The sequence below is a fragment of the Corallococcus sp. AB045 genome (assembly GCF_003668895.1).
GTDB classification, from domain to species: domain Bacteria; phylum Myxococcota; class Myxococcia; order Myxococcales; family Myxococcaceae; genus Corallococcus; species Corallococcus coralloides.
This window is the reverse complement of record NZ_RAWN01000045.1, coordinates 1-54,886: the sequence shown is the minus strand read 5'-3', so window position 1 is coordinate 54,886 and position 54,886 is coordinate 1. Positions and strand designations below refer to the sequence as shown.

Sequence of the window (54,886 nt, the reverse complement as noted above, 5' to 3'; positions counted from 1 at the left end):
CGCCGGGGGAGGGGACGGGTGAGTCGCCGGACATGGCGGTATGGACTAGCACTGAAGGGCGCGCTTCGCCCCTGACGAATTGAGTGGGCGCCTGCTTGGCGGGCGTTCTTGGGGAGGATTCTCCTTGCAGGCCAGTACACACCTGCATGCGAACCGTGGGAGTGACGCACGGCGGAAGGATGCACTCAACGCGCGCCGGGCCGTATCATCGTCGCATGACGACACGGCGCACGCTCACCGACCTGATGGCCGAGGTGTCCGGCCGCGCCCGCGACTGGGCATCGCCGCAGGACCTCGGCGTCGATCCCATGACGGTCACGGCCGCCTGGCTGGCGAGCGACGATCCGGTGGCGATGCTGTTCCTGCTCGCCGCGGTGCAGCCCCGACGCGAAGTGGAGAAGTGCGTCGAGCTGGCGACCGAGATGTCGTTCTTCGAGCCCATGCGGGACGAGGCTCACACGATGAGTCGCCGCCTCCCCGGTATGAACTTCAATGGCCGGTCACCGTTCTACTTCATTCATCTCTACCAGCGGCTGCACTCCGCCTTGCGGTGGATGGAGGAGACCGAGCGGTCGCGGCTCGAGCTCAAGCTCGCCGCGGCGATCCGCGTCGTCGTCCCCGATCCGTTCACGCTCGTCGGGCCCGCCGTATAGGGCTCGGGGATGAACAAGCGATGAGCATGGAAAAGGAACGTGAAGATTTCCAATGCTGGCTGGCAGACATGGATGACGCTCTTCAGAGATTCCTGGACGGTCTGTCCTCTGAGGTTGCGGCACGCCTCGATTTCTCCCCCGGTTCGCTTGATGTCCTAGAAGCTTGGATCTTGAACAAGTACGCAAGCACCCAGGAGATGCTTCCTCCATCCGAGAGCCGCCTCGTCGATGGCCTGGCTCGATACATTGGCGAGACCTTCCGGAAAGCTGTCGGTGGTCACTGGGAGATGCGTCTTGATGACCCGAAGTACGTCTTTCATGGCATACCGCAACTGACTGGTTTCTGGGAGAAGCCAACGCCCGTTTGTCCATTGCCCCTCGCAACTGCCTCGGCTAATCGTCGCACGGGGCGGTACCTTGGCGGCGTGCTGGCGGTCTATCTCCGCGACAAGCAACGCAAGGCATCGCGAACCTGTCAGGACCCACAAAGATTGGTGGTCGCGAAGCAACTAAACTCATAGGAGGCCAGAGCGATCTTCCTCGTGCCGCTGGTGCCACAGTAATCCTGGCTCGCCGTTGCCTGGCATACGCCAAACTGACACATGTTGGCCGCGTCCGCTTCCGCCTCGGCGATCGCGAGGTCAAAGGCCGCGGCACACGTGCGGCCAATGCCTGCTCCTGCTGTGATGTCTTGCGTTGCGGCGCAGGTGGGGAGCGCACGAACGGAGTCCGGCGGCTGGTAGTCGAGCACCAACCGGGGAGGGTCGTACTGGCAGCTTCCGTTGCGCAGGAAGTCCATCAGGACGCGCGGGCCCGTTGAGGTCTCGCCGTTGTAATTGATGAACTGACAACCACTCGCGGCGTGCGTGCTTCGGAGCCTCTTGTCCGTCAGATCGGCTCAGGCGTGCAGCGGGCGTCCGAAGACGCCGTCGCCACCACCTGGCCCCCGCTCCAGAACGTCACGGTCACGGTGATCATGCCGGGGCTGGTCGGACAGTAGAAAGGACACGAGAGCGTACCGTCGCAGTACGCAGGCAGGAGCAGGTCGGCCCACCCGGAGTCGAAGCCCCAGGTGGTCGTGTCGTAGGCGATGCTGCCGGAATAGGCACTGCAATAGTTGCTTCCCTGGCAGGTGAGCACCGGGTCCTGGGCTGACGCGGGCTGACTCCAGAGACCGCCCAGCAGGGCGGCAATGGCTACGACATGTCCGGCTTTCATGGATGAATCCTCCGTGGGTCGCTTGGCATGCCCTGCCGGTTCCCGCGTCTTGAGCACCATTGTCCGTCCCAATCTCACGCGTACAGCGGGGCGTGCACGACATTAGAAGACGTGGAGTGCTGCGTAAAGGTTTGGCTGGAGATCGAGCGCACACAGGCGCTCTTCGCAATGGGCAACACGCTACCTGGCGAAAGCCGCGTCCTCTTGCGCGAGTCATTGCATGGCAATGATTGCTGCCTGCGGGCCTTGGCCATTGGCGTCCAGATCACGCGTTCGCGGCTGAAACAGGTTGCTGCAGGACTGTTGTAGAAATCCTACAAAGCGCCTATCGCCTTTCTTTTGTGTTTTCTTGGTTTCTTGGTAATCAAGGCCGCTCAAAGGAGCCGGAAGAATGCGCACCCTGAACAAGCTCTCAGTCGCGGTGGTGTTGGGTCTGTTGCTCGGCGGTTGCGGCGTCACGGACCTGGGCGGAGAAGACGTCACCTCTCAGCTCGAGCAGGACTTCGGTGGCCCGAGCGGCCTCATGGACTTCTTCGAGAGCCACACGGAGGAGGAGATCCGGCAGGCGCTGACGCCCTACGGCGTCGGGTACGTCGCCCACGGGGACGTCACCGCGGCCTTGATCAGCGACTGCCCGAAGCTCTTCCCGTCGACGGACCGGAACAAGTGGCACAGCTTCGACGGCGAGTACTACTTCATCGACAGCGTGGGCCGGCCGAACCGGGCGTACAAGGATCTGCCGCGGATCACCGCCGCGCCGCGCGTCGACTCCTGTCAGACGAACGTGGGTCAGTGGGGAGACGCGGAGAACCCCAGCAACGACTACGACGGAGGACACCTCATCGGCTCACAGCTCGGGGGCTGGGGAGGGCGGGCGAACCTGGTGCCTCAGGATGCCAACTTCAACCGTGGCAACTGGTTGCAGCTCGAGAACGCGATGGCCGGGTGCGGGAGCCTGCCGATCGGCCGGCTGCGCTACTCCATCGGCGCGAACTACCCGAACTCCACCGCGCTCATCCCCAACAACCTGACGATGCAGATCACCAACCAGTCCACGGGGAGCGCCGTGTCCATGTCCTTCTCGAACACGGACGGCGGCGGGACGAACGGCACGACCGACCGGACCCGCGGCGTGAACTGGCTGTCGAGCCAGGGCTGCAACTGAGGCGCCGCTGAGGAGGGACGAAGGACGTCCGCTGGCTCTACATCGCGTGCTTCTGTCCCGCCTGCGAGCTCATCGGGGTGTACGCCGATTGGAAGTGCGAAGGCGGTGACGCGGACGTCTTCCTCGCGAGGACTTGAAGTTCGCGTCAGCTCCGGGCGGCCGGCGGCGGCATGGGGGGCGCGGTGCGCTGCCACGCCTCCAGCTCCTGCACGCGCCCGAGCCAGGCCCGGAGGTTCGCGTAGCCTTCGAGGGGCAGGCGCGCCGGGCCCGCGAGGGCGAACGACGCGGCGAGCGAGAGGTCCGCGAGCGTCAGGCGCTCCTGCGAGACCCACGTCCTGCCCGCCAGGTGCGAGTCCAGCACGGGAGCGGTCTGCGCGAAGAGGGCCTCGCCGCGAGCGACCTCGGCGGGGTCCGGCGGCCCGCGGCCGGTGCGCTGCTTCACGAAGTTCTCCAGGACGAGCACGGTGTTCGCCGGGGCCATGTGGGCCGAGCACCAGAACAGCCAGCGGTTGACGTCGGCGCGGCCCTGCGCGTCCGTGGGGAGCAGGGTCTGCCCCGGGGTCTTCTCGGCGAGGTACACCATGATGGCGCGCGACTCCCAGAGAACGAAGCCGCCGTCGTCCAGGACGGGGACGCGCCCGTTGGGGTTGATGCCCAGGTACGACGCCTCGCGCTGCTTGCCCGTGGTGAGGTCCACCACGATGCGTTCAAGGGGAATGTCGAGGTGGGCGGCCACGAGCAGCACGCGGCGCGAGTTTCCGGACAGGGGGTGGAAGTAGAGCTTCAAGACGGACCTCCGGGTCGGCGTTGGTGGAGGGGGAGGACCTATCCACCCCGGGTGACAAGGGTCTGTCAGGTATCGTCAGGGGCACGGCTTCAGGACGTGGAGGAACTTCTTCTCCGTCTGTCCGTGCGCCACCACCAGCCCGTTCCGCACGTCACCGGGTCCTCAAGCGGAGGCAGATGTGGCGGGCGTGTCCAATGAGGGCTGCACGGCTTCTCCACCGGCCTGGTGCACAGTTCGCGGCGCCCGTCAGCGTCCCGCCTCGGCACCTCTGCTCCAGCCCCCACCCTCAACAGGCCTTCACTTCGCCCGATGCGTGGCAACGGCAATCAGACGGCTGAAGCGCATGGAATACGAGGGGTTGCCACGATTGACTCTTGCAGGGGTGGATCTTGGGGTGATGGAAGCGTCAGGTCAGAAACAGTTCTGGCGTAGGGTGTCTGTCAGTGTCTCCCGGTACGCGCTTCTGCTGCGAGGCGTGCCTGTCCTTCGCGCAGGCACATTCCCACACCCAGGAGTGCCGATGAACGCGCTGAAGAAGTCCCTTCTCGCCGTTGCCGCTGTCCTCGCCGTGGCCCCCGCGTCCGCCTTTGCTCTTCCGCTGCAGTGCTGGGATACCTGCGAGGGTATTTGCGACGACCCCTGTTTCCTGGGGACCCGCCTCACCACCTGTGGCGCGGCGGGCTACTGCTTCCAGCCCGCGCAGCCTTCGCAGGAGAACGCTTCGGTCTCCTCCGAGCAGAGCCAGCGCGCCGACGACACCGCGCCGGTCTGCGACGCCGACCATCCGGGCGCGGAGCAGGCTGAGAGCTGAGCGGTCTTGAACGTCCACGAGGCCCGGCATCGCGTCCGGGCCTCGTGGTTTCTTGGCCGGAGTGCCTCAGCCCATCTGAACTGCGCAGTCAGTCCAGACAGCCCCGGAGCGATGGCTCGAGCTGTTGCAGCATCTCTCGGGCCTGCTCTTCCTCCGTCAGGTGCCGCTCGTAGCGCAGACGACCCGCCGCGAGTTCCCAGCAGTCGAGGATATCCTCGCACTGCGTCAGGATGGCGTACCAGCGCGCATCCTCGAGCAGCGGCGCGGCACTCTCGAGGATGCGATGCGCCAGCTCGTACTGCGCGTACACCATGTCAGCGCCGGCTGGCATGAACTCAAGGTAGAGCGCAGCAGGCAGCCGCGGGGCGCTGTCACTCGGGAGGAAGCGCAGCCCACGACGGCCGGCCCCCGGCTCGAACAGCCCTATTGCGTTGCGCGGCGATCCCCCTCCCATGTCCGGGTTCCGCGCCAGCGCCTCGGTCACCCACCGCCGCGCCTCCTCCTCGCGTCCTGCCCGGACGGGTAGCACGGCGGTCCATCGGGTGTGGACCGGAGCGACCTGCCAGACGCGGACGGTATGCATCAGCGAGGACCCGAGCCCCTCCAGGTGCGCCGAGGTCGCCTTGCGGCCGGGCTGATTTCGCCTCATCGAATGCCCAACATAGAGCAGCCGGAAATGTGCGTCGAGCGAGCCCGGGTTTCGTCGGACGACACGAACCGCAGACGGGCTCCGGCAAGACGCTCTCCGTCATCTGGCCCAGCGTCTTACGCGGAGTCCCGGCGCCGGGCGCTGGAGTCCTTCGAGCACGACTCCGTGGAAGCGCTCCTCACGCTGCACGGAGGCAATGTGTCCAAGGCCGCCGCCGCCGCGGACATGGACCGCGCATACCTGTATCGGCTCCTGCGCCGGCACGGCCTGAAGAGTTGATGTCTGGCTTGACTCGGGTGGGTGGAGTTTACATTTGTTGACTGGGTTCATGGATTGTTGGATTTGTCGCTGTCTGGAGGCATGTCCATGCATCGCAATCCGTACTATCTTGTGTTTGGGGCTGTGATTGGCTGTTGCTCGATGTTGTCCGGGGGCTGCGAGCCCTCGGAGGCGCGACCGTTCCATCCGGCGGATACCCTGAGCCGGCGTCAGGCCTTGGTCACCGCCGCGACGCCTGAAACGCTGCCCGTCAGCTTCCTGGCCGACATCGCCAGCGCGCTGCCCGAGAACCAGTCGGTCCCGGTCCATCATCCGGACTACGTCGCGCCCACGAACGATCCCAACATCCTGGTCACGACGACCGCGGATGTCTGGGTGACCTTCGTGTCCGAAGGCGCCACCTTCCGCAACACGCTGGGCTATTTCACCTATCCAGACGGCAGTCCGCCGACGACGGTGGAGGACGTGGAGAAGGTCGTCATCTTCCCCAATGCCTCCGCCTGGGGCTCCAATGGGGAACTTCAAGCTGGGGATCGTGTCCACCTGGGCCAGTTCTCCGCAGGGACGCGGCTGGGCTTCTTCCTGGTCGCGGATGGATGGGATGGCGAGCGGTTCGACCTGGGAAGGCCCACCTATTACACCGTGGAGGCGCTGAACCCGGAGGCCGCCGAGAACCAGCGGCGGCACGTCATGTCCGCGTACCATCAGGAAGCGCAGCGCAGGGTGCTGGGCTTCGAGGACTTCTCCCGTGCGCATGAGCAGGTGGACGACGACTTCAACGACGTCGTCTTCACGGTCCAGAGTGATCCCGTGGCCGGGACGGAGACGGGCGGACCCACCCTGCCGGACAAGCCCTGCCCGGAGGCCCCTTCCGCGCAGCTCCATTCCTGCCAGGAATTGCGCCAATACTGTCCCTCCCTCGGCAGTGGCCTCTATTCGCTGAACCCATGCGGCACCCAGGCGTCCGCGTATTACTGCGACATGACCTCCGACGGAGGCGGGTGGACGGTGGCGGGATGGCAGGCGGCCGATGCGAAGACGCACATGGGCATCGAGACGCGTGGGGTCCTGGGCGGCGGTGAATGGTCGAAGGACCTGGCATGTGTTTCCTTCAGTCAGGTCAGGGTCTTCAATCGCACCTATGGGGAGAGCTTTGCCCAGAGCTACAGCCCTGCGCCGTGGAGCTACACTCAGACGAACATGTTCTTCGGCGGGGCGGGAACAGCCTTCAAGCAGGGGGTCTATGGCCCAGCCGGCTCGCAGATCATGATGGGCTGCGTCAACTACAGCTACTACGGTGGTGTCTATCCGGAGTACGCCTGTGACTCCGATAGCCAGGGAGGAGCCCAGGGGCACCTTGCTGACTACGCGGGTGAGTACTGCGCTGGCGCGCGACTCGACTACACCTGGGCGTGGAGTGATGGTGCCACCTGCAAGTATCGCGGCGTGCCCTACACCTGGGGCTTCGCGGTCCGCTGAGCCTGGCGTCGTGTGATTTCCTAATCGTGTCGTGCAACGCCTCGAACGCCCAGAATGGGTTCGTGCGCCGAGCAGGTCGCTGGTGGGTAGCATGAGGGGTTGCCCTCAGTGGAGAGTGCCCGTGTACGACAAGCTGTATCAGACCCGTTACAGAGGCGTCCCAGAGCGAGTCGGCTACATCAATGACCTCACGAAGATCGCGAACAGACATGGCGGAACGCTGGAGTGCGGCTTCTGCCAGGGCTGCGAGGACTTCAACACGGGCGTCCCTTCTTCCAATGACTTGAGCAAGGATGGCGTCTGCTTCGGGCTGGTGCTCATGTGGCTGCGGATGAAGTTCGAGGAGAAACCCGCCAGCGACTTCCATGCCTGGCTCTTCGCCAGGGACGTGCGGGGCCGAAACGCCAAGATGGCCACGTGGATGCAGAACCAGCTCATGGCCATGGGCCTGGGCAATCCGGAGCAGGAGCGGACCTACTCAAAGGTCATGACGAAACAGAAACACGAGGCCGTGCGTGAACAGTTCAAGACGAAGTACCCCAAGGGGGGCTTCCCCGCGTACTTGAACTTCGCCAACGAGACAGGCGAGCTGAAATCCCCGCTGGACCGTTCATACGACCCGGAGGACTATGCGGGGACGCAACAGCGGGCGCGATACGTACTCGCCGCGGAGGCTCTCGGCTACACGTTCAAGCAATTGAATGCCCGCATGGGGCGCCTGCGGATCTGGCAAGAGGCGGAAATCAGCCAGCGGGATGTCTACGCATTCCAACTGGTGGCGAGCAAGATCACCAAATCGGCCACAAAGGCCAACCGCCTCTCCAGGAAGGACCGGATTGTCTCCGCCAGGCTCCGGGCGAGCTACGAACCCGGCGAGGACAAGGATGGGGTCGAGAAGCGGGATGAGGCAGCGCGGCTGATCGTTGATGCCATGGTCAAGTACAAGGACGAGCTCAAGAAAGAGGATACGTTCGTCATCATCTCCATCCCCAAGCATGACATGGGCGTGTTCTTTTCCCGCACGCCCTCGAAGGGCCACGGCGTCCTCTCCTTCTTTGATCCCAACTACGGCATCTGGCACTTCGAGAGCAGCTCCCTGGTCGATCGCTTCGAGAAATTCCATCGCTTCTTCACCGGGTTCACCTGCGTGTATCCGGACATGGACACGCTCTCGATCAAGATCCTCTCAAGGCATTGAGCTGGCCTTCGGAATGGGAACGCCGGGCGAGGAGCGGCTCCGCGGTGCGAGCTCCCTCAACGTCAGCGTCCCTCCACGGCACCTCTGCACCCGCCCCCACCTTCAACAGGCCTTCTCTTCGCCCCATGCGTTTGCAGCAGGAGTGTCAGGCGCACGCCTCGCAGAGGCAATTCATGAGGGGGATGACACTGCGGGGCTCGTGGGGCTTGAGGGCCCAGAGCTCCGGCTGGCACAGCCTGCCGTCACAGACGTACCCGGCGGGGCCCCGGCACTTGCCACACGCCAGGGCCTTGAGGGCGGGGCGGTCGCAGATGGCGCAGCGGCGGGCGCCCTGCGTCCCTCGGAGACTGGAGAGCTGGGGCTTCTTCGACTCCGCCACCTCCTGTTCGAAGGCCTCCATGCCTTCGCGGACGGCGGTGACCAGGTCGTACATCCGGAGGGCTCCGCCAAAGATGGCGGTGTCGTGGAGGATGACGGGGTTGAAGCCCTCCTGGAGCAGCAGGTAGTTCAGGAGCAGCATGGTGTTGAGGCGCCCGTTGGCGTCCGCGTAGAAGTGCCCCACGTGCAAGGCCCGGATGGCCCGCACGATGGCTCGCAGCTTCAGCTCCACCCGGGCCTTCTTCGCGGACTGCTGCTGCGCCTGGTCGCGCTCGCGGTGGTAGCGCTCGAAGAGGCCGTTGACCTTGCCCTTTTGACCTCGGGCTGTTCGTAGGCGGTGCCCCAGAGCAGCTGGTTGCTCATGTTGCTGGTGAGCAGGGATGTGGCCCAGTCCCGCTCCACCCAGTGCTCCAGCACGTCCTTGGGGGCGTGCAGGTTGGCCATCAGGGTCTTGTAGGTCCCGATGTCCCCGTCGTCGTTCATCTCCTTGAGGCTCTCCCAGGAGATGTCGTGTCCTGTCACCGCGATGGGGAAGTTCGTGTAGTGGCTGAGCTCGTGGGGCACCGGGATGAAGCGCCGGGTGGCGCGCTCGGAAACCTTGTCATTGAGCTTGAACACGCAGTTCGTCACCGCCGCGTGCATGGCGTGGTAGCGCTTGAAGTCCACCTTGTCCGCCGGTGATGGGCGCGCGCTCAGCCACTTGTCGAACGCCTTCATCATGGCGTTGTAGAAGCCCGGGGACTGCTCCAGGTCGAAGATCATCTCCCGGTGCTTGTTGCCGCTGCCGTGGTAGCGCCCCTCGATGAAGAGCTTCCACCACCGGTCGCGTGGCAGCTGGGTGACGGGGGAGCCACCCAGTGCTGGAGCGTGCGGCGTCAGCTTGTCCAGGACGCTCCGGACCTTGCTCGCCGCGATGGCGACGTCGGAGGTCGGCCGGACCGCCAGCTCCTTCTCCAGGAAGAAGTTGGAGATGATCTTCAGGTCGCTGACGGCGCGCTGGGTGTGGAGCGTGTCGATCCACTGGATGAAGGCGGCGGAGTTCCGGGTGTCATGCGTCCCTCCTTCGGAGTCGTAGACCTCCATGCGTGGCCTCCTGGCGCGGCTGCGGCGTCGGTGGGTTCTAGCAAACCGGCTGCGGGCGCCCAATGACCTGGGGGGCCGCGAACCGCAGCCCACCGCCGCGGACCTCCAACGCAGCGAGTGCCTCTGTGGCGCGGTGGCATTCCAGATCGTGTCGGGCGTGGCGCTGTACGAAGGGACGCAGGACGTCCGCTGGCTCTACGTCGCGTGCTTCTGTCCCGCCTGCGGGTTCATCGGGGTGCACTCCGATTGGAGGTGCGAAGGCGGTGAAGCGGACGCCTTCCTCGCCAGGACCTGAAGTTCGCGTCAGCTCCGGGCGGCCGGCGGCGGCATGGGGGGCGCGGTGCGCTGCCACGCCTCCAGCTCCTGTACGCGCCCCAGCCAGGCCCGGAGGTTCGCGTAGCCTTCGAGGGGCAGGCGCGCCGGGCCCGCGAGGGCGAACGACGCGGCGAGCGAGAGGTCCGCGAGCGTCAGGCGCTCCTGCGAGACCCACGTCCTGCCCGCCAGGTGCGAGTCCAGCACGGGAGCGGTCTGCGCGAAGAGGGCCTCGCCGCGAGCGACCTCGGCGGGGTCCGGCGGCCCGCGGCCGGTGCGCTGCTTCACGAAGTTCTCCAGGACGAGCACGGTGTTCGCCGGGGCCATGTGGGAGGAGCACCAGAACAGCCAGCGGTTGACGTCGGCGCGGCCCTGCGCGTCCGTCGGGAGCAGGGTCTGCCCCGGGGTCTTCTCGGCGAGGTACACCATGATGGCGCGCGACTCCCAGAGAACGAAGCCGCCGTCGTCCAGGACGGGGACGCGCCCGTTGGGGTTGATGCCCAGGTACGACGCCTCGCGCTGCTTGCCCATGGTGAGGTCCACCACGATGCGCTCGAGGGGAATGTCGAGGTGGGCGGCCACGAGCAGCACGCGGCGCGAGTTTCCGGACAGGGGGTGGAAGTAGAGCTTCAAGACGGACCTCCGGGACGGCACGGGTGGAGGGGGAGGTCCTATCCACCCGGTGTGACAAGGGTCTGTCAGGTATTGTCAGGGGCACGGCTTCAGGACGGAGAGGAACTCCTTCTCATCCCGCCGAGGACCGCTCCGCGTCGAGCGGTCCTCGCGGTGCCCGGTGCTACCGGGCGCAGGTGAACAGGTTGTTGCTGACGTGGATGCCGCTCATCGCGTACCCGCCGGCCCCGCACACGTGCATGGGATAGGAGTCGTTCGTGCCGGGGCTCCCATCCACATACTCGGAGACGACGCTCGTTCCGGGATACTGGCAGGCCAGGTAGTCATTGCTGACGTGCAGGCCGACCATGACGCTGCCGTAGGGACAGGCATGCATCCCGTTGCGCCTGCCGCCCGCATCCAGGAAGCGGGAGCCGCTCGTGGAGGAGAGTTGGGCGCACTTGAAGACGTCCTTGCTGAGGTGCGCGCCAATCATGGCGTAGCCGGTAGGACAGCAGTGCATGGTGCTGCCACCGACGGTACAGCGCGTCCCCGCGTCGTAGACCACCCAGCCCGTGAAAGAGAGCGACGACTTCGCCACCTCCACGTCGAACTCCGCTCCCTCTTCTTCTGGCGCGGCGCCGCAGCCGGCGAGCATCGTGACCGCGGCCAATGCCACCACTGCTGAAGACGCCCCCTCGAAAAATCGCTTCATTGATTCATTCCCCCTTCATGTGACGACAGGTTCACCTGGGGCGCGATGTGCCTCCCCAGCCCAATGCCTGCCCATACGCCTGGGTAGGCGTTTTCAGGTTATTCAGTTTTTTATGGATAATCAAGAGGGGCCCTCACCCGGGGTGAAGGCTTGCGTCGGTTCGAGGTGCCGACTCATCGCGTCCAGCTCGGTTCTTGGCCTCGCTGGAGGGGGATGTTGGGGGCGCATGCCGCCCCGGATGTCCCCCGGGGCGGCGCGGCGTGGGCTACGGCGTGTAGACGACGGTGAGCGTGGCGTTCGCGCCGTCCTTCACGAAGAGGTAGGCCGTCGCCGCGGGATTCTGGGCGAAGCGCAGGCGCAGCTGCGTCCGGCCCCGCGTGTTGACGGCGGACGTCCCCGCCCCCGCGAAGTCCGTGGAGCGGACGGTGCCCGCGGTGAATTTCGCGACGCCCGCCACGGCGCTCGCGGTCGCGGAAGCGGCCCAGTCGCCCGTCTCCGTCGCGGCCGCGTTGAAGGTGCCCGTGGCCACGTCGATGACGAGCGTGTTGCCCGCGGGGCTGGCCCAGGGGTCTCCGGAGCCGGACGAATAGGAGAGCGTCAGGAACGCCTGGGTGATGCTGGCGGTGTCCGGCAGGCTGGACGTGTCGAACGACAGCAGGGAGCGGTTGTGCTTGCCATCCACCCCCCGTCCAAGCGCCAGGCCCGTGAGCGTCCCGAGCTCCGCCGCGCTCCCGTCCGCGTTCGCCTTCACGTAGCCATCCTCCGCCGCGATGCTGGTGAAGCTGACCATCGTCGGCGTCGTCCCGCTGTTGCTCACCGTGACGGACGTGTCCGCGTCCAGCGCGGAGTTCCCCGCCGCATCGAACGCCCGGGCCCCCAGCACATGCGAGCCGTTGGCGACCGTCGTGCTGTCCCAGCTGAACGCATGGGGCGCCGTGCTGGCCGTGCCCACGAGGTTCCCATCCACGTAGAAGTCCACCCGCGTGACGCCGACATTGTCGGAAGCGCTCGCGGTCACCGTCACGGTGCCACTCACCGTGGCGCCGGAGACGGGCGCCGTCACGTTCACCGTGGGCGCAGTGGTGTCATCCGGCGGAGTGCTGGCTTCCGTGAGCCCGAAGAAGAGCGCCTGGTGATACACACCACAGAGGTTCACGTCGGACTGGTACGCGCCCGTCGCGCCACAGGCGGTGCTGCTCCCAGGAAAGCTGTACTGCGGATCCACCGGGACGGCGTGACCCATGCCGGTGATCTCATAGGTCTCCACCAGCGCCGTGCCCGCGCTGTCCCGGTACACCTTGTGCGGGAAGCCCCCCACGGTGTCCGTCGTGTCCGGTGTCTGGTCGATGCCGTGCACCTGGGTCCACTGCTTCATGGACTCGGTGAGGTTGGCGGGCCTCACCGTGAAGTCATTCGTGCCATGCCAGATGGAGACGCGCGGCCGGGGACCCGTGTAGCCCGGGTAGGCGTTGCGCACGAGGTCCGCCCACGCCGCGGGTGTCTTGCTGACGCCGGGGCTCATGCAGTTGAAGCCCTCGGTCATGGAGTTGGCGCACCGGTACGGACCGCCCGAGTTGATGGCGCCCGCCGCGAAGACGTCCGGGTAGGTGGCCAACATGGCGGGAACCATGAAGCCTCCCGCGGAGAAACCCGTGACGAACACCCGCGCCGGGTCGATGGAATAGGCGGCCTTCATGGCGTCCACCATCTGCTTGATGGACAGCGCCTCACCCGCGCCGCGCGCGATGTCTCCCGGCTCGAACCAGTTGAAGCAGCTGGTGGGGTTGTTGCTGCTCGGCTGCTGCGCGTAGACGACGTAGAACTTGTAGACGTTCGACGCTGCGGTCCACCCGCCAGGCTCCACGCCCGCGGCATTCTGCGTGCACCCGTGCAACACCACCACCAGCGGTGCATTGGCCGGCATGCCCGCTGGCACCTGCCGGAACATCTGGAGGTTGCCAGGGTTGGACCCGAAGCCCGTCACCTGCGTCAGCCCCTGCTCCACCTGCTCGACCTGGGGGACGCCGGTGTCCGGCGCTTCGGCTCCCAGCGGGCCGCAACCCACGGTCGCCGCGACGGCCAACGCCGCGACGCGAAACCAGGGGACGTGCGTGAACCACCCAAGACGACGAATGCCTCGACCGTGCATGGTGCCTCCCTGGCCGCCACGGGGGAGGAGGGTGGGCGGCCGAGTCCGTCTAGGGTTCGGGTGCCCCGGCCGCCGGCAAGCTCTTGAGGAACGCCTCCAGCGCCGCGTTGAACGGCACCGGGCAGTCGAGCTGCACCGTGTGGCCACACCCTTCCAGTCCCACCAGCTTCGAGCCCGGGATGCGCGCGTGGCCGTATTCGAAGATGTCCCGCGGGAAGCCACCGTGCAGGAACGGGTTGGGAATCAGGCGGTCCGCTTCCCCGAAGATGATGATGCTGGGGGCGGTGATGCGGTGGAGGTTGTCGCGCACGAAGTCGTCGTTGGCGAGCCCCCGCACCGAGCGCACGTTGGCATAGGCATACGCGTCGAACTCGGGTGACTTCGCCAGCCGCACGCGCTCCTCGATGAGCCACTCCAGCTCCGGCCGCCAGTGCTGGAAGTTGGCCTGCCGCACGCTGCCCCGGATGCCGTACTCGGGTGCGGACTTGATGAACTCCGTGCTCATCACCCGCGCGAACCAGTCCTTCTCCTTCTGGGAGAACTTCTCGAAGCCCGCGGGCGACACCAGCACCACCCCCGCAGGCTCGTCCGGGTAGCGGATGGCGTAGGACAGCGCCGTCTGCCCTCCCATGGAGTGGCCCACCAGGATGGGATGCTCGACGCCCAGGCTCCGCGTCAGCTCACGCACCGCGTCCGCCATGGCCTCCATGGTGTACGGAAAGGAGCCGGGCTTGTCGGACTTGCCATACCCGGGCAGGTCCACCGCGACGACGTGGTACCCCGCACGCTGGAGCGCGTCGAGCTGCGCGCTCCAGAACTTCAGGTAGCTGCCCAGGCCATGGATGAGCACCACGGTGCGCGCGCCGGGCGCGGCGGGCAGCTCCACGTAGGCCATCTCTGGCACGCGCGCCATGCGGTAGGTGGCCGCCGTCTCGGGCAGGGCCACCCGCTTCAGCGGCCAGGGCTCCTTCGCCCCGGGCGACGCGTAGTCCAGGTCCTGGAACGCCAGCGGCGGCGCGCTGGCGTACGAGCGCACGCAGCCGGTGGAGGAACCCAGCCCCGCCACGAGCAGCAGGACCTTGAGGGCGCGGAAGGGGCTCATGGTCAGAACGCGTACCAGGTGAAGGTGGTGAAGGCGGCGAAGGGGTTGTTCTTCACCGTCGTGGAGCCGTCATAGAAGGCGCCGCGGAACAGGTAGCCGGCGTGCAGGCCCACCGTCATGAGGTAGCGGATGGTGTAACGCACCTCCGCGTTCACCTCGGCGCCAATGAACCGCCCCCGCCGCACGGCCGGGTCCCAGCGCGGCGGGCTCGCCCCCGAGTTGGCCAGGCCCGTGGCCAGCTTGAGGTTGAGCGTGTTGGGGATGATGTCCCACGCCGCGCTCGCGATGCCGGTGCGCAGGCCGTAGCCCTGGTTGGAGATGTCCGTCACCGCGCCCGTGTAGTTGTTCACGGTGCTGGTGAAGGGGAACAGCAGCAGCATCTTGTGGTTGAACCACACCGAGCCGGGCAGGCCGTACTGGTTGAGCGTGAAGGCGCCCGTGTAGCGGCCGTCATCCAGGTTGCTGTCGCCGGTGGTGAACATGCCCTCCAGCGTGACCAGGTCCGCCGGGCCGCGGCCCCACTGGTAGAGCACCTCCAGGTTCGCGGACAGGCCGGAGATGTCCACCTTCTTGTTGAACGTGGTGTCCGCGCGGTCGCTCGTGTAGCTGCCACCGTTGTACATGACGAATCCGGAAGCGGCGAGGCGCCCCGCGCGGAAGTCGATGTTGTGGTGGAAGTTCGCGCCCAACCAGAAGACGTTGCCCGTGGGCCGCTCGATGTTGAAGCGCGGGGTGCCGACGAACGGGTAGAGGCCCGTGGACGAAGGCCCGCTCTTCACGATGCCTTCGAAGGCATACGCGTCCCCCTTCGTGTCATCGCGCAGGTACCAGGCGGACAGGCCGATGTTCGTCCCGGGCTGCACGGGGTAGGCGTAGTCCGCGGTGAGCAGGTAGACGAACTTCAGGCGCGGGTCGTCCCGCGTCGCCTTGTCCGCCTGGGCGCTGCCCAGAGGCAGGAGGCTCAGTTTGGAGAGCCCCTTGTAGTTGCTGTAGAGCGACAGGCCCGTGGCGTCGCTGCCAATGAACGCCAGCTTGTAACCCGTGCGGACGATGTCGTTGAGCGGCGAGCGCGTCGGGTCGAAGATGGAGTCGTAGACCGGCTGCGTGCCGATGAGCAGCGTGAGCCGGGCCGGGTTGCGCGTGGGGTAGACGGCGACGTTGACGTTCTTCGTCTGGAGGTTGACCTGGTCCGCGTTGAAGCCGCCGCCCTCGTTCTGCTGCGAGGCATTGGCGGCGCGGCCCCAGAGGTAGTCCACCTCGAACTGGGCGCGGAAGGACGCCAGCCCGTCCGCGAAGGACGGGCTGTACTCCAGCACGGGGATCCAGCGCTGCTCCACGTAGAACGCCGAACGCCCCGGCTCCACGCGGACGGAGCTGCCGGACAGCGAGCCGATGGGCCCCAGCGACACGCCCTTGAGGCCCGCGGGGTCGCCCACGCTGTTGGTCACCGACAGCCGGGTGAAGAAGTAGTTGATGAGGACGAACTCGCGAGGCTTCGCGTCCTCCTCGCGGTCCTTCTCATCCAACCAGTCGCCGTAATACAGGCCCGGCACCGTGGGGCTCTGCCCCGCCGCCGGCAGCGCCAGCCCAAGCACGAGCGCCACCGCGCCCAGGCGCGCCGCGCCCAACCACCCTCCCGACATATAGACACCTCACCCTGATGGATTGCCGTGAGGGCGGTTCGCGCCCACCGTCCGCCGTGCGACTAGCCGCTGATGTCGTAGACCTGCACCGCGTTGCCGGTGAAGGCCACACCGGAGGTGCTGACCGTCTTGGCGCCCACCGCGCCGTCGGCGCAGCGCCAACCCGTGGCCTTCGCCTCGAAGTAGAGCTCCATGGAGATCTTCTTCTTGTCCGAGGAGATGCTCACGCGGCCTTCCTGCTTGAAGCTGCCGTAGTCCACCAGGATCTCGAAGCAGCTGCCGCCCGCGGTGATGTTGGAGAGCGTGACCGCCTTGGAGTCGAACACCAGCGCGTTCTGCGCGGCGGCGTGATCACACGTGCTGCCGGCCTGGCCGACGCCAGCGGAGTTGAGGATGGTGCCGGGGGTGCTGGTGACGTGGAAGTTGTTGCCGCCCACGCCAATGGACACCTTCTGGAAGCACTGGCTGGCCGAGCCCCAGTTGATGTCCTCGTCCAGCGACAGCGGGTGGCTGGGGATGTTGTCCCCCTCCATCACCAGCGTCTTGCCCTCCAGGAAGGCCAGGATGTTCGACTGGCTGTCCAGCTTGGGCGCGCTGTCCACGGGCTCCTGCGTCGTCTCCTCCCCACAACCCGTGAGGCCCAACGCGCACAGCAGCATCGCGGACGACAGCGTCTTCTTCATGGGGGTGACTCCTCGTTCGGGCGCACGGGGGAAGGTGAAGCCCGATTCATGTTTCAGCTACGGGTAGCACCCGCCTGACGGCCTTGTCAAAAGACAGGCGATGGCCTGATGCGTCAGGACGCCTCATCAGCCGGTCAGGGCGCGAGGAACGGCAGCAGCTCTCCGGTCTTCTGCCACATCGACGCCGGATAGGCCTGTGCCGAGGTGAAGCCCTGGTTCGTGAAGAAGTACTCGTAGGTCGACTGGTACGACGCCTTCCAGCCGTAGCCGGGGTGGTCGGGTTCGCTCCATTCCGCTTTCGGAATGCCCATCGCCTGGAGCGCCGTGCCGAGCCACTGGTTGTAGAGGAGGCCCGACCACAGGAAGTTGCCCTCGCTGCCCGTGCTCGAGTCGCCGCTCACCTTGCGCGTGATGTTCCGGTAGTCGCAGTAGCTGCCCGTCTTGAGGGCGCCCCCCGCGCTCCCGGCGGTCACGACCGGGACGGAGAAGGAGAAGTGGGGCGTGTTGCCGTTCTCCTGCCCCCACGCGAGCAGCGAATCATCCAGCAGGGTTCCCCCCGCGCCGTTCGAGAACCGCTCGAAGCGGGAGGCGAGGTCGAGGAACACTTGCGAGAAGAAGACCTGGTTGAACTGGACCACCAGGTCCTGGTTCGCCCCGGCCACGGTCGCTGGATGAACGACGTTGTTGTGCCAGTCTTCCCCCTGAGGCGCGCGGAGGGTGAACGTCAGGTTCTGGTTGTTCTCGTCGATGCTGAAGGTGGCGATGCGACAGACGCCGCAGTTCATCGCCACGGCGAGCACCTCGTTGACGAGCCGGAAGTACTCGACGTTCTTCGCGGGGTCTCCCGCGAAGGAACCGGAGTTTCGCAGCGACAGGTTGTCGGTGGTGGGACGGGGCGGCACCTCGCAGCCGGCGCTGGTGGTCTCCAGTCGGCGCTGCAGCTCCGCGACCGCGTCGATGTGCTGGTCCAGCCGCATCCTGTCCTCGGCCGAGAGCCGGCCGTTGCCGTTGCGCAGCCGCCGGTAGCTTTCGAGGACCTTGTCCACCACGGGGGCCCGGGCGGTGCCGGGGCTGCTGGTGCCGGCCAGCAAGGTGTCAAAGAGGGCGAGTGAGCTCTCGGTGCCGCTGATATCAGAAGATGCCCTGTCCCGGCGTGAGGACGCGGTCCGGGTCGTAGCGCCGCTTCGCGTGCTCGAACCGCTCCCACGCGGGGTGGAAGTGGCGGCGCCAGTCAGCGGGGCTCAATGGCACGGCATCCACGGGATAGATCTTCCCGCCAATGGCCGTGAGCCGGTCGAAGATGGCGCGGTTCTTCCTCACAAGGGATGCAACGTTCTCCGGCGTCGGTGGAATGGCGGTGCGCAGCAGCGAGAAGAGGAAGACGTGTCTGTCGTTGGGAGTGCGCAGGAAGGGCGTGGTCAGCTCCGAGGAGCGGAAGGGGTAGAGGAGGATGGGCCCCTGTCCCATGTCTGCCTCGGTGGTCTGCGAGAGGACCTCCTGGACGAAGGACTCGGCGGACCGGGCGGGGACGAACATATCCAGCCACGGATGGGGGAAACCCCAGACGCCGAGTTGCTTGAGCAACTCGACCAGCGGCGCGAGCCGGTTGGCGAAGTCGAAGTAGCTGCCGTCGCTCACCTGGAGTGTTCCCGGCTGGAAGCCCAGGCCCGCGAGCAGTCTCGCATCGTGCGGCTCCGAGCCCGGGGTGAAGTACTTCACCACCTCGAGCTGATACGCCCGACCTCCGTTGGAGGCGACGGCGGAGCCCTCGACGTAGTCGAAGCGACCGTCCTCGATGAGCCGCCGCTGGTCCTCCATGAAGCGGTGGAGGTCGTCGTACAGCGCGATGTACGTCCGAGCGCGGGGCGGCACTTCGACGAGCCGCACCCGTGCTCGCACGATGATGCCGAACTGGCCCAGGCCCGAGCGCACGGCGTCGAACAGGGGCCGCTCACGCGTGCGCGAGCACCGCACGAGTTCACCCCGACCCGTGACGACGTCCATTTCCAGGACGTTGTCCACCTGGAGGCCCCAGCGAAACGCCTGTCCGCCGATGCCTCCCGCCGACAGCGTTCCACCGATGCTCAGCTCGATGTAGTCGGTGAGCACCGGCGGGCTCTTGCCGCGGGGAAGCGAGGCCTGGAGCAGTTCGTGCCACCGGACGCCCGCATCCACCCAGGCGCTGTCATCGCCAACCTCGTGGAGGGTCGACAGCGTGGACATGTCGATGACAATGCCCGCCGTCACCTGGGACTGGCCGAAGGTGCTGTGGCTCTCACCGAGGCCCCGAGCGGCGGCGATCTTCATGCCCTGGCGCCGCGCGAAGCGGACCATGGCCACGATGTCCTCCACCGAGCCGGGAACGAGCACCGCCCACGGCGTGCGGTGGAGGATGTGACCGAAGTCCTCCGCGGCCGCGGTCCGCGACGCCGTGTCCATCAGCAACTCGCCATCGAGTGGCGGCAGGGGGACTGCGCCAGCCTCCAGCGTGGAGGCCCAACTCCGGCTCATGGGATTGAATGCCACTGCCACCAACGCACCTTGGAGCAACGACCTCCGGGAGACGGCTCGACTCGACATTCACTCCTCCTTCTACGTCGGAGACGTCCATCCTATGCTCTCCGATGGACGAACGCGCCCCGGCTCGACCGTCGCCGGGGCGCGGCCCTGGTTGCTAGTGCGTGTTCAGCAAGGCGATGTCGCAGGCCGTGAGCTCGCGGCTGTAGGTCCGCACCTCGTCGAACGAGGCCGGAATGCTGGAGAAGCCGTCCATGCAGTCCGGCAGCCTGCGGCCGATACGGAACGAATTGGCGCCCGTGAGGTTCGTCGGCGCGGCGCTGGTCCCAGAGCCGACCAGCACTCCGTCAATGTACATCTTGAGCGACGTGCCACTGCGGGTATAGGCGACGTGGTGCCAGCTGCCATCGTTGAGCGACGTCGGAGAGGCGCCGGTGCCTGCTCCGTTGGTGCCTGACTCGTCCTCGTAGATCTCGAGCGATGTCCCGCTGTTGCCATTGAGCCTTGCCGAGAGGAAGTTGCCCGCACTCCCATCCACCCGGTTTCCGATGAGGTCTCCGGTGCTGGCGTCGTTGAAGGTCGTCTTCAGCCAATAGCTCACGGTGAAGGCGTCCGTTCCGAATTGCCCGGGCGCGAGGCCGAAGTCGACGTGGGCGTTGAGGTCGCACTGTTGGGTGGGGGTGAGAGTGATGGCGCCGGAGCCGTCGAAGCTGACCGTCCGCGACGCCGAGCTTCCCAGCGTTCCGTTCGACGTGCCCGCCGAGTCCAGGGCCGTACTGCCGCTGGCCTCGTCGAAGGTCCATTGGTGGGCGAGGTTGCCGAGCGTATCGCCGGCGAGCGGGCCACCGGTGCAGACCCCCTCCTGACAGGTGTCCGGCTGGGTGCAGGCGTTGCCGTCGCTGCACGCCGTTCCATTGGGGGCCGCCGGATTGGAGCACTGCCCAGTCAATGGATTACAGGTGCCTGCGATGTGGCACGCGTCGAGAGGCGCGCAGACCACCCCCGCGCAGAGGTCGGGCTCGCAGGTGTAGCTCCCGGGCGTGTTGACGCAGATTTCACCCGGCTGGCAGTTCGCCGTCCCGTCGGCGCACTCGTCGATGTCGGTGCAGACGCTCGGCTGTCCCGTGCAGGTGTAGCCCGGCTCCACCTCACAGACGCTGTTGCAGCCGTCTCCAGAGAGTTGATTGTCGTCGTCACAGACTTCGAAGCCGCCCAGCACCCCATCACCACAGAGGGGCCGCAGCGACGTTTCCACCGCGTCCACCAGGTAGAGCGCGAGCACCGCGCCCCTCAGGCGCACGTAGCGATAGGGCACGTTCCCCGGGTACGTCGCCACCGCGATATGCGTCCCCAGGCCCAGTTCCTTCAGGTGCAACGTGCTGGAGCCGATGAAGGTCCCATCCGCCTTCAGGAAGTCCACCTGCGCCACCAGGGCCAACGTGAGGCCCTGGTAGTAGACGCGCAGGTCTCCGGTGCCCTCCTCGCCCTGGCCCAGGTCCAGGACCAGCGCCGAATTGAGCAAGCTCAGCATGGTCGCTGCCTGCCCGTCCGGAGCGCCCAGCGCCGCGCTCGCGTTGAGCACCGCCGCCGTGGTGCTCGACACCACCGCGTCCGCATACGGGTCCCACGTCAACGATGCTTCCGGACGCTCACGCGTCAACGCCTCGTCGCTCTCTTGCGACACCCCATCCTCCGGAGGACGGACCTGCTCCTCCAGGGACTCCACAGCACACGCCCCCAGCGACAAGGCCAGTGTCACGCCCAGTCCCCACGACCACAGCGCACCAGGACGGCTTCGCATCGAGTGTCTCCCTCCAAGGGGCGGAATGGAGCCCGGAATGGACCGTCCCTCCCATGGAATGAACGACACCATTCCGTGCTCCCCACTGCTCGGTGCGCAACACGCGGATGGCCAACGTCCTCGAACCACCAACTGACAAGCACTCGAAGACCATCGATACAAAATCCATGACGTGCATCTGCCGTGGCAACTCGACTTCCTCATCCGACGGCGTGAGCACCGTGCGTGCTCCGCCGCGCAGGGCGTGCACATCCCCCGCGAAGTCCGCGGGGTCGATGGGCTCCAGCACGCGCACCCGGGCGTGGACGGACTGCTGGAAGACGAGCGCGTGCTTCGGCTGGGTCAGCGCGGTGCCGGTGAGGACCACGGGGATGATGGGGCAGGGCTGCTGGACGGAGAGCGTGAAGGCGCCGTCCTTGACGGCCTTCACCTTGCCGTCCCGGGAGCGGGTGCCTTCGGGAAACATCAGGATGGGGACGCCGCGTGACAACCAGCGCTCACACCCGGCCATCATCCGGAGGACGCTGGCGCGGTCTCCGCGGATGAGCGGTACATAGCGGTTGAGGCGCATGTTCCAGCCAATGAGTGGCAGCTTGAAGTTCTCGCCTTGGAGACCCACTTGAACGGCCGGTAGAGACCGAAGTGGACCAGGATGTCCCCCAGCGACTCGTGGTTGGACACCAGCACCGCCGCGCCCCTCCAGGGCAGGCGTTCGCGGCCCTCCACCCGCAGGTGCCACCTCGGGTTCACGTAGAAATACAGCTGTGCCCAGAAGCACGAGTACAGGTGCAGCACCCGCCCGTTCGCGTCGAACGGGCGGGTGAGCGCCCACAGCAGGAGCGCTCCCAGGAACAGCACCGCGCTGGAGAGCGCGAGGAAGGCCCAGTGCGCGCTCGAGAGGAGGACTCGGGCGGTCCCCGGTCTGTCATGGACGGATGGCTCCACAGCCAATCGGGCTCCTGTCCTTCCCATGCTCATGCGTCTATTTCCCGAGGGGAAGGCACAGCCGAGGCGGCGAAGGCTCCGCTTGCCGCCGCGACGCAGGCTTTCCTCCGGCCAGCGACGCCTGTCGGGCAAGCGACTGCTCGTGGGGCAGTGTTCAATTCCATGCGCCGCTTCCGCGCATCTGCCCTCTTGCCGCGAGTGGAATGTCTTGCTTCGGGAGCGCCGTGTAGAGTCGGACAGGCTGTCCATTCAGGGGGGGGGAACATGAGAAGAACGACAATGGCCTGGCGGCTCCAGGCCTTGCTCACCACGGTGGTCTGGTTCAGCGTCCTGGCGTGCGCGGGTTCCGACCCGGATGGCGCGGACCCCTGCCAGCGCAATCCCTCTCAGTGTGTACCGGATGGAGGCAACCCTGGGCCTGATGTGACGCCTCCCACCCTCACCGACAGTTCGCAGTCCGCCACCCAGGTGCTGGTGCAGCGTCCGGTCACCTTTCGCGTGAAGGCCCACGACGAGGAGTCCCCCCAGCTGCGCTTCTCCTGGACGGCCAACGTCGGGACCCTGGGCAGCCCCTCTCATACGGGTACCAGCAGTGAAGTCATCTGGACCTCTCCCTCCTGTGTGCCCACGGGGACCGTCGCGACGGTGACGGTCACGGTCGCGAACAGCGGGGATGCGTCTGTTTCCAAAACCTTCACCGTCGACGCCAATGCGTGCCCGAAGCCCACCGTCGTCGCAGGCAGTGCCCATACGGTGGCGCTGCGCGGGGATGGGACTGTCTGGGCCTGGGGCTCCAACGCGAACGGCCAACTGGGCGATGGGACGACCACGGACCGAGCTGCGCCGGTGCGGGTTTCCGGGCTGACCAGCGTGATTGCCCTGGCTGCAGGCGGCCGCCACTCCTTGGCGCTGCGCAACGACGGGACCGTCTGGGCCTGGGGTTACAATGTGGCTGGCCAACTGGGGGATGGGACGTTCAACTCCCGGGCCACGCCCGTCCTGGTGTCCGGGCTCACGGGTATCACGGCCCTGAGCGCCGGCAGCAACTTCACGCTGGCGCTGAGCGGCGATGGAACCGTCTGGGCCTGGGGCGCCAATGGGGAGCGCCAACTGGCGGATGGGACGACCCGCTCGCGGACACGGCCCGTGCGGGTGCCCTCGCTCACGGGAATCACCGCCGTGGCCGCGGGCGGTAGCTTTGCGTTGGCACTGCGCGCGGATGGGACTGTCTGGGGTTGGGGCTTCAACGGGAGCGGCCAAATGGGGAACGGGACCACCACCGAACAGGGAACGCCAGGGCAGGTGCCAGGGCTCACGGGCGTCACTGCCCTGGCGGCGGCCCCCAACCACACGTTGGCGCTGCGCGCGGATGGGACCGTCTGGGGTTGGGGCTTCAACGGGAGCAACCAACTGGGAGAGACCTCCTACGTCTTCGAGTCCACGCCGGTCCAGGTGGCCGGGCTCACGGAGGTCGTCGCCCTGGCGGCGGGCAGTTACAGCTCCATGGCGCTGCGGGGTGATGGGACCGTCTGGGCCTGGGGCCTCAACCACTTCGGCCAGCTGGGGGATGGGACGACCACCCAGCGAGTCACCCCGGTGCAGGTGTCCGGGCTCATGGGGGTGAGCGTCCTGACGGCTGGCTCCTCCCATGGGGTGGCCCTGTGCGGCGATGGAGCCCTGCGAGCGTGGGGCGACAACCGCCATGGCCAACTGGGGGATGGGACGACCTCCCTCCGGCCCCTGGCGGCGCAGGTGTCCGGGCTCACGGGCGTGACCGCCCTGGCCTCGAGCGGTGACCATTCATTGGCGCTGCGCGGGGATGGGACGACCATCGACCGAGCTGCGCCGGTGCGGGTGTCTGGCCTCATGGGGGTCACCGCCGTGGCCGCGGGCGAATCCCATGCATTGGCGCTGCGCGACGATGGGACCGTCTGGTCCTGGGGCTCCAACGAAAGCGGCAACCTGGGAGATGGGACGCTCACGGCCCGACTCACGCCCGTCCAGGTGTCGGGGCTCACGGACGTCACCGCGCTGGCGGCAGGCCGCGCCAGCTCGATGGCGCTGCGCGCGGATGGGACCGTCTGGGCCTGGGGTTCCAACGGGAACGGCCAACTGGGCGATGGGACGACCACGGACCGAGCTGCGCCGGTGCGGGTGGCCGGGCTCACGGACGTCACCGCGCTGGCGGCAGGCAATGTGTTCATGATGGCACTGCGCGGGGATGGGACCGTCTGGGCCTGGGGCTCCAACGGGAACGGCCAACTGGGCGATGGGACGACAGGAAATCGGGCAGTGCCGGTGCGGGTGGCCGGGCTCGCGGAGGTCACCGCCATCGCAGCGGGCGGTGCCCACGGATTGGCGCTGCGCGCGGATGGGACCGTCTGGGCCTGGGGCGACAACCGTTTCAACCAACTGGGGAACGGGACCACCCAGCAGCAACTCGCGGCGGGGCAGGTCTCCGGGCTGGCGGGGGTCACCGCCCTGTCCGCGAGGGGGAGCCAGTCCATGGCGCTGCGCGGGGACGGGACTGTCTGGGCCTGGGGCTCCAACGGGAACGGCCAACTGGGCGATGGGACGACCACGGACCGAGCTGTGCCGGTGCAGGTGGCCGGGCTCACGGAGGTCACCGCGCTGGGCTCGGGCTCCTCCCACGCGTTGGCGCTGCGCCGGGATGGCACCGTCTGGGCCTGGGGCTTCAACGGCGTTGGACAGCTCGGTGATGGGACGGTGCCGGTGCGGGTCCCCGTCAAATCCCTGCTGCCTTGAGCGTGGCCCAGTGCACGGACTTCGCCGTGGGCGCGGCCTCTTCAGGATGAGGTCGCGCACCGGCTAGACCCTGGCACCTGCCGCCGTGGCAACTCGACTTCCTCATCCGTCGGTCCGAGCACCCTCGGTCCTTCCGGCGTCCACACGATGGCGTTGGCCATCGCGAGGTGCACCTCCGGAGTACGACCGGGGGTGCATTCCATTCAACCTGAGCCCTGCGGTAGATAGCCGCCCATGCGCTCACACTTCTGTGCTCTCGTCCTTCTCTCCGCCACCACTGGCTGTGCCACCGTTAGCAAGCAGCAGTATGCGGACCTCTCCGCGGGTGCCATTGGTTGCCCTGCCGAAGAGCTGGTGATTACCGGAGAGAAGAGCTCGTATGGCCTTGGCGAGATGGTGGCACCCTGGAACGCTGAATGCCGTGGACACCGCTTCATCTGCAGCGCCGCCGGCCAGACCGTGAGCTGCAAGGAGGAGCTGAAGGCAGTCGAAGCGCCGTCGGCGGCGCCGGCTGCCGCGCAAGCCGAGGAGGGGCCGCAGTAGCGTCGTCCTTCGCCTTCCGCCGTGTTTCACCGGCCCTGACGGCCGCTACCCGCCGACAGGAGGCAGGTCGCACTCCCAGGTACCCTGGTACGAGCAGATGCAGTTGCTGGGCGTCTGTTCGTCCACGCAGCAGTCCGTCCAGACGTTGGGGCCCCCATAGCAACGGGAGCCATGCATGGACCAGCACGACCTGGCGGTGCAGGCGCCGCCGGTCGGGGGCGGGGGGCAGTACTGGTAGACGCCGTCGCACTGCACGCTGGAGCCATCCACCGCGGAGCAGGAAGAGCCCTGACAGGAGAGCGTCCCCGTCTGGCAGGTCGTCGAACACGAGACGAGGGCCTCGGTCTGCTGACCCCATTCCTCTGGGGACTCGTTGGCCGCCAGACCACCACAGGCCGTCAGGCCGGCCAGCATCGCGGACAGCATCAGGGAACGCTTCATCCACGGTCCTTGCAAGAGGAGCGAGGAATTGAAGCATGGCGCGGGCGGGAAGTCGAACGGCCGTGCGAGCCTTTGAGCGCAGCCCGGTAGCAACACGGGCGCACCGTGAGTTTGTCAGGTCCTCCCACTGCCGCACGGAGCTACGTGAAGCCCTTCAGAAGAAGGTCCGGGAACTCGTCGCGAGAGTCGAAGAGCGCGAAGGGCGCCTGAAGCGCATTCGCGAGGAGTACCAGATCAATGCCGAGCGGCTGGCGGCCCTGGTCATCCAGTACCAGAACAGGGACTCCAACTTCGTGTCCTACCAGTCCCAGAACGGCGCATCACAGACTTCCATCGTGCCCGCGGGCGTCATCGCCAACCTCATCAGTGAGAGCGAGATGATCGACTCGGAGCGGGGACAGATTCGCAAGGTGGAGCTGGTCCTGCGCAACCTCCCCGACGCGGAGCTCTACCACGAGCCTCGGACCGGCGCGGTCAGGAGCAGGCAACCGCTGCATCAGCTCACGGATGATGAGCTCGAGTACCTCGGGTTCTGATCCGCTCCCTCGTCAGCCCCTGCGCATGTCGAGGTGCGGGATGCCGTCCTCGTCGTAGATGTCGCTCACGGCCACGAAGCCGAAGCCTTCGTAGAAGCGCTGCAGGTAGGCCTGCGCCCCGATGCGCACGGGCGCGCCCGGAAAGCGCTCGGAGAGGAAGTTCAGCCCGCGCTCGACCAGGTCGCGGCCCTGCCGCTGCCCGCGCAGCGCCGGCGCGGTGACGACGCGGCCGAGGCTCGCCTCGGGGAACTTGAGGCCGGGCGGCAGTGCGCGCAGGTAGGCGCCCAACTGCCCCGTGCCCGGGACGCCCCCGAGCAGGTGGAAGCACGCGGCGTCCAGGCCGTCCGCGTCGAGATAGATGCTCTTCTGCTCCACCACGAAGACTTCGGAGCGCAGCGCGAGCAGCCGGTACAGCTCCTCGAGCGTGAGCTCGTTGAAGCGCTTCCACTGCCAGTCGAGAGAAGAGGGGGCCATGGTGTCCTGTCACCTTAGCGCCAGCGACATGAGCGGGCCACGCGGTGGGCACGTGAAGCGGCGTGCCCCGGTGGTTGATTCGCTCTCCTCCCAGCCGCCATCATGCGGGCACCATGAGCTTCGAGGATCTGCTCGGCCTCCTGGCGGGCTTCGTGGGACTCCCCGCCATCATCCTGTCCCTCCTCGCCCGCTCCCGCCGCGTGACCGTGCGGTTGGAGCAGCAGGGGCTGCTCATCCAGGGGAAGGTGACCTTCGTCAGGAGGCGGTCAGGCACCGAGAACTGGATCTACTATGCCTTCCGGCCCGCGGAGGGACCGGAGCGCCAAGGCGTCTTCACCGAGCCATCCTCGCCGGCCATGAATCGGAGCCCAGGCTCTTCCGTTGACGTCCTCTACCTGGCGGACGCGCCCCACCACCACATGGCCGTCGTGGGCGGAGGCCTCACCCATCAGCGCTTCCTGCTCGTTGCGGCATTGCTCGTTTGCTTCTCGCTCCTTGGCGTCCTCGTCGCGCTGCACTCCTATTTCACCCGGGAGCAGCGCCACGAACTTCCACGCCACGCGGACGTTCGACTGCTTCATCGCACGCGGTCGGCGCAACCCGCCCCGGCATAGGGATTCCCTGCGTGTCTTCAGGCGAAGCTCCGTGGCGAAATGAGCGCTGCTTGTGATTTGATGCCGCTCAATCCCTCAAGGAGAGACATGCCATGAAGAGCTTTCCGGGTGTGCTGACGGTGCTTGTCGTCTCGGTGTTGGTGGCCTGTGGTGGAGTGGAACCTGTCGAGGCGCCGGACCTGGGGCAGCAGTCGAGCGCCCTCGTCACGTGCTCACAAACCTGTCCAAATGGCTCGACGGTGTCTTGTGAGGGGAACACGTGTTCGGTGCAGGCGGACTCCGTCGAGTGCGATGGCATCTACAACATCTGTTTCACACCCACTCCCATCTGTGGGCTGAACAATCGCTGCAGCAAGCTCGCGGGCGCCCCGTGTTCGCCCGTTGGTGCGTCGCGGAGTTGCTGTCTGCCGGGCCACCCCAATCCCAATTGCTTCTGTACGCCCCTGGGCGTCTGGGCTTGCAGTGCGCTGTGACGCGCTGCACTTGAGCCTGATCCAACTGATGGGGTGAGCCCGGTTTGTCCGGGCAGGCTCATCTCCCTTCGCGTGAAGGGGGCTGGCGGGCCGCGTCCGGCGCCACGGGCAGGAAATGAGGATTGAATCCGCCCTGTGTGCATCCAGAGAGGGGCTCTTCCTGGAGCAGACCTTCGCCCGGGGCCTGTTGCCCCTGGACTTCGAGCAGCTCAAGGTGCAGCGCTTCCGCTGGGCGGCGGGGCCCTCCCAGCAACTGCGGATGCATTGGCGCTCGCTGGCTGACGATGGGGCCATGGAACACGAGAAGGAGTTGGAAACCCTGTTCACGCCAGGGCTGGGTCCGGCTGTCATTGGCCGTGCGGGCTTGTCTGTCTTGACCAGGGATTGTCCAGAAGTCTACCCTCCGGCCTCTTCTTCGAGGGGGAAGTCCATGCAAGCAATGAAGTGTTTCCTGGCGGCGGTCGTGTTGTTCGCGGTCGCATGTGGTGGTTCGTCCGTGCCGTCCACGCCGGTCCTGCGCGATGGAGAGGGGCTGCTGGAGCTGCCCCTGGTCTCCACGACCGCGGCGGGCCGCAGCTACAAGCTGGTGGGCGCGACGTTCACCCTCACCGGGCCGCAGTCCACCACCATCACCGACACGACGGCGGACACGGTGAGCGTGCCGCTCATCGCCGGTGACTACACCCTCCAGCTGACCGGGACCTGGCATATCGAACGCACGGACCAGCCGGGCGTGACGGTGCCGTCCACGCTTGTCTCTCCGAACCCCCTGGTGTTCACGCTGGGCGAGGGCGAGACGCGCCCGGTGCGCTTCCTCTTCAAGGTTCCGGGCGACGGCAACGCGGACGTGGGCTTCCGGGTGGACCATGGAGGCTGGGTGTCCGGGACCCTCCACTTCTTTGACCGCACACCGTCCCCGAACGGCCCGCCGGACATCTTCGCGGAGCTGAGCGGGAAGACGGTTCCCTTCGTCATCAGCTTTGAGTCGTCGACGGTGACCCGGAGCTCGGATTCCTACTCCAATCAGGTCGTCGTGCAGACCAGCCCCGTCACCCTCCAGTTCGGCGGCGCGCCCACCCAGGTGTTGCAGAAGCGGATCATCCCCGCGCTCGAGGGACAGCCGCTGAACATCGTGCTGGGGACCTCGGCTCCGGGCCAGTCCTACGCGCAGCCCATCGTCCTGGAGAATCCGGCGTCGGGCACCACGCTGCGGCTGGATCTCTACCTGTATGACCTCGGAGTGGGCCCGGACGGTTATCCGCAGCTGGAGCCCTTCTCCTTCAGCGACGGGCACGCGGAGATCTCCACCTACTGGGGGAGCATCCCGGCCAACATCAGCGACGGCGTGGTCGCGCCCCAGTAGCCGCCGCGCCTCCCACCGCCGCGCGCCGCTCCTCTTCGCGGGACGGCGCGCGGCCTGCCATGAGGATGTCCTTTCAGGCGTATCTCCAGCGGCTGGAGGCCGCCCGGAAGCGGGTGGACCCAAAGGACCGACCATGAAGAAGCTGCTCGTAGGAATGATGCTGGCTGTGATTCCGCTCGTGGGCTGTGGAGCGGAGGTCGACGGTCTGGCGGAGCAGGGCCAGATTGTCACCACGGAGGATGGCACCGAGGGCGCGTCCTGTGGGGTCGTGCTGGAGTACTGCAAGGACCCGAAAACGGGCCGGCCGAACTGCGCGCAGACCCACTGCACCATGGACGAAGCCGTCACCGCCTGTAAGGCCCTCATCAAGAAGCATTGCTGAGCCGCGCTCCTGTTCGAGAAAGCCGTGCGCTCGCCCAGCTTCAGCGACACCTGCCCCTTGGCGAACGCAGCCTTCGCCTGGGCGAGCCGCTCCTGGGAGACAGAACTCACGCGCGGGTTGACAGCCACCCGTAGCTGACGGAGCACAGGGGCATGATTGAGCTTCCCGAGCGAGCCGCGATGCCGGACTACCAGCGGTACATCCACGACCTGGAGTCGCTGCACGGCTGGCTCCAGCAGGACCTGATCCTCAACTGCTTCCGGATGGGCGAGGAGGTGGGCGAGCTCTTCAAGGCGGTGCGCCAGTACGAGAAGCAGCCCTCCGAGGCGCGGGCTCGCGAGCATGTGGGGGAGGAGCTGGTGGACGTGCTCAACTACCTCCTGGCCATCGCCAACCGCGCGGGCGTGGACCTGGAGCAGGCCTTCCGGGAGAAGAACGCGCGCAACCAGCAGCGCACCTGGTAATGAATCCGGCTCACGTCCGGCCCCGCACGAAGTCCACGAAGGCCTTGAGCACGGGCGGCAGGTGTCTGCGGCTCGGGTAATAGAGAAAGAAGCCGGAGTAGGGCGGGCACCACGCCTCCAGCACGCGCACCAGCCGTCCCTGGTCGATGAGGGGCTGCACCTGCGACTCGAAGAGATACGCCAGCCCCAGGCCCGCGAGCGCGGCCTCCAGGATCTCCACCTGGTCGCTCAGGGCCAGCGAGCCGCGTGTCTCCACTTCCAGCTCCTTGCCGTTGCGCTCGAACTCCCAGGCGTAGCGTGCGCCGTTGGTGAACCGCATCTGGATGCAGTCATGCGCGGCCAGGTCCCGGGGTGTCTTCGGGTGCGGGTGCTTCGCGAAGTACGCGGGCGTGGCGACGATGGCCGTCCTCAGCGGAGGGCCCAGCGGAATCGCCACCATGTCCGCGGCAACGCGTTCGTGGAAGCGCACGCCGGCGTCGAAGCCCTCCTTGACGATGTCCACGAACGCGCCGCTGTCGACGACCTCCACCTCGATGCCCGGGTGCGCCGCCATGAAGGGGCCCAGCACCGGCATCAGGCTCAGGCGGATGGCCACCCGGGCCGCGCTGAGGCGCAGCCTTCCCACGGGTGCCTCCCGGAACGAGTTCAGGTCATCGAGCGCGTCGTCGATGTCCCGGAATGCTGGCCGCAGCCGCTCGGCGAGCCGTTCACCCGCAGCGGTGAGCCCCACGCTCCGGGTGGTGCGGTGCACCAGCCGCAGGTCTAGCTTCTCCTCCAGGCCCCGCAGGCTGTGGCTCAGCGCGGATGGCGTCACGCCCAGGGCCGCCGCCGCACGGCGGAAGTTCAGGTGCCGGGCAATCTCCAGGAACACCGTCAGCTCACGGACGTCGGCCTGCATGGAGGCTCCCTTTTACTGTTGAGTCAGGTTCAACGGTCTTGTGCCTGCCGTGCGCATTCTCTCATGGATGGCTTGGGCCTATTCAATGGCGTGTCACCCACTAACGCGGAGCAAGCACATGAAGACCTGGCTCATCACTGGCGCATCCCGTGGTTTTGGAGTCCTCATTGCCCAGGCGGCGCTAGACGCGGGAGATCGTGTCATCGCCACCGCGCGCAACCCGAAGAGCATCCCCCTGGCGGCCCACCCCAGGCTGGTGGTCGCGCAACTGGACGTCACGGATGAGGCCCGGGCCCGGGCCGTCGTGGCGGAGGCGGGCCGCGTCGACGTGCTCGTGAACAACGCGGGCTTCGGCCTGCTCGGCGGCGTGGAGGAGGCGAGCGCCGACGAAATCGAGAAGCTCTACCGCACCAACGTCTTCGGCCTGCTCGCCGTCACCCGCGCGGTGCTGCCCGTCATGCGCCAGCAGCGCTCCGGGCACATCATCAACCTGTCCTCCATTGGCGGGTACCGCTCCGCGGCGGGGTGGGGCGTGTACTGCTCCACCAAGTTCGCGGTGGAGGGCCTGAGCGAGGCGCTCCAGGACGAGCTGGCCCCGCTGGGCATCCATGTCACGGTGGTGGAGCCCGGCTACTTCCGCACTGACTTCCTGGACGCGGCGTCCCTCACCCGGTCGGAGCGCATCATCCCCGACTACGCGGAGACGTCCGGCGCCATGCGCAAGCGCGCCGTCGAGCTCAACCATCAGCAGCCGGGTGACCCGGCGAAGCTCGCGACCGCGATGATCACACTGGCGAAGATGGGACAGCCTCCCCTTCGCCTGGCCCTGGACAGTGACACGGTGAAGGCCCTGGAGGAGAAGAACGCCTTCGTCGCCCGGGAACTGGCCGCCCACCGCGCCCTCTCCCTGTCCACGGACTTCACTTGAGGTCCGTATTGAACCCCTTCGTCTGACGGCGCCGCGCGCGGCATCCCCTGGTCCGGTTTTCCCAGGCCTCACATTGCGGCTAGCCTGGGGACCGAGGGGCACCCGTTGATGGGGCCCGAAGGGGGAGAGGATGGGCCGCGATTCCTACGCGTCGATGCGGAAGAGGGAGGCAAAGGAGCAAGAGCGACAGACTCAACTGCGCCTTGCGCGTGAATCCGCGGAGGAGAGCAAGGCGCGAGTCGAGGAGTTGAAGTCGACGCATAAGGCCTGTAGCGCTCCTATCGACTGGCGAGCACTCGCGGTCAGTCTGCCTCCTGCGCCGGTGACGCCTACCCACTGGGCGGAACGTTCAGCCGACCGCCGAACCCGCCTGCTGACCCTCTTTGAAATTCCCTCGGCACAATTGCCGAACAGGGTGTCTGCCTTGGCGGAGGACTCAGCCCGGTTCAATTCCTCGCAACAAGCCTTCCAGGAGGAGGCACTGGAGCAGGCTGATTCCGTTGCCCTGGCGCAAGGTATCCTTCAGGGGGACCCAAGAAGTTACCGGCGCGTCCTGCTGGAGATTTCCAATAACTCCAGGGCATCTCCTGGCGGAATGGCGGTGGACTTCGATATCCACTCGCCCCATCTGGTGGAGTCACGGGTTACGGTCCAGGGTTCGGCCATTCTGCCTGCCGAGGTTCAAACATTGACCTCGACCGGTAAGCTGTCGACGAAGTCCATTCCCCGCGTCCAATTCGTCGAACTCTACCAGGACCACGTGTGCTCGTGGGTCTTGCGAGTGGCACGTGAGGTTCATGCGCTCCTTCCGGTGAAGGCCGTCCTCGTGACGGCGTACTCGGCTGACGGGCTCCCGGCGCTCTCCCCCGTACTCTCCACGATCATTCATCGAGGGCAAATGGAGAGCCTGGCGTTCGATACCCTCGATCCATCGGACGCGTTGGACGGGCTGCAAACCCGAACGAATTTCAAGGCTTCCCGTCGTACCGGCGCATTCCAACCCATCGTCGCCTTCTCTCCATCAGACGTTCTCTTCACTGAACCCGCCAGTTCGCTTCAGTCGATGATCGAAACCGCGAATCGGTTCCTTGAGGAACTTGAGTAGACACCTTCGGGGGGCTCATCATGACAGGCCTATTTGCATTGATATTCATCGCATGCGGTCTCGGGTTCATCCCGGTCGCAATCTGGGCGTTCGTGCTGCGCGGTCGCTGGCAGAAGACCCAGCGGTCGCTATCGGAAGTCGAGCAGGAACTCACGAAAGTCCGCGCCGACTCCTTGGCCGAAGGGGAGCGTCTCAAGCAGGAGGTCAGCAAAAGACTTGATGACGTGGACGCGGAGTTGTCGCACGAGCGGGAAAAGGCGAAAGCCGAAGCAGAGCGGGTGCGCGCCCACTTCGAAGAGGAATTCAGAAAGGCGATGGGGACCTTCGAACCGCTGTTGCGTTTCCAAGGGCTCGCGAACGCGGAACAGGAAGTCAAACGCTCTCTCGATGAGGCGCTCAAGCTGGCAGGTGCGCTCAAACAGCAAGCTGAGACCTACTCCGCGACATCCAGAGCCCGGAGCGAAGTCGAGCTTCGTGAGGCAAGCAACAAGCTCAAGGAACTGCGAACACAAGCGGACTCCGTCCTCAGCAAGGCAACCCAGGATGCGCGAAAGATCCTGGACGACGCTCACAAGGGCGCTGAGCGGATCGCGGGAAATGCATACATCGCCCTGCGAGAGAAGGATGCGTTGGAGCAGGCTGTTCGCGCGATCCGCAACGTGATCGACGGCTATGGAGACAAGTACGTCGTTCCGACGCGAAGCCTTCTGGATGAACTGGCCGCGGACTTTGGTCACTTGGAGGCCGGGGTCAAGTTGAAGTCGGCCCGGGATCAGTCCCGACGAATGGTAGAAGAAGGCCACGCCGCGGAGTGCGACTACGCGGAAGCCAAGCGGAAGGAGGCCGCGGTCCGATTCGTTATCGACGCGTTCAATGGCCGTGTGGATGGAATCCTCTCAAGGACCAGGAGCGACAATTACGGGACGCTCGAGCAGGAGATCCGGGACGCCTTCGCCTTGGTCAACCTGAACGGAGAGGCATTCCGGAATGCACGAATCCTGGAGGCGTATCTGGCGGCAAGGCTGGAAGAGCTGAGGTGGGCAGTCACTGCTCAGGAGCTCCGCCTTCGTGAGCGGGAGGAGCAGCGCCGGATCCAGGAACAGATTCGTGAAGAAGAGAAGGCGCGCCGCGAAGCGGAGCGCGTCATGAAGGATGCGCAGAGGGAGGAAGAGGTCCTGGCCAAGGCTCTGGAGAAAGCGCGTGCCGAGGCCGAGTCCGCGTCGGCTGAAGAGCGTGCTCGCTTTCAGCAAAAGGTCGACGAGTTGAACCAACGCCTGGCGGAGGCAGAAGCCAAGAATCTCAGAGCGAAGTCGATGGCCGAGCAGACGCGTTCCGGCAACGTGTATGTCATCTCAAACGTGGGGTCCTTTGGGGATGGGATCTTGAAGATCGGGATGACCCGCCGCCTCGACCCGATGGATCGCATCTACGAGTTGGGTGATGCGTCCGTTCCATTCGAGTTCGACGTCCATGCGATGATCACGACCGACGACGCACCCGGCCTGGAGCGCGAACTCCACAATCGGTTCGAGGATCGAAGGGTCAATCGTGTCAACCTGAGGAAGGAGTTCTTCCGGGTTTCCATCCTCGAACTGCGGGACCTGGTGGCGGCCAAGGGACTCACGGCCGCATTCACGATGGCGGCGGAGGCGCGTGAGTACCGGGAATCCGTGGCGATAGCTCAGCGCGGCGCAGAAGGAGCTGCTGGCGCCCCCACCGCTGAGATCCGCTGAGATTCACAAGGGGAGCCAGAAAAGACCGAGGCCGGAAACCGCTGGGTCTCAGCGGCTTCCGGCCTCGGTCCTTCAGTGTCCCCGACGGGATTCGAACCCGTGTTACCGGCTTGAAAGGCCAGCGTCCTGGGCCTCTAGACGACGGGGACGTCGTCACTGCTTGAGTCGCGGGGGGCTCGAACCCCCGACCCTCGGCTTAAAAGGCCGGTGCTCTACCAGCTGAGCTAGCGACTCGCTATTCTTTTTTTGGCACCGGCTGCGGATCCGCCAGCGGCCCCGCGAGGCGCTTCCTACCAGCAGCGCCCGGGGAGTTCCACTGGCGATCGCAGGCGCCCCGTCCTGACACGCCCCGTCCCGACCCGCGGTGAACATCCGCCGGCCCGGCGCCCTCCACCCGTCAGTCTCCAGCGCTATACACGGGCATGTCCCAGGAAGCTCCCGAACCGCCCGACGACACCCCCGAGGACGAAGAGGCAGGGGAGCAGGCCCCGTTCCGCCGCTACCTCACCCGCACGGGCGCCGAGCGCATGCACCGCGAGCTGCTCCAACTCCTCAACGAGGCCCGCCCCAAGGTCACCGCCGAGGTCTCCGCCGCCGCCGCCCAGGGCGACCGTTCAGAAAACGCCGAATACATCTACGGCAAGAAGCGCCTCAGGGAGATCGACCGGCGCATCCGCTTCCTCTCCAAGCGCCTGGACACCGCCACCATCGTCACCCCCTCGGAACAGGGGGACCGCTCGAAAGTCTACTTTGGAGCCACCGTGACCCTGGAGGACGAGGGCGGAATCCGCAGCACGTACCAGATTGTCGGTTCGGATGAGATCGACGCCTCCGGAGGCCGCATCAGCGTCGAGTCACCCATGGGCCGCGCGCTCCTGCGCAAGACCCTTGGCGACACCGTGGAGGTGCGGCGCCCACGGGGTGAGATTGAACTCACCCTGATGGACATCCGCTACGACTAGGACGCTCCCATGCCCCGGACGCCAGAGCTCAGCTCCCATGCTCGCCGCACCTATTCGCGCCTGAGCAGCGTGGACCTGGCCGCGTCCGCGGGGGAGTCCCTGTCCCTGGACGACCTGGGCCTGGAGTCCGGCGGTGACCGCGTGGGCCTGGCGTTCGGCACCTACAGCCAGGAGGGCCTGGAGAACGCCCTCCGGGCCTACGGCTTCGCGCAGCGCCTGGAAGAGCGGGTGGGCCCCGTCGAGCTGCGCCTGTCCTGCCAGGATCCGTTCCAGCCTCGCATCACCGTCCTGAGCCGCCGCTACCACGCGCCCGTCGTGGACCTGTCCCTGCGCCAGGCCCTGGGCGCGGAGGTCGGCTTCACCCGCTCGGCCGCGGAGGCGCCGCTGCTCTACGTGGACAGCCTCCTCCTGCAGCACCCGGGGCGCCCCTTTGACTGGAACCGGCCGCCGCTCCCGGGACAGCTCCACCCCGGACTCTCCCTGTCGCGCGACCTGATGGAACTCCTGCACCTCATGGCCCGCCGCATCGGCGCGGAAGGCGTGGCGCTGATGCCCGCGACCTTCTCCGCCGCGTGCGTCTACGAGCCGCGCTTCACCTTCGGGGACGGCGCCGCGCAGGGGCACTTCAGCGCCCTTCGCCGCGCGGGCCGAGGCTGGCCCCGCTGGCTCGTGGCGTGGGCCGTGGAGCTGGGCTGCATGCGGGACGCGCAGGGCCAGGCGGCCCTCTTCACGCCCTCGCCGATGATCAGCCCCCTGTCGCGGCGGGTGGCCCGGCGGCTCGACACGAACGGTTGGCACAAGGCCTGGCGCTTTCACGCGAAGCAGGTGCTGTCGCTGGACGAAGAGTCGCTGCAGGCGCGTTTCCCCTGGGCCCGCATGCCCCCCGGCCCCCCGCCCGAGAGGGTGGTGGAGGTCCTGGGGTATGATCCGCTGGCGCCCGCGTCTCCGTTCCAGGACGCCGGCGAGCCCGCGCCCGCCGCGCTGCGCACGGCCGCGACCTCCTGAGGGCCCGCTGTAGCGCCCTGTTCCGGAACCGCCGTGCTGTTTCGGACGGACCTTCGCGCTTGCGGACGGGAATGCGGCTGGTGGCCCCTCGTTCGGTGCCTATATTGGAAGGCGTCGGTCCTCCACGGTCGTCGCTCGCCGTCAGCAATCGCACCCGAACCAGGTCAGGTCGCGAAGCCCTCGATGCGAAAGAACTTCATCCTCGACACGAACGTCCTCCTCCATGACCCCCGCAGCATCTACGGGTTCAAGGACAACAACGTCATCATCCCCATCTACGTCATCGAGGAGATCGATCAGTTCAAGCGCGATCTCTCCGAGCTGGGGCGCAACGCGCGACTGGTGGCGCGCTACCTGGATTCCTTCCGCGCCGAGGGCTCCTTGAAGGAGGGCGTCCCGCTGCCGCACGGCGGGATGCTCCGCGTGGCCTTCACCGACCGTTCGCTGCCGTCCTCCATGGCGGACAGCAACCTGGTGGACAACCGCATCCTCGCGGTGGCCCTGGACATGATGGAGACCGAGCCGGAGACCCAGGCCGTCTTCATCACCAAGGACACCAACCTGCGCATCCGCGCCGACGCCCTGGGCCTCTCCGCCCAGGACTTCGACACCGAGCGCGTCGAAATCACCGACCTCTACACCGGCTTCACGGAGCTGCTCGTCCCCACGGAGATGGTGGACCAGCTCTACAAGCCCGGCGGTGAAGTGGAGGTGCCGGCCCAGGACCGGCTCTTCCCCAACCAGCTGGTGCTGCTCAAGGACGAGCTCAACCCGTCCCACACCGCCATGGCCCGCTTCAATGGCGCCAAGGCGCGGCTGGTGCCGCTCGCGCGCAACAGCAAGGAAGGCACCTGGGGCATCCGGCCGCGCAACATGGAGCAGGCCTTCTGCCTGGACCTGCTGCTCAATGACGAGATCAAACTCGTGACGATTGTCGGCAAGGCGGGCACGGGCAAGACGCTGCTCGCCATCGCCGCGGGCCTGCAGAAGGTGACGGAGGAGGGGCTGTACCACAAGCTGCTGGTCAGCCGTCCCATCTTCCCCCTGGGCCGGGACATCGGCTACCTGCCCGGCAGCGTCGAGGAGAAGCTCAACCCCTGGATGCAGCCCATCTTCGACAACGTCGAGTTCCTCATGAACCTGAGCCGCGCGGACAAGAAGGCCGGGCGCGGCCACCATGAGCTCATCGACCTGGGGCTGATGGAGATCGAACCGCTCACGTACATCCGCGGGCGCAGCATCCCCAACCAGTTCATCATCGTGGACGAGGCGCAGAACCTCACCCCGCACGAGGTGAAGACCATCCTCACCCGCGTGGGCGACAACACGAAGATCATCCTCACCGGCGACCCGTTCCAGATCGACAACCCGTACGTGGACTCCACGAACAACGGGCTCGTGCACGTGGTCAACCGCTTCAAGAACGAGAAGATCGCCGGCCACATCACCATGGCCAAGGGCGAGCGCAGCATGCTGGCCGAGTTGGCGGCCAACCTGCTGTGAAGCGCCCAAGGCCCGCGCCTGATAGAGACGTGTCATGACCCAGGACGGCACCGACAAGCCCGACACCTCCGGCGAGGAGAAGAAGCCCCTCGTCGAGTACCCCTCCGTCTACGAGTACAAGGTGATGGGCAAGGCGACGGTCGAGGAGACGCCCGGCTTCGAGGAGCACGTGCGCTCACTCTTCCGGCGGAAGCTGGGCTCAGAGGTCTCCCCGGACTCCATCCACGTGCAGCACAGCCGCAAGGGGAAGTTCGTGTCCCTGAGCGTGTCCGTGCTGCTGTTGTCCGAGGAGCAGCGCCGGGCCATCTACGCCGAGCTGCACCAGGATCCCCGCATCGTCTACTACCTGTGAGGCAGGCGGTGCGCGGGCGGATGCCCCAGGGCGCCCGGAGGCCGCCGGCGGCTGGAAGTCCGGCCGGGGTGCGTATATGAGGGTGGAATGAGTCCCGCCGAGCACTTCCCGCTGTACCACCCGCCGGGGGCGCAGCGCGCGTTCGGATCCGACGACGCCACGCGCCGCTTCGCCAAGGTGGCCCAGCTCGAACAGGGCTCTCGCGTGCTGGTGCTCGGCTGTGGCCCGGAGGGCGGCGCCGCCGTGCTGCTGGCCCAGGAGCTCAAGTGCTCCGTGGTGGCCGTGGACACGGATGAGACCCTGGTGTCCCCCGTCCGCGAGCGCGTGCGCACCCAGGGCCTGGCGGACCGCATCGAGGTGCGCCGCGTGGCGCCGGACGCGCTGGGCATGCTGGACGGCCCCTTCCACGCCATCCTCGTGCCGGGGCGCGTGCAGTACCCGCTGGATGTGTCGCTGCGCGTGTTCCGCCCGCTGTTGGGCAAGCGTGGCCGCGTGGGCTTCACCTTCCCGGCGCGCGTGGGCCGCTTCACGCCCAAGCCCGTGCTGGACTTCTGGGAGAAGCGCCTGGGCGCGCCGCTGCTCCTGCCGCGCGAGCTGCTCCAGGCGCTGGAGAACGCCGGCTTCGAGCCGGAGTCCGTGGAGTCGCTGCACGACACGGAGCTGGACGCGCTCTACAAGGACATGGAAGCGAACCTGCCGGAAGGCGCCGCGCCGGAGAGCGCCACCTTCCGCGAGGAGCTGGCCCTGCACCGCGAGCACAACCAGCGGCCGGGTGTCAGCTACGCGTTCGCCGTGGGCCGGCGCAAGGAGCCGGGTGAGAAGCCCCCGGCGTCGCGCGACCGCGGCTGAGGTTCAAGACTCGGGCAGGGGCTCTTCGTGAAGCGTGGGGGAGGGCCCGGAGTGCCTGGGCCCTTCAACCGCCAGGGGACTACTGCACGCCGTTGAAGTCGAGCAGCTCGATGGACTCGGGCGCCACGGACAGCGTGACCTGCTCGCGGTAGCCGGCCGCGTCGCCGCCGACCTGGAAGGGCATGGGGCGCGCGAAGCGGATGGTGACTTCGCGGGCGTGGAAGTCGTGCAGGCCTTCCGGAGCCCAGCGGCCATTCCAGAGGCGGGGGAGGTTGGCCAGCACCTGCGTGGGCGACACCTGGCCCAGGCGCAGCTGCAGGAAGCCCCGGCGGTCGTTCGCGTGGGGGAACATGCGGAAGCCGTAGCCGTAGAAGGGCATGGTGCCCGCGGCGGCCATCATCAGCTTGCCCCGGAAGAGCAGCGCGCCCGGCGCCAGCGGCCCGCCCACCGTCTGTCCCTCCGCGCCCAGGCGGTAGGCCTCCGACGGGCCATTGACGACTTCGCACTCCACCAGCACGGAGCTGGTGAGGTAGTGCGGCACCGTCTTGAAGGCCACCGCGGAGAAGTAGCCGCCACCGCCGGACATGACCCGCTTGAACATGCCCTTGCCCAGCGATTCCTTCACGGCGATGTAGTCGTTGAGCACCTTGCCATCCACGCCCAGGCCCGCGAAGGGCGCGCGCTGGCCGTCCACCTGCACCAGGTCCATGGTGCGCACGCTGGGGAACTCCGCCGCGCGGGCGCGCACCACGTCATTGAGGATGCCGTCGCCCCGGGTGCTGGACGCGTTGACGAACGCCGCGATGCCGTTGCCCGTGCCCAGCTTGAGGATGCCGAAGCGCGGCGCGGCCTGGCCGGCGAACTTCCCGCGCGGGCCCACCTGCTGCAGCACCTCGTTGACGAAGCCCATGAAGGTACCGTCGCCGCCGCCGGTGAAGACGGTGGGGTAGCCCCGCTCCAGCACCGTCTGCGCGATGCGCCGCGCGTCCAGCGGCGAGCGCGATAGGAACAGGTCCTCTTCCGGCACCACGTGCGACAGCAGCTTGACGACCCGGGCGTCCACCTTGCGGGCGTTCGCGTTCAGCAGCACCGCGACCTTCGGTTCGGCGGACGGCAGCGCCGCGGGCGAGCGGCGGAAGTCCGAGGAACGCAGGGGCTGAACCAGCATGGACGACTCCAAAGGGGCGGGGAGCGGTATGACAGCGCTGACGCGGTTCGGACTGTGCACTTTTCTCGCCAACCCCTGACGCGTGGTGTCAGGCAGACGGGTTGAAGTGATTCCGAGGGGTTGAACGGTCCGCTGGTGTCCAAAATGCCCGCTCGGTTGCTACCGCGGGGTGACGGCAGTGTAGAGCGCGTTACGCACCCGTGGCGCGTGGATGGCGTTCCGGTGACACGCGGGCGGCCGGGGCTGCGCACTGCGCTACGCAGCGGGCGTCATCACCTTTGCGCTGGGTGCCCGGGCCCATGGGAAACCCGCCCTCGCGTTTGACACGCCGGGGGGGGTGGTTACGTTGGGCTTACATCGGGATTTCGCAGGAAAAACGCAGTCATTTCCAGAGGATGGGAACCGTGGGCAAGATTATCGGAATCGACCTGGGCACCACGAACAGCGTGGTGGCGATCATGGAGGGTCGCGAGCCCAAGGTCATCGTCAACGAAGAGGGAGCCCCCACCACGCCTTCGGTGGTCGCGTTCACGAAGGACGGGGAGCGCCTGGTCGGTCAGGTGGCGAAGCGCCAGGCCATCACCAACCCGGAGCAGACCATCTACTCGGTGAAGCGCTTCATGGGCCGCCGTTTCGAGGAGACGACCGAGGAAGCGAAGCTCGTCCCCTACAAGGTGGGCCGGGGCCCCAACGGCGACGCGCGCGTGGACATCGCCGGCAAGCAGTACAGCGCGCCGGAGATCAGCGCGCAGGTGCTCTTGAAGCTCAAGCGCGCCGCGGAGAACTACCTGGGTGAGAAGGTGACGGAGGCGGTCATCACCGTCCCGGCGTACTTCAACGACGCCCAGCGCCAGGCCACCAAGGATGCCGGTGAGATCGCCGGTCTGACGGTGAAGCGCATCGTGAACGAGCCGACCGCGGCGGCGCTCGCGTACGGCATGGACAAGAAGAAGGATGAGAAGATCGCCGTCTACGACTTCGGCGGCGGCACCTTCGACGTGTCCATCCTGGAGGTGGGCGAGAACGTGGTGGACGTGCTCGCGACCAACGGCGACACGCACCTGGGCGGTGACAACATCGACCTGGAGATCATGAACTGGCTGATCAGCGAGTTCAAGAAGGACACCGGGCTCGACGTCAGCAAGGACAAGATGGTCATCCAGCGCCTGAAGGAGGCGGCGGAGAAGGCCAAGATCGAGCTGTCCAGCGCGACGCAGACGGAGATCAACCTGCCGTTCCTCACGGCGGACGCGTCGGGTCCGAAGCACCTGAACGTGAAGCTCACGCGCGCCAAGTTCGAGCAGATGATTGGCCCGCTGGTGGAGCGTTCGCTGGAGCCGTGTCGCAAGTGCCTGAAGGACGCGGGGCTGGACCCCAAGGAGCTCAACGAGATCGTCCTGGTGGGTGGCACCACGCGCATCCCCATGGTGCAGGAGGCGGTGAAGAAGCTGTTCGGCAAGGAGCCGAACCGCTCCGTGAACCCCGACGAGGTCGTGGCGCTGGGCGCCGCGGTGCAGGCGGGCGTGCTCGGCGGCGAGGTGAAGGACATCCTCCTGCTGGACGTGACGCCGCTGTCCCTGGGTGTGGAGACGCTGGGCGGCGTGATGACGAAGCTCATCGAGCGCAACACCACCATCCCCACGCGCAAGTCGGAGACCTTCTCCACGGCGGCGGACGGCCAGACGCAGGTGGAGATCCACGTGCTGCAGGGTGAGCGCGAGATGGCGGGCGACAACCGCAGCCTCGGCCGCTTCCACCTGACGGGCATGCCCCCGGCGCCGCGCGGCGTGCCGCAGATTGAAGTGACGTTCGACATCGACGCGAACGGCATCCTCAACGTCAACGCGAAGGACAAGGCGACCGGCAAGGAGCAGAAGGTCACCATCAGCCACTCGTCCGGTCTGTCGAAGGACGAAGTGACCAAGATGGTCGACGACGCGCGCAGCAACGAGAGCGCGGACAAGGCGCGCCGCGAGCTGGTCGAGGTGAAGAACCAGGCGGAGAGCCAGTCCTACGCCGCGGAGAAGATGATCAAGGAGAACAAGGACAAGCTCACCCCCGAGGTGGCGAAGGCCGTCGAGGACGGTGTCGCGGAGCTGAACTCCGTCCGCGAGGGGCAGGACAAGGACGCCATCAAGGCGGCCCTCGAGAAGCTCCAGCAGGCCAGCTACAAGGCGGCGGAGGAGATGTACCGGGCCACCGGCGGCGCGCCGGGCGCCACGCCTCCTCCGGGCGCCGAGCCCTCCGCGGCTCCGGGCTCCAGCGCCCAGCCGTCCGCGAAGGACGACGTGGTGGACGCCGAGTTCCGCCAGTCTTGACGCCGTGAGCCTCCCGCTCCGCGGCGGGGGCTGAAGTCAGAGGGCCGGTGCTCCGACGAGGGGCGCCGGCCTTCTTCTTTTCCGAGGCGGTGGACGGGTGTGCCGGACGCGGGATGAGGGCCGGGAGCAACCCCGCGAATTCACACGGGCACCGGTGGCGGAGGCGCTGCAAGGGGCGGGTGGGTTCCTCGCTGTCCACCCCGAAGGTGTCCTGTCATGTCCCGCATCGACTCCCTGCTGTCCGGCGTCCTCCCCGACCTCGCCGCGCCCGAGGGCGTAGCGCTTCCCCTGGCCCCGCGCTCGGAGGCGCCTTCACGGACGTCGGCTGCTCCGGCCAACTCCGTGGAGGTGTTTCGGGGGGCCGGCGCGCCGGCCACGACTCCCTCGCGGGCGCCGCAGGTGGCGCCCCGGGCGCGGGAGGGCAACGGCTTCGACTTCGGCGTGGGGGGCGCGTTCCCGCCGAAGCCCACGGGCTCCATCCAGGAGCAGCTGAAGCAGGGGGCGCGGCTCCTGGAGCAGACCCAGGCCGCCGCGTTCAGCGTGACGTTGGACAAGGGGGCCTCGATGGATGCCTACGCGCGCAAGCAGCTGGGGCACCTGGACCCGAGCCCGCCCATCGCCGGTGCTCCCACGGCGCTCACCGACTACACCAGCACCATTCCCGGCGTGTCCGCGAGGGACGCCTTCGAGGCCTTCGTCAGCAACCCGGAGCTGCTCTTCGGCGCGGCGGGCATCTCACTGCGGCCGGCGGCGAGCGCGCTGACGGATGGCGCCCGGCTGTTCCTGGAGGAGCAGGGCCCGCCGCCGGTGTGGGCGCCCATCACCGTGAAGCTCAACGAGACGGAGCGCGTCGTCCACATCACCACCCTGGACGGACACCCGCTGCGCGGCACCAACCAGTTCGTCTTCGACGACGGCAGCGGCGGCACGCGCATCCGACAGTACTCGGCCTTCCAGGGCAGCTCCCCGGCGACGTCGGTGGGCATGGCGCTGATGGATCCTATTGAACGGCAGCACGACATCTGGCGCAGCGTGCACGGACAACTGCATGAGATGCTCAAGCCGCGTTGACATACTGGGCGCAAGGGGACGCTGACGCATGACGACGCTCCAGACGACACCGCCGGGACATGACGTGGTGCTCTACGACAGCCACTGCCGCGTGTGCAGCGGCGCCGCGCGGGAGATGCGCAAGCTGGTGGGCGGGCAGGGCACGCAGCTGCTCTCGTTCCGCGACGAGGGCGTCCTGGATGCCTTCCCGGGGGTGGGCTTCGAGCGCTGCGAGAAGGCCATGCAGCTCATCCAGGCGGACGGCCGGGTCCTGGAGGGAGCGGAGGCCATCGTCCGCGCGCTGGGGCGGCGGCCGTTGGGGCGGCTGCTCTACGTGTACTACGTCCCCGGACTGCGGCAGCTGGCGGACGCGGTGTATGGGGTGGTGGCCCGCTACCGCTTCCGCATCGCGGGTCGCAACTGCCCCGACGGGGCCTGCGCGGTGCACTTCAAATAGGGGGAGGGGCGCGGGTAGCATGCGGCCTTCCCCGCAGCCCCCGGCCCTCTTGTGACTTCGCCTCCTCCCAACCTGCAGGCCGCCCAGTCCTTTCGCCGCTTCTTCGGGGAGCTGCGGGAGACGTACCTGGAGCGGGAAACGCTGTTCACGCAGATTGAGCTGGCGCTGCTCTGCCGCGAGCACGTGCTGGTGGTGGGGCCGCCCGGGACGGCGAAGAGCGCGGTCGCCAGCGCCGTCCTGGGGCGCATCACCGACGAGGTGTCCGGCCTGCCGTCGCTGTTCTCCAAGCAGATCGCGGAGACCACGCTGCAGACGGACCTCATCGGTCCGGTGGACTTCAAGGTGCTCACGGAGACGGGGCGCACCGAGTACCTCACCGACGAGGGCATGCTGGGCGCGGTGCACGCGTTCCTGGACGAGGTCTTCGACGGCCGGGACATGCTGCTGCGCTCCATCCTCAACGTGATGTACGAGCGGGAGCTGAAGCACGGCCGCAAGGTGACGGCCGGCCGCACCGAGTGCGTGGTGATGACGAGCAACCGGTACCTCACGGAGGTGCTGGCGCGCTCGCCGGAGCTGCTGCTGGCGTTCGCGGACCGGTTGAGCTTCATCAGCTTCGTGCCCAAGGCCTTCGCCCGGCGGGAGAGCCGGGCCGCCATGCTGCACCGCTTCGTGCACGGCACGCGGCCGGACCTGCGCGCCACGCTGACGCTCCAGCAGTTGGACCTGCTCCAGGACGCGGTGGCCCAGGTGAAGGTGCCCGGCCACGTGCTGGAGGGCGTGGAGATGCTCACGGACGCGCTGGAGCGCGCGCTCGTGGCGCAGGTGTCGAAGCTGCCGGACTACGTGCCCACGAAGTACTTCTCCCAGCGCTCTGTGGTGAAGGCGCTCTGGACGCTGAAGGCCGCGGTGGTGCGCGATCAGATCTACCGCCGTCCGGACCGGCCGCTCGAGGCGACGGTGGAGGACCTGGACGCGCTGCGCTGGTTCTTCCTCCTGGGCGGTCCGCCCGCGGCGGAAGCCGACGCGCTGCTCAAGGCGGCGGTGGACCCTCGCGAGCGGGCGCAGCTGGAGATCGTCCGGCTGGAACAGCGCACCTTCGACGAGGTGCTGGGCAAGGTGCGCCAGGAGCTGGGCGGCGGCGTGGAGCGCGAGGCGACGACGCTCGCGGCCGCCGACGACGTGAACGCCGCGGAGGGCCTGAGCCGCAACTGGCAGGCGGGCGTGGTGTCCACCACGGCGCGCGGCGTGCTGGGCAAGCTGGTGCCCGGGCCGCGCCACGGCCAGAACCGGGCCCCGCTGCTGGTGGCGGCGCGTGCGCTGGTGGCTGCCCTGGAGCAGCGGCTGTCGCGAGGCATGGCGGCGGGGCAGGGGGAGGGGCGCGGCGGCGTGGCGTTGCTCATCGCCATCCGCGACGTCCTGGAGCTGAGCCGGTCGGTGCCGGAGCTGAAGCCGGGCTACCCCGCGCTGTGCGAGGCGTCCGCGCGGTTCCTGGAGCAGGCGCTGGAGATGAGCGCGTCCGCGGCGGAGGGGCTCGCGTTCGAGGACAGCGTCAAGATGGAGTGGCTGGTCGGGCTCGCGGAGAACCTGGAGGAGGAGCTGGGCGTGATGGGCTCGCTGGCGGCGATGCTCAGCGAGGCGGTGCCCTCCCTCCACGAGCGGCTGCGCGACGCGGACAAGGACACGCGCCGCCGGGTGGTGGCCGCGCTCCGGCGCCGGGTGTCGGCGGCGTTCCCCGCGCAGGCGCCCCGGGGCCGCAAGGATCCGCTGGACGCGCTGTCCGCGGACTCGCGGCGGCTCACCCAGTTGGAGAACGCCCTGACGGCGTTGGATGCGTCCCAGGCGGGGTTGAAGCAGGAGCTGCTCCGGCCGCTGAGCGTGGCGTACGCGCGCGAGGTGCTGGGCGCGACCCCGTTCGAGCGCATCGAGCAGTACGGCCGCGCGGTGCAGGCGGTGGCGGAGAACCTGCGGCGCGAGGGCGTGACGGCGGAGCCGGTGCTCGCCGAGTGCCGCGACCTGATGGAGACCCGCCTCCGCGAGCACGCCCGCGTGCTGTCTCGCGAGGTGGCCAGCCCGCCTCCGGCCCCCAACGCCGTGCTCAATGGCGACGCGTACACCTACTACCGGGGAGAGCTGTCCGCGCAGGCCCCCGACGGGGAGCTGACCGCGCTCGTGGGCCTGGACGGACAGTTGATGGCGGCGCGTCCCGCGTCCGCGTCCGCGTTCCTCTCCGACACGGTCCGCGCGGCCGTGGCCGAAGCGGAGCTGTCCTTCCTCCAGTCGCGCATCAAGTACCTGCGCAGCTGGCTGACCCAGCTGCTGTCCGCGCTGCCCGCCCCGGAAGCGCTCAACGGCCGCGCCGACGCGGAGCGCACCTTCGAGCGGCTGGTGCGCAGCCGCTTCCCCCAGCTCACGCTCAAGGAGGGCGAGCTGGTGCGGCTCAAGGCCACGCTGGGCATGCTGGAGACGCTCCCGGGCGAACTGGGAGAGAGCGCGCGCAAGCTGTCCGCCCAGCTTCGCGGCATCGACGAGGACTTCGGACGCTTCAGCCGGCAGGTGCTGGAGCGGCGGACCGCGCCGTGAGCGCCAAGGCCATGCCCGGAAGGCGGCGCTGAGACGTGCTGGCGCGCCGGCTCACTCCCCTGCGGCAGCGCCTGGATGCGCTCCGCCAGCCCGCGGCGGCCCGTGGTGGCACGTGGTCCTGGCCCTTCGGCCGCAAGCTGAAGGGGCCAGAGGACCTGGGCCTGCCGGTGCTCGTGGCGCTCGACCGCGAGCTGGATCGCGTGGGCATCCACACCGCCGCGGATGCCCGGCTGCTGCTCGCGCTGGGCACCCAGCGGGGCAGGGCGGGGGCGCTCGCGCAGGGGCTCGCGGCGCGCGCGAACCAGGCCCTGGAGGAGTACGAGGAGTGCCTGCGCCTCGTGGAGAAGGCGCACCGCTCCGGGGAGATGCCTTCGGGGGCTCTCACCGCGCTGGACCGGGGCTTCGTGCGGCTGGCCCGCGCGGTGAAGGTGGCGGATCTCTTCAGCCGTCCGCTGGAAGCGCCGGGCGGGGACGACGCGCCGTTCGAAATCTTCGAGCGTCCGAGCGAGACGACCCGGGAGCGGCCTCCCGCCAACGCGCGCCTGGCCATCGCGGAGCTGCTCGCCGCTCGCGCGCGGGACAACGTCATCGACCTGGTACAGAAGCGGCGCGACCTGGACCTGGCCCATGAGATGCTGCTGCGCCTGGGCACCACGGACGCGGACCGCGCGCGGAGCATGGCGCTGCGCAACGACGTGGCGGAGGCACGCGAGCGGGTGCGCGAGGTGCCGCCCACGCGTTCCCTGGCGGCGCTGGTGCGCGGCGTGCGGCAGACCGCCCAGAAGGATCCCCGGGGTGCCTACCGTTCGCTGCAGGGTCTCTACGAGCGCGCCATCGAGGCCGGGGACGCGGAGCTGGCCTCGGCGGCGCGGCGCGCGCTGACGCCGCTGCTTCCCCCTGAAGAGCGGCTGACACGGATGGTGGAGGAGGCGGAGGCGGGCGCGCGGCTCCAGTGGCTGGGGGAGGCGGATGCCGAGGCGGACTCCGGACGCGAGGCGGAGGACGCGCCGGATGAGCAGCTCGCGGACCTGGCGTTCTCACTGAAGCCGGAACAGCTGGCCACGTTCGACCTGGCGGCGGGGTGTGCGCGCTACTTCGACGTGGAGGACTCGCTGTCGGAGGAGATCGTCGAGAAGGACGCCGCCGCCGTGCGGGCCGTCCCTCGCCAGGTGCCCTATCCGACGCAGACGATGTCGTTCGCCACGACGGGCAGCCTGGACGAGGTCCACCACTTCGTCATCACGGACCCTCGGCGCCTGCTCCAGGACCTCGCGGGGCACCGGCAGCTCGTGCGCACGTACCTGGACGACGCGCCGCCCCCCAAGCCGCGCAAGGTGAAGCGCACCGCCGTGCGCGTCTACGTCTGTGACGCCTCCGGCTCCATGCACGGCGCGCGGGCGCGCTTCCGTGACGCGCTGATCATCGCGGAGCTGAACAACCTGCGCGTGAAGGCGCGGCGCGGAGAGAACTTCGACCCGCTCTACTTCAGCTTCTTCAACGACGTGCCCACGGAGCTGGCCCGCGTGGACACCGCCGCGGAGGCGACCCGGCAGATTGAGAAGCTCTTCCGGGACTCGCCCGCGGAGGGGCAGACGGACATCTCGCTGGCCCTCTTGTCCGCCTTCGACTCCATCCGCGCCGCGCAGGGGCGCGACCCGTACCTCGCGCGCGCCACGGTGGTGCTCATCACCGACGGCGAGGACCGCGTGGACCTGGACCTCATCCGCCGCACGCGCGCGCCCATGGGCGCCCTGGACATCGCGCTGAGCTTCATCTCGCTGGGCGAGGAGAACCCGGACCTCAAGTCCCTGGTGCTGGAGCAGCGCGCCGCCGGAGGCCGCGCCTTCTATCACCCGCTCTCCGACGAGGAGATCCGCTGGGCGCGCACGGAGTTCGACACACCCTGGCGCACGCTCCTGCCTCGCGACGTGCCGGCCTCGCTGGAGGCCCTGGAGGCCCTGGCCCCGCACCTGGATGCGCTGGAGGCGGTGGCGGCGGGCCGCGCGCCCGGGGCAGGTGTGGCCGTGGAGGCCTCCTTCGACGCGCTCTTTCCATCCACGCCCGCGGCCTCCCCCGTGCCGGAGACGCCCGGCGCGGAGCTCGTGGCGCGGGTGACGGACATCCTGGAGGCGGTGGGCGAGGCCGCGTCGCTCGCCTCCGCGGACCGGCGCGCGACGGAGAGCGTGGTGCTCCTGCAGCACCTGCTGTCCGTCTACGGACTCACGCCCGCGCGCTACCTGGCCGTGCTGTCCGGCGGCGGGCGTCCGGTGGCCGAGGCGTTGGAACGGGTGCGGTTGCTCTGCCGCCCGTTCGGGTAGGCTTCAAGGCACGCGCCATGTTCGGCTTCCTCAAACGCAAGAAGACACCCGCGGCGCCCGTGGACCCGTTGGCCACGTTCGACCGGCTCATCGAGGACCTGGAGCGCCAGGCGGCCGAGGTGCGCAAGTCCGCCGCCACGCTGCTGGCCCTCAAGGGCGAGCTCTCCCGCGGAGTGACGCGCTACACGGCCCGCCTGGGCGACATCGCCGGACGGCGTCAGACGGCGCATGACCGGGGGGACGCGAAGGGCGTGGGCGTGCTGGAGCGCGACCGCGTGCAAACCGAACGCCTGCTGGAGTCCACGCGGGAATCGCTGCGGCGCGCGGAGCGGGACTCGGAGCTGCTGCTCGGCGCGGCCGGCGAGCTGGGCGAGCGCGTGGCGGACCTGCGCATCGAGCGGGAGAGCGCGTCCGCGCGCATGGCCGCGGGCGGCGTCGTCACGGAGGCGCTGCGCGAGCAGGTGGAGCGCTTCGACCGGGTGATGGCGCTGGACGCGGCGCGCGACGAGGTGGAGAAGGCGCACGCCCTGGCGGACATCTACCGCGAGGAGCACCAGCCCCACTCCGCGCCCGAGCGCGTGAAGTAGGGAAGGGCGCTTCTCAGGTCCGCCGCGCCGTCTGGTGCAGCTCCAGCACGATGTTGCCGCCCTTGAAGAGCCGCACCGCGCCGGACGTCTGGCTCACCGTGAGCGCGATGCAGTGGGTGGTGGACGTGATGCCCGCGGAGGCCGCGTGACGCGCGCCCAGGCCCAGGGGAATCTTCACCGTGTCGTCGTTGGAGGACAGGTAGCGGCCGGCGGACAGCACCACGCCGTCCTCGCGGATGACGAACGCGCCGTCCAGCACGGAGAAGTTCTTGATGGCGTCGCGAATCTTCGGGTCGAGCACGTTGCGCTCGGACTCCGACAGGCCCTGGAACGGATTGATGGTGAGCTGCCGGCTCTTCTCCAGCACGCTCGTGTGGTCGCCAATCGTGATGATGGTCCCGATGGGGTGGCCCTCGAAGCCCTCCTGGCCAATCTGCAGCGCCAGCTGGATGAGCGCGTCCACCACCTGCGAGTTGAACTCCTCGCCCAGCTTCACGCCCTCGATGGCCAGCCGGTCGTCCAGCGACCCGCCGATGCGCATCTGCATCAGCGTGTCCGGCGCGCGGCCCACCTTGCCCGTCATGCAGAGCACGAGGTCGCCTTCCTTGAACGCCCCCTGGGACAGCGCGGACACGAGCGCCACCTTCACCCGCTCCGTGCGCGAGTAGTCGTACGCGGGGATGACGAGCGCGCGGAGCTTCTTGCGCAGGAGCTCCTGCGCCAGCGGCTCCAACGTCACCGCGTACACCAGCTTCTTGCGCGCGGGCTTACCCCGGAGGTCCTCCGGCGCAATGGGCGTGTCACAGATGTAGAGGAAGTGGTCGACCTCGCTCTTGGCGGCCAGGGAAAGCGCCGAGCGCAAGAATTCCCGATCGAACTTCGTGTTGTCGCTCAAGGGGCTCCTCGTGCACCCACGTTTTAAAGCAGGTCAGCTTGACACTGGGAACCGCATGAATAAAGCTTTCGGGCCCTTTTTTTCGGGGTCAGGCCCCCTCTACCCGTCCAACGGAGCCGCAGGCTGTGAACCAGAAAGATCTCAAGCGTTACAAGAAGATGCTCGAGGACAGCAAAACGAGCCTGCTCGAAAGCGCGAAGAAGACCCTGGTGGAGGAATCGTCCTTCGACACGGACGACCTGCCTGACGAAATCGACCAGGCCGCCTCCGAGTACACCCAGTCCATGGTCTTCCGTCTGAGGGACCGCGAGAAGTTCCTCCTGCAGAAGATTGATGGCGCGCTCAAGCGCGTGGAGGACGGCACCTTCGGCATCTGCGAGCGCTGCGAGGAGGACATCTCCCCGAAGCGTCTGGATGCGCGTCCGGTGACGACGCTCTGCATCCGCTGCAAGGAAGAGCAGGAGAAGAAGGAGAAGTCCTACGGCTGAGGCCGTGGCTTCCCCGGACCGCACGGTGCTCCCGTGCGGTCCGTGTTTCGCGAGCGAAGGACCGTCGCTTCAGGCCGCCGCGGGCTGGATCTCCACCCGCAGCAGCTGACGGCCGATGAGGAAATGGTCGCCGTTGTCGACGAAGGTCGGCCCCGCCAGGCGGATGAACGTGCCGTTGGACGAGCCCACGTCGCGCACCATCAGCCGGTCCCCCCGCACCTGCAGGAGCGCGTGCCGCCCGGACACGAAGCCGTCCGTGGGGAAGGCGATGTCGCCCTGCTCACGACCCAGCAGGTTGTCGCCGTCCTTGAGCGGGAAGGCCGCGCCGCGCAGGCCGCCCTCCAGCAGCTGGATGAGCCGCAGCCGGTAGCCGGGATCCGGCGAGCCCCACACCTGCGTGCCACCGGGCCCCAACGCCGCGGCGGGGATGGGCTCCAGCACCATGCGCTGACGGCCCAGGCGCAGCTCACCGCCGGCGGGCAGCTCGCGCTCATTGCGCAGGCGCACGAAGACGCCGTTGGCGCCGCCCACGTCCTCGATGGCGAGGCGGGCGCCGGAGAAGAAGAAGCGCGCCTGCACGGGCATGATGAAGGGGTCGTCGTTGAGCGCGATGTCCGCCTGCTGGCCGCAGGTGAGGGTGTCGCGCTGCATGCGCACGAGCGCCTCGGGGCCGCCATCCGCGCGCACCACACGGATGGACACCTGCGGGCGCGACGAGATGTGCGCCACGGCCATCACCATGGTCCCGGAGCGCAGCGCCGAGCCGCAAGCTCGGCAGACAGTGGCATCCCGGGAATTCTCGGTGTCACAGCGGGGGCAATAGTCCACGGCGTCCATGCGAGCGTCCCTTCTAGCAGGCCCGCGCCGCGTTGGGGGGCCCGACAGCGCACGGCTTGCTCCCCACCCGAGGGGCATGGTGAAGTCCCGGCCCCACTGACTGGACGCTGACGTGTACTGCCCTTCCTGCGGCGCCGACGCCGAAGACTCCTCCCGTTACTGCCCCGCCTGCGGCGCGACGCTCCTGCGCACGGCGGAGGGCGGCGACGAATACGTGGGCAAGACGATTGCCTCCAAGTACCGGGTGGAAGCCCTCATCGGCGAGGGCGGCATGGGCAAGGTGTACCGCGCCCGTCAGCTCGCGCTGGACAAGATGGTGGTGCTGAAGGTGCTGCGCCACACGCTGCTGTCGGACGAGCGCACCGTGGCGCGCTTCCAGCGCGAGGCCAAGGCCGCCAGCCGCTTGAACCACCCCAACTCCATCAGCGTGCTGGACTTCGGTCAGGCGGACGACGGCGCGCTCTTCATCGCGATGGAGTACGTGGCCGGGCAGGACCTGCATCAGATCCTCAGCCGCGAGTGGCCGCTGGGCGAGGCGCGCGTGGTGCGCATCGCCCTCCAGATTCTCAGCGCGCTGTCGGACGCGCACGGCGCGGGCGTCATCCACCGGGACCTGAAGCCCGAGAACATCATGGTGGAGCACCGCCGCAACGAGCCGGACTTCGTGAAGGTGCTGGACTTCGGCATCGCGAAGATCACCGACTCGCAGGACGAGGGCCCGGCCCTCACGCGCGCCGGCTTCGTGTGCGGCACCCCCGAGTACATGTCGCCGGAGCAGGCGCGGGGCGCGGTGTTGGACCATCGCTCGGACCTGTACGCGGTGGGTGTCATCCTCTACCAGCTGATGACGGGCCTGCTCCCCTTCGAGTCCGACTCGGCGGTGGGCTTCGCCACCAAGCACCTCACCGAGGAGCCGCCCCCGCCCACGCGCCGCCGTCCGGACGCGCGCATCTCCCCGGGCATGGAGCGGCTGATCCTCCGCGTCCTGTCCAAGGACCCGGATGACCGGCCGGCCGACGCCGGGGCCTTCAAGGCGGAGCTGCTCGCGGTCGACAAGGAGCGCCGTCGCGGAGGAGCCGCCAACGATACGGGCGGGCGCCGTCCCCAGGCCTCGGGCGTGCTGGCTCCCATCCCGCGCAAGTCCCAGGCCGCGCACAACGCCGCGCGCAACAACACGGCCTGGAATGACGTGACGGTGGAAGCCACCGTGCAGGGCCTGCCCCATTCGCGCACGCCGGTCTCTGAAGAGGCCACGCTCGCGCAGGAGGGCACCCAGACCTCCGTGATCGCGCCCGCGTCCGGTGGCGGCGAGGGCATCATCCTCTTCTTCAAGGCGCTCACCACCGTGCTGGTGCTGGGGGCGGTGGGCTTCTTCGTCTACTACTTCGGCATTGGCGCGGGCAGCGGCTCCGAGGGGAACCAGTACGTGGCGCCGCCCAACGCGCCCCGGCTGCTCACCTCCGGTTCGGATCAGCCGGACTACCTGCGGCAAATTCCCAGCAACGCGCGCAACGTGGACAAGGCGCGCAAGCTGACGCAGGACGGGGACCGCGACGTGATGGCCGGGGAGCTGGGCCGCGCGACCTCCAGCTACAAGGAAGCCTTCAACTTCAACCCGGAAGCGGAGCTGGCCCTCAAGCTGGGCGAGCTGTACTGGCAGCGCGACAACACGGACGAGGCCCGCGGCTGGTGGGTGCGCCACCTGACCGACATGCCCGACTCGCGTGCGCGCGCGTACATCGAAGTCCGGCTCGGCAGCCCGGTGGCGCGTCCCTCGTCGCCCTGAGTGCCTGGCCCCTGGCCTCGGGCTCGGTAGCGCCCGGCCCGACCCGGCTCGGTGATGCGCGGGCTGCTGCCCGTCAGCCCAGCGTTTCGACCTGCATGACGTGCTGGCCCAGGCGGACGCGGTCGCCCGGACGCAGGGGCCGCTCCGTCGCGGGCGGGATGCGCACGAAGGTGCCCAGGCCGCCGGAGAGGTCGCGCAGCATCGCGCCCGTCGCCGTGGGGCTCAGCTCGCAGTGCCGGCCGGCGAGCCCCTCGTCGTTCGGGTACGCCAGGTCGCAATGGGCCTGTCCGATGGTGAGCAGCGCCGCGGCCGTCACCACCGCGCGGCCCGCCCTGCCACCCATGTGCACCTCTTCCACTCCGTACAGCGCCTGGCCGAGCGGCACGGGCGAACCATACGCGGTGGGCCGGCCCGCCACGGGCGCGGGGGCTTCCACGCGGCCGGTGAAGCGGAACAGCCGCTGGCCGGCGCTGAAGAGGGCGCGCGGCGCCAGCGGCTCCGTGCCGGCGAAGGTGACGTAGACGCCCGACGCGCTCGACTCGTCGCGCACGAAGAGGGCGCCGTCCTTCACGAGGAAGGTGGCGTGCAGCGGCGACACGAAGACGTCGTCCGGGAAGAGGATGGCGCCGCGCTGGCGGCCCACCACGCAACCCGTCACCGGCAGCTTGTAGCGCTGGCCGCGCGTCGTCCCGGCGATCACCGCCAGCCCGAAGCGCGACGCCACCGGCGCAGGACGCGCCGTGGCGCCCGTCGTCGCGGGGGGCGTGCCTGCCGGGACCGGCGCCGTGGCCCCCGTACCGCCGCGAGGGGGCAGGGCGTTGTCCGGCAC

The 54,886-nt window shown here is 67.9% G+C and carries 52 protein-coding genes, 2 tRNA genes and 1 pseudogene; 30 read left to right on the top strand and 25 right to left on the bottom strand.

All coding sequences use genetic code 11. The features are described 5' to 3' along the window. Window positions 1–215: 215 nt before the first annotated feature. Both D7Y21_RS13670 and D7Y21_RS13665 read left to right on the top strand, forming a co-directional pair. Window positions 216–653 (top strand): hypothetical protein, encoded by a 438-nt coding sequence (locus tag D7Y21_RS13670; RefSeq protein WP_121713618.1) that lies wholly within the window; start codon window positions 216–218, stop codon window positions 651–653. Between the two features lie 20 nt (window positions 654–673). Next, complete coding sequence (locus tag D7Y21_RS13665) at window positions 674–1,174, top strand: hypothetical protein (RefSeq protein ID WP_199735415.1); 501 nt, start codon at window positions 674–676, stop codon at window positions 1,172–1,174. A gap of 367 nt (window positions 1,175–1,541) precedes the next feature. Here the strand turns inward: D7Y21_RS13665 and D7Y21_RS13660 are convergent, their stop codons facing one another. Next, window positions 1,542–1,871: a hypothetical protein gene (locus D7Y21_RS13660; protein ID WP_120564366.1), complete on the bottom strand. Its 330-nt coding sequence runs from the start codon at window positions 1,869–1,871 to the stop codon at window positions 1,542–1,544. Between the two features lie 391 nt (window positions 1,872–2,262). On the opposite strand from D7Y21_RS13660, the gene D7Y21_RS13655 reads away from it, so the two are divergent. Then, window positions 2,263–3,036: a DNA/RNA non-specific endonuclease gene (locus D7Y21_RS13655; RefSeq protein ID WP_120564367.1), complete on the top strand. Its 774-nt coding sequence runs from the start codon at window positions 2,263–2,265 to the stop codon at window positions 3,034–3,036. 145 nt (window positions 3,037–3,181) lie between these two features. Here D7Y21_RS13655 and D7Y21_RS13650 read toward each other — a convergent pair whose 3' ends face one another. Further along, a complete protein-coding gene (locus tag D7Y21_RS13650; protein WP_121713616.1) occupies window positions 3,182–3,823 on the bottom strand; it encodes a glutathione S-transferase family protein in 642 nt (213 codons plus the stop codon). Between the two features lie 520 nt (window positions 3,824–4,343). Between D7Y21_RS13650 and D7Y21_RS13645 the strand changes: the two genes are divergently transcribed. Continuing rightward, window positions 4,344–4,634: a hypothetical protein gene (locus D7Y21_RS13645; RefSeq protein ID WP_121713614.1), complete on the top strand. Its 291-nt coding sequence runs from the start codon at window positions 4,344–4,346 to the stop codon at window positions 4,632–4,634. Window positions 4,635–4,722: 88 nt separating this feature from the next. On the opposite strand, the gene D7Y21_RS13640 is transcribed toward D7Y21_RS13645, so the two are convergent. Continuing rightward, entirely contained in the window at window positions 4,723–5,118 is a 396-nt protein-coding gene (locus tag D7Y21_RS13640) for a hypothetical protein (RefSeq protein WP_147469274.1), read from the bottom strand. Window positions 5,119–5,778: 660 nt separating this feature from the next. Between D7Y21_RS13640 and D7Y21_RS13630 the strand changes: the two genes are divergently transcribed. Both D7Y21_RS13630 and D7Y21_RS13625 read left to right on the top strand, forming a co-directional pair. Continuing rightward, window positions 5,779–7,041, top strand: a complete 1,263-nt coding sequence (locus D7Y21_RS13630) for a DUF4114 domain-containing protein (RefSeq protein WP_158627285.1) — start codon at window positions 5,779–5,781, stop codon at window positions 7,039–7,041. A 121-nt stretch (window positions 7,042–7,162) separates the two neighbouring features. After that, a complete protein-coding gene (locus D7Y21_RS13625; RefSeq protein WP_121713608.1) occupies window positions 7,163–8,239 on the top strand; it encodes a hypothetical protein in 1,077 nt (358 codons plus the stop codon). Between the two features lie 145 nt (window positions 8,240–8,384). On the opposite strand, the gene D7Y21_RS13620 is transcribed toward D7Y21_RS13625, so the two are convergent. Both D7Y21_RS13620 and D7Y21_RS13615 read right to left on the bottom strand, forming a co-directional pair. Next, window positions 8,385–8,849: a hypothetical protein gene (locus D7Y21_RS13620; protein WP_121713607.1), complete on the bottom strand. Its 465-nt coding sequence runs from the start codon at window positions 8,847–8,849 to the stop codon at window positions 8,385–8,387. Next, window positions 8,840–9,700, bottom strand: coding sequence for a hypothetical protein (locus tag D7Y21_RS13615; RefSeq protein WP_121713604.1), 861 nt, complete (start codon window positions 9,698–9,700; stop codon window positions 8,840–8,842). The genes D7Y21_RS13620 and D7Y21_RS13615 overlap by 10 nt, the downstream gene beginning before the upstream one ends. Between D7Y21_RS13615 and D7Y21_RS13610 the strand changes: the two genes are divergently transcribed. Then, window positions 9,699–9,995 carry a hypothetical protein gene (locus tag D7Y21_RS13610; RefSeq protein ID WP_121713602.1) on the top strand — a complete coding sequence of 99 codons (297 nt, stop codon included), beginning with the start codon at window positions 9,699–9,701 and terminating at the stop codon, window positions 9,993–9,995. The two genes, D7Y21_RS13615 and D7Y21_RS13610, sit on opposite strands and share 2 nt — an antisense overlap. An 8-nt stretch (window positions 9,996–10,003) precedes the next feature. On the opposite strand, the gene D7Y21_RS13605 is transcribed toward D7Y21_RS13610, so the two are convergent. From D7Y21_RS13605 to D7Y21_RS42665, 11 genes and pseudogenes are all read right to left on the bottom strand, one after another. Beyond that, entirely contained in the window at window positions 10,004–10,645 is a 642-nt protein-coding gene (locus tag D7Y21_RS13605; protein WP_121713600.1) for a glutathione S-transferase family protein, read from the bottom strand. A 163-nt stretch (window positions 10,646–10,808) separates the two neighbouring features. Then, on the bottom strand, window positions 10,809–11,339 hold the full coding sequence (locus D7Y21_RS13600; protein WP_147469273.1) for a hypothetical protein: 531 nt from the start codon (window positions 11,337–11,339) through the stop codon (window positions 10,809–10,811). Between the two features lie 265 nt (window positions 11,340–11,604). Further along, complete coding sequence (locus D7Y21_RS13595; RefSeq protein ID WP_121713598.1) at window positions 11,605–13,488, bottom strand: PHB depolymerase family esterase; 1,884 nt, start codon at window positions 13,486–13,488, stop codon at window positions 11,605–11,607. Between the two features lie 49 nt (window positions 13,489–13,537). Further along, window positions 13,538–14,590, bottom strand: a complete 1,053-nt coding sequence (locus D7Y21_RS13590) for an alpha/beta fold hydrolase (protein WP_121713596.1) — start codon at window positions 14,588–14,590, stop codon at window positions 13,538–13,540. A 2-nt stretch (window positions 14,591–14,592) separates the two neighbouring features. Then, window positions 14,593–16,233, bottom strand: coding sequence for a hypothetical protein (locus tag D7Y21_RS13585; protein ID WP_121713594.1), 1,641 nt, complete (start codon window positions 16,231–16,233; stop codon window positions 14,593–14,595). 62 nt (window positions 16,234–16,295) lie between these two features. Beyond that, complete coding sequence (locus D7Y21_RS13580) at window positions 16,296–16,916, bottom strand: hypothetical protein (RefSeq protein ID WP_121713592.1); 621 nt, start codon at window positions 16,914–16,916, stop codon at window positions 16,296–16,298. A gap of 134 nt (window positions 16,917–17,050) precedes the next feature. Continuing rightward, on the bottom strand, window positions 17,051–18,046 hold the full coding sequence (locus D7Y21_RS13575; protein ID WP_233612089.1) for a DUF1552 domain-containing protein: 996 nt from the start codon (window positions 18,044–18,046) through the stop codon (window positions 17,051–17,053). A 1-nt stretch (window position 18,047) separates the two neighbouring features. Continuing rightward, window positions 18,048–19,427, bottom strand: a complete 1,380-nt coding sequence (locus tag D7Y21_RS13570) for an FAD-binding protein (RefSeq protein ID WP_233612088.1) — start codon at window positions 19,425–19,427, stop codon at window positions 18,048–18,050. Between the two features lie 163 nt (window positions 19,428–19,590). Further along, window positions 19,591–21,234: a LamG-like jellyroll fold domain-containing protein gene (locus tag D7Y21_RS13565; RefSeq protein ID WP_147469272.1), complete on the bottom strand. Its 1,644-nt coding sequence runs from the start codon at window positions 21,232–21,234 to the stop codon at window positions 19,591–19,593. A 418-nt stretch (window positions 21,235–21,652) separates the two neighbouring features. Then, window positions 21,653–21,805: pseudogene (locus D7Y21_RS42670) on the bottom strand (1-acyl-sn-glycerol-3-phosphate acyltransferase); the annotation flags it as partial. After that, on the bottom strand, window positions 21,745–22,179 hold the full coding sequence (locus D7Y21_RS42665; RefSeq protein ID WP_233612087.1) for a hypothetical protein: 435 nt from the start codon (window positions 22,177–22,179) through the stop codon (window positions 21,745–21,747). The pseudogene D7Y21_RS42670 and the gene D7Y21_RS42665, both read right to left, overlap by 61 nt. A gap of 264 nt (window positions 22,180–22,443) precedes the next feature. Here D7Y21_RS42665 and D7Y21_RS13555 point away from each other — a divergent pair, with 264 nt between their 5' ends. Both D7Y21_RS13555 and D7Y21_RS13550 read left to right on the top strand, forming a co-directional pair. Continuing rightward, window positions 22,444–24,945 (top strand): RCC1 domain-containing protein, encoded by a 2,502-nt coding sequence (locus tag D7Y21_RS13555; RefSeq protein WP_233612086.1) that lies wholly within the window; start codon window positions 22,444–22,446, stop codon window positions 24,943–24,945. A 234-nt stretch (window positions 24,946–25,179) separates the two neighbouring features. Continuing rightward, window positions 25,180–25,488, top strand: a complete 309-nt coding sequence (locus D7Y21_RS13550; protein ID WP_121713583.1) for a hypothetical protein — start codon at window positions 25,180–25,182, stop codon at window positions 25,486–25,488. Between the two features lie 45 nt (window positions 25,489–25,533). Here the strand turns inward: D7Y21_RS13550 and D7Y21_RS13545 are convergent, their stop codons facing one another. Further along, complete coding sequence (locus D7Y21_RS13545; protein ID WP_147469271.1) at window positions 25,534–25,929, bottom strand: hypothetical protein; 396 nt, start codon at window positions 25,927–25,929, stop codon at window positions 25,534–25,536. Between the two features lie 62 nt (window positions 25,930–25,991). Between D7Y21_RS13545 and D7Y21_RS13540 the strand changes: the two genes are divergently transcribed. After that, window positions 25,992–26,465 carry a hypothetical protein gene (locus tag D7Y21_RS13540; RefSeq protein ID WP_121713579.1) on the top strand — a complete coding sequence of 158 codons (474 nt, stop codon included), beginning with the start codon at window positions 25,992–25,994 and terminating at the stop codon, window positions 26,463–26,465. 12 nt (window positions 26,466–26,477) lie between these two features. On the opposite strand, the gene D7Y21_RS13535 is transcribed toward D7Y21_RS13540, so the two are convergent. Further along, window positions 26,478–26,939, bottom strand: coding sequence for a GNAT family N-acetyltransferase (locus tag D7Y21_RS13535; protein ID WP_121713577.1), 462 nt, complete (start codon window positions 26,937–26,939; stop codon window positions 26,478–26,480). 113 nt (window positions 26,940–27,052) lie between these two features. On the opposite strand from D7Y21_RS13535, the gene D7Y21_RS13530 reads away from it, so the two are divergent. The 4 genes from D7Y21_RS13530 to D7Y21_RS13510 all read left to right on the top strand — a co-directional run bounded on the left by D7Y21_RS13530 (window position 27,053) and on the right by D7Y21_RS13510 (window position 30,235). Then, window positions 27,053–27,553: a hypothetical protein gene (locus tag D7Y21_RS13530; RefSeq protein WP_121713575.1), complete on the top strand. Its 501-nt coding sequence runs from the start codon at window positions 27,053–27,055 to the stop codon at window positions 27,551–27,553. A gap of 903 nt (window positions 27,554–28,456) precedes the next feature. Then, the gene (locus D7Y21_RS13520; protein WP_147469270.1) at window positions 28,457–29,389 is read left to right on the top strand and encodes a hypothetical protein; all 933 of its coding nucleotides are present in this window, start codon (window positions 28,457–28,459) and stop codon (window positions 29,387–29,389) included. 133 nt (window positions 29,390–29,522) lie between these two features. Continuing rightward, window positions 29,523–29,771: a hypothetical protein gene (locus tag D7Y21_RS13515; RefSeq protein WP_121713569.1), complete on the top strand. Its 249-nt coding sequence runs from the start codon at window positions 29,523–29,525 to the stop codon at window positions 29,769–29,771. 152 nt (window positions 29,772–29,923) lie between these two features. Further along, on the top strand, window positions 29,924–30,235 hold the full coding sequence (locus tag D7Y21_RS13510) for a MazG nucleotide pyrophosphohydrolase domain-containing protein (RefSeq protein WP_121713567.1): 312 nt from the start codon (window positions 29,924–29,926) through the stop codon (window positions 30,233–30,235). 10 nt (window positions 30,236–30,245) lie between these two features. On the opposite strand, the gene D7Y21_RS13505 is transcribed toward D7Y21_RS13510, so the two are convergent. Next, window positions 30,246–31,133 carry a LysR family transcriptional regulator gene (locus D7Y21_RS13505; protein WP_121713565.1) on the bottom strand — a complete coding sequence of 296 codons (888 nt, stop codon included), beginning with the start codon at window positions 31,131–31,133 and terminating at the stop codon, window positions 30,246–30,248. Between the two features lie 118 nt (window positions 31,134–31,251). On the opposite strand from D7Y21_RS13505, the gene D7Y21_RS13500 reads away from it, so the two are divergent. From D7Y21_RS13500 to D7Y21_RS13490, 3 genes are all read left to right on the top strand, one after another. Continuing rightward, on the top strand, window positions 31,252–32,061 hold the full coding sequence (locus tag D7Y21_RS13500; protein WP_121713563.1) for an oxidoreductase: 810 nt from the start codon (window positions 31,252–31,254) through the stop codon (window positions 32,059–32,061). A gap of 130 nt (window positions 32,062–32,191) precedes the next feature. After that, window positions 32,192–33,166 (top strand): hypothetical protein, encoded by a 975-nt coding sequence (locus D7Y21_RS41425; RefSeq protein WP_147469269.1) that lies wholly within the window; start codon window positions 32,192–32,194, stop codon window positions 33,164–33,166. Between the two features lie 20 nt (window positions 33,167–33,186). Next, a complete protein-coding gene (locus D7Y21_RS13490; RefSeq protein ID WP_121713559.1) occupies window positions 33,187–34,899 on the top strand; it encodes a DUF4041 domain-containing protein in 1,713 nt (570 codons plus the stop codon). Between the two features lie 76 nt (window positions 34,900–34,975). Here D7Y21_RS13490 and D7Y21_RS13485 read toward each other — a convergent pair. Both D7Y21_RS13485 and D7Y21_RS13480 read right to left on the bottom strand, forming a co-directional pair. Next, window positions 34,976–35,048: transfer RNA gene (locus D7Y21_RS13485), tRNA-Glu, on the bottom strand. A gap of 12 nt (window positions 35,049–35,060) precedes the next feature. Beyond that, window positions 35,061–35,133 (bottom strand) — tRNA-Lys (locus D7Y21_RS13480). Window positions 35,134–35,321: 188 nt separating this feature from the next. Between D7Y21_RS13480 and greB the strand changes: the two genes are divergently transcribed. The 5 genes from greB to D7Y21_RS13455 all read left to right on the top strand — a co-directional run bounded on the left by greB (window position 35,322) and on the right by D7Y21_RS13455 (window position 39,570). Further along, window positions 35,322–35,861 (top strand): transcription elongation factor GreB, encoded by a 540-nt coding sequence (gene greB / locus D7Y21_RS13475; protein WP_121713557.1) that lies wholly within the window; start codon window positions 35,322–35,324, stop codon window positions 35,859–35,861. A gap of 9 nt (window positions 35,862–35,870) precedes the next feature. After that, a complete protein-coding gene (locus D7Y21_RS13470; protein ID WP_121713555.1) occupies window positions 35,871–36,866 on the top strand; it encodes a deacetylase in 996 nt (331 codons plus the stop codon). Window positions 36,867–37,049: 183 nt separating this feature from the next. Further along, window positions 37,050–38,369 carry a PhoH family protein gene (locus tag D7Y21_RS13465; protein ID WP_120564396.1) on the top strand — a complete coding sequence of 440 codons (1,320 nt, stop codon included), beginning with the start codon at window positions 37,050–37,052 and terminating at the stop codon, window positions 38,367–38,369. A 34-nt stretch (window positions 38,370–38,403) separates the two neighbouring features. Then, entirely contained in the window at window positions 38,404–38,721 is a 318-nt protein-coding gene (locus D7Y21_RS13460) for a YbeD family protein (RefSeq protein ID WP_121713553.1), read from the top strand. Between the two features lie 87 nt (window positions 38,722–38,808). Then, window positions 38,809–39,570 (top strand): cyclopropane-fatty-acyl-phospholipid synthase family protein, encoded by a 762-nt coding sequence (locus tag D7Y21_RS13455; RefSeq protein ID WP_120564398.1) that lies wholly within the window; start codon window positions 38,809–38,811, stop codon window positions 39,568–39,570. A gap of 79 nt (window positions 39,571–39,649) precedes the next feature. On the opposite strand, the gene D7Y21_RS13450 is transcribed toward D7Y21_RS13455, so the two are convergent. Further along, the gene (locus D7Y21_RS13450; protein WP_120564399.1) at window positions 39,650–40,738 is read right to left on the bottom strand and encodes a diacylglycerol kinase family protein; all 1,089 of its coding nucleotides are present in this window, start codon (window positions 40,736–40,738) and stop codon (window positions 39,650–39,652) included. A 404-nt stretch (window positions 40,739–41,142) separates the two neighbouring features. Here D7Y21_RS13450 and dnaK point away from each other — a divergent pair, with 404 nt between their 5' ends. The 6 genes from dnaK to D7Y21_RS13420 all read left to right on the top strand — a co-directional run bounded on the left by dnaK (window position 41,143) and on the right by D7Y21_RS13420 (window position 50,051). Then, a complete protein-coding gene (gene dnaK, locus D7Y21_RS13445) occupies window positions 41,143–43,056 on the top strand; it encodes a molecular chaperone DnaK (protein ID WP_120564502.1) in 1,914 nt (637 codons plus the stop codon). Between the two features lie 216 nt (window positions 43,057–43,272). Beyond that, window positions 43,273–44,127: a hypothetical protein gene (locus D7Y21_RS13440; protein WP_121713551.1), complete on the top strand. Its 855-nt coding sequence runs from the start codon at window positions 43,273–43,275 to the stop codon at window positions 44,125–44,127. Window positions 44,128–44,155: 28 nt separating this feature from the next. Beyond that, a complete protein-coding gene (locus tag D7Y21_RS13435) occupies window positions 44,156–44,563 on the top strand; it encodes a thiol-disulfide oxidoreductase DCC family protein (protein WP_121713549.1) in 408 nt (135 codons plus the stop codon). A gap of 51 nt (window positions 44,564–44,614) precedes the next feature. Continuing rightward, window positions 44,615–47,146 (top strand): AAA family ATPase, encoded by a 2,532-nt coding sequence (locus D7Y21_RS13430; RefSeq protein WP_120564401.1) that lies wholly within the window; start codon window positions 44,615–44,617, stop codon window positions 47,144–47,146. Window positions 47,147–47,181: 35 nt separating this feature from the next. After that, window positions 47,182–49,464 carry a vWA domain-containing protein gene (locus D7Y21_RS13425; RefSeq protein WP_121713547.1) on the top strand — a complete coding sequence of 761 codons (2,283 nt, stop codon included), beginning with the start codon at window positions 47,182–47,184 and terminating at the stop codon, window positions 49,462–49,464. 17 nt (window positions 49,465–49,481) lie between these two features. Beyond that, the gene (locus D7Y21_RS13420) at window positions 49,482–50,051 is read left to right on the top strand and encodes a PspA/IM30 family protein (protein WP_014395765.1); all 570 of its coding nucleotides are present in this window, start codon (window positions 49,482–49,484) and stop codon (window positions 50,049–50,051) included. 13 nt (window positions 50,052–50,064) lie between these two features. Here D7Y21_RS13420 and D7Y21_RS13415 read toward each other — a convergent pair whose 3' ends face one another. Further along, the gene (locus tag D7Y21_RS13415; RefSeq protein WP_120564403.1) at window positions 50,065–50,946 is read right to left on the bottom strand and encodes a diadenylate cyclase; all 882 of its coding nucleotides are present in this window, start codon (window positions 50,944–50,946) and stop codon (window positions 50,065–50,067) included. A 125-nt stretch (window positions 50,947–51,071) separates the two neighbouring features. Here D7Y21_RS13415 and D7Y21_RS13410 point away from each other — a divergent pair, with 125 nt between their 5' ends. Then, window positions 51,072–51,434 carry a TraR/DksA C4-type zinc finger protein gene (locus tag D7Y21_RS13410; protein ID WP_120564404.1) on the top strand — a complete coding sequence of 121 codons (363 nt, stop codon included), beginning with the start codon at window positions 51,072–51,074 and terminating at the stop codon, window positions 51,432–51,434. A 69-nt stretch (window positions 51,435–51,503) separates the two neighbouring features. On the opposite strand, the gene D7Y21_RS13405 is transcribed toward D7Y21_RS13410, so the two are convergent. Continuing rightward, entirely contained in the window at window positions 51,504–52,271 is a 768-nt protein-coding gene (locus tag D7Y21_RS13405) for an FHA domain-containing protein (protein WP_014395768.1), read from the bottom strand. Between the two features lie 112 nt (window positions 52,272–52,383). Here D7Y21_RS13405 and D7Y21_RS13400 point away from each other — a divergent pair, with 112 nt between their 5' ends. Then, window positions 52,384–54,057 carry a serine/threonine-protein kinase gene (locus D7Y21_RS13400; protein WP_120564405.1) on the top strand — a complete coding sequence of 558 codons (1,674 nt, stop codon included), beginning with the start codon at window positions 52,384–52,386 and terminating at the stop codon, window positions 54,055–54,057. A gap of 73 nt (window positions 54,058–54,130) precedes the next feature. Here the strand turns inward: D7Y21_RS13400 and D7Y21_RS13395 are convergent. Next, on the bottom strand, window positions 54,131–54,886 hold a 756-nt coding region (locus tag D7Y21_RS13395; protein WP_121713545.1), incomplete at its 5' end, for an FHA domain-containing protein.

Bases quoted from the DNA above. Each gene is read 5' to 3' on its own strand.
- D7Y21_RS13670 (WP_121713618.1), top strand. From the start codon at position 216: ATGACGACACGGCGCACGCTCACCGACCTGATGGCCGAGGTGTCCGGC.
- D7Y21_RS13665 (WP_199735415.1), top strand. From the start codon at position 674: ATGAGCATGGAAAAGGAACGTGAAGATTTCCAATGCTGGCTGGCAGAC.
- D7Y21_RS13660 (WP_120564366.1), bottom strand. From the start codon at position 1,871: ATGAAAGCCGGACATGTCGTAGCCATTGCCGCCCTGCTGGGCGGTCTC.
- D7Y21_RS13655 (WP_120564367.1), top strand. From the start codon at position 2,263: ATGCGCACCCTGAACAAGCTCTCAGTCGCGGTGGTGTTGGGTCTGTTG.
- D7Y21_RS13645 (WP_121713614.1), top strand. From the start codon at position 4,344: ATGAACGCGCTGAAGAAGTCCCTTCTCGCCGTTGCCGCTGTCCTCGCC.
- D7Y21_RS13610 (WP_121713602.1), top strand. From the start codon at position 9,699: ATGCGTGGCCTCCTGGCGCGGCTGCGGCGTCGGTGGGTTCTAGCAAAC.
- D7Y21_RS13615 (WP_121713604.1), bottom strand. From the start codon at position 9,700: ATGGAGGTCTACGACTCCGAAGGAGGGACGCATGACACCCGGAACTCC.
- D7Y21_RS13600 (WP_147469273.1), bottom strand. From the start codon at position 11,339: ATGAAGCGATTTTTCGAGGGGGCGTCTTCAGCAGTGGTGGCATTGGCC.
- D7Y21_RS13595 (WP_121713598.1), bottom strand. From the start codon at position 13,488: ATGCACGGTCGAGGCATTCGTCGTCTTGGGTGGTTCACGCACGTCCCC.
- D7Y21_RS13590 (WP_121713596.1), bottom strand. From the start codon at position 14,590: ATGAGCCCCTTCCGCGCCCTCAAGGTCCTGCTGCTCGTGGCGGGGCTG.
- D7Y21_RS13585 (WP_121713594.1), bottom strand. From the start codon at position 16,233: ATGTCGGGAGGGTGGTTGGGCGCGGCGCGCCTGGGCGCGGTGGCGCTC.
- D7Y21_RS13580 (WP_121713592.1), bottom strand. From the start codon at position 16,916: ATGAAGAAGACGCTGTCGTCCGCGATGCTGCTGTGCGCGTTGGGCCTC.
- D7Y21_RS13570 (WP_233612088.1), bottom strand. From the start codon at position 19,427: ATGAGCCGGAGTTGGGCCTCCACGCTGGAGGCTGGCGCAGTCCCCCTG.
- D7Y21_RS13565 (WP_147469272.1), bottom strand. From the start codon at position 21,234: ATGCGAAGCCGTCCTGGTGCGCTGTGGTCGTGGGGACTGGGCGTGACA.
- D7Y21_RS13555 (WP_233612086.1), top strand. From the start codon at position 22,444: ATGAGAAGAACGACAATGGCCTGGCGGCTCCAGGCCTTGCTCACCACG.
- D7Y21_RS13550 (WP_121713583.1), top strand. From the start codon at position 25,180: ATGCGCTCACACTTCTGTGCTCTCGTCCTTCTCTCCGCCACCACTGGC.
- D7Y21_RS13545 (WP_147469271.1), bottom strand. From the start codon at position 25,929: ATGAAGCGTTCCCTGATGCTGTCCGCGATGCTGGCCGGCCTGACGGCC.
- D7Y21_RS13535 (WP_121713577.1), bottom strand. From the start codon at position 26,939: ATGGCCCCCTCTTCTCTCGACTGGCAGTGGAAGCGCTTCAACGAGCTC.
- D7Y21_RS13530 (WP_121713575.1), top strand. From the start codon at position 27,053: ATGAGCTTCGAGGATCTGCTCGGCCTCCTGGCGGGCTTCGTGGGACTC.
- D7Y21_RS13520 (WP_147469270.1), top strand. From the start codon at position 28,457: ATGCAAGCAATGAAGTGTTTCCTGGCGGCGGTCGTGTTGTTCGCGGTC.
- D7Y21_RS13515 (WP_121713569.1), top strand. From the start codon at position 29,523: ATGAAGAAGCTGCTCGTAGGAATGATGCTGGCTGTGATTCCGCTCGTG.
- D7Y21_RS13510 (WP_121713567.1), top strand. From the start codon at position 29,924: ATGATTGAGCTTCCCGAGCGAGCCGCGATGCCGGACTACCAGCGGTAC.
- D7Y21_RS13505 (WP_121713565.1), bottom strand. From the start codon at position 31,133: ATGCAGGCCGACGTCCGTGAGCTGACGGTGTTCCTGGAGATTGCCCGG.
- D7Y21_RS13500 (WP_121713563.1), top strand. From the start codon at position 31,252: ATGAAGACCTGGCTCATCACTGGCGCATCCCGTGGTTTTGGAGTCCTC.
- D7Y21_RS41425 (WP_147469269.1), top strand. From the start codon at position 32,192: ATGGGCCGCGATTCCTACGCGTCGATGCGGAAGAGGGAGGCAAAGGAG.
- D7Y21_RS13490 (WP_121713559.1), top strand. From the start codon at position 33,187: ATGACAGGCCTATTTGCATTGATATTCATCGCATGCGGTCTCGGGTTC.
- greB (WP_121713557.1), top strand. From the start codon at position 35,322: ATGTCCCAGGAAGCTCCCGAACCGCCCGACGACACCCCCGAGGACGAA.
- D7Y21_RS13470 (WP_121713555.1), top strand. From the start codon at position 35,871: ATGCCCCGGACGCCAGAGCTCAGCTCCCATGCTCGCCGCACCTATTCG.
- D7Y21_RS13465 (WP_120564396.1), top strand. From the start codon at position 37,050: ATGCGAAAGAACTTCATCCTCGACACGAACGTCCTCCTCCATGACCCC.
- D7Y21_RS13460 (WP_121713553.1), top strand. From the start codon at position 38,404: ATGACCCAGGACGGCACCGACAAGCCCGACACCTCCGGCGAGGAGAAG.
- D7Y21_RS13455 (WP_120564398.1), top strand. From the start codon at position 38,809: ATGAGTCCCGCCGAGCACTTCCCGCTGTACCACCCGCCGGGGGCGCAG.
- D7Y21_RS13450 (WP_120564399.1), bottom strand. From the start codon at position 40,738: ATGCTGGTTCAGCCCCTGCGTTCCTCGGACTTCCGCCGCTCGCCCGCG.
- D7Y21_RS13440 (WP_121713551.1), top strand. From the start codon at position 43,273: ATGTCCCGCATCGACTCCCTGCTGTCCGGCGTCCTCCCCGACCTCGCC.
- D7Y21_RS13435 (WP_121713549.1), top strand. From the start codon at position 44,156: ATGACGACGCTCCAGACGACACCGCCGGGACATGACGTGGTGCTCTAC.
- D7Y21_RS13420 (WP_014395765.1), top strand. From the start codon at position 49,482: ATGTTCGGCTTCCTCAAACGCAAGAAGACACCCGCGGCGCCCGTGGAC.
- D7Y21_RS13405 (WP_014395768.1), bottom strand. From the start codon at position 52,271: ATGGACGCCGTGGACTATTGCCCCCGCTGTGACACCGAGAATTCCCGG.